The organism is Bordetella genomosp. 11, from assembly GCF_002261215.1.
Lineage (GTDB): Bacteria > Pseudomonadota > Gammaproteobacteria > Burkholderiales > Burkholderiaceae_B > Bordetella_C.
This window is the reverse complement of record NZ_NEVS01000001.1, coordinates 340,004-396,106: the sequence shown is the minus strand read 5'-3', so window position 1 is coordinate 396,106 and position 56,103 is coordinate 340,004. Positions and strand designations below refer to the sequence as shown.

The window sequence follows — 56,103 nt, the reverse complement described above, 5'->3', positions numbered from 1 at the left end:
TCGCTGCTGGAACGCCGGCCCGACATTGCCGCGGCCGAACGCGCCATGGCCGCGGCCAACGACCGCATCGGCGCCGCGCGCGCGGCGTTCTTTCCGCAGCTGAACATCACCGGCTACGCGGGCTATGAATCGTCCGAGCTGGGCAACCTGTTCGAATGGTCCAGCCGCACCTTCCTGCTGGGCCCGCTGACCGGTGCCATGCTGAGCCTGCCGATTTTCGACGCGGGACGCCGGCAGGCCGGCCTGGATCGCGCCCGCGCCGTCTACGAAGAGGACGTCGCGAACTACCGCCAGTCGGTACTGGGCGCCTTCCGCGAAGTCGAGGACAACCTGGCCAACCTGCGCATCCTGGATCAGCAGACACAGGCCCAGGATCGCGCCGTGCAGGCATCCTCCCGCGCCGCGCAGTTGTCGCACACGCAGTACAAGGAAGGCTCCATCAGCTACCTGGACGTGATCGACTCGGACCGCACGGTGCTGACGCAGCAGCGCGTCTCGGTGCAGCTGGATGGCGAGCGGGCGCGCTCCACGGTCAATTTGATCCGTGCGCTGGGCGGCGGCTGGGACCTGGGTCTGCCCCAGGCTCAGCAGGCGGGCAACCCGCCCGCCGGCGACGCCGGTGCCGCGGACAAGCCCATGCCGGTGGCGCCGGTCCGACCCGTGGCGCAGCGCTGACGCGGATGGCAAACTGGGGGGCCTCTTTCGAGCCCCCCTTTTTTTTCGCCATGCCATCCACGCCCGCTCCGCCCCAAGCCGATCCGCCCGCCGCGCCCGTCCGCCTGTTCTTCGCGCTATGGCCGGACGCGGCCACGGTACGCACCCTGGGCGCATGGGCGACGCGTGCCCATGCCACGTGCGGCGGCCGCATCATGCGGCCGGATACGCTGCACCTGACGCTGGGCTTCCTGGGCGACACCCCGCCGGACCTGCTGGCCCCGCTGATCGCGGAAACACAGTCCAGGCACATCGAACCGGGTACGGTCATCCTGAGCCGCTATGGCGCCTTCCCTCGCCCACGCATCGTATGGGCGGGACCGGCGGATGCGGACAACGGCCAGGCCGACGAGGGTGCCGCGCGGCTGGAGACTGAACACCGGCGCCTGTGGGACTGGGTGCGCGGCCTGCATCCGGCGCAGCCGGAACCGCATTTCCGCCCCCACGTTACGTTGTTGCGCAACGCGGACACACGGGAATTGCCGGCGCACGCGCCCCCTGCGATCGCCTGGCGCTACGACCGATATGTGCTGGTGGCGTCCGTGCAGAACGGCTCCGGGCGCTATCGCATCGTGGCCTCGACCCGCGTCTAGCGCCGCGGCGTCAGGCACAATAGTCGCCCTAGAAGCCCTTTCGCGCGGGACCATGCTTATCCTGATCGATCAAGACGGCGTACTCGCCGATTTCGAGAACGCCTTCATCGCGGCCTGGCGCGATGCGCATCCGGACATCGCGCCGGTGGAATTCGAGCAGCGCAAGTCTTTCCACATCCTGGAGGACTATCCCGCCGAACTGCGGCCCCGCGCCGAAGCGCTGTACACCGCCCCCGGATTCATCCGGAACCTGCCGCCCGTGCCGGGCGCCCTGGAAGCCCTGCGCGAGCTGGCCGGGCTGGGCATGGATGTCCGCATCTGCAGCTCGCCCCTGCGCCAGTACGAGAACTGCGTCGCGGAAAAATACCAATGGGTGGAACGGCACCTGGGGCGGCCCTGGACGGAGCGCTTGATCCTGACGCGCGACAAGACATTGGTGCAGGGCGACATCCTGATCGACGACCGGCCGGCCATCGAAGGCGCCGCCCGCCCCCGCTGGCGGCACATCGTGTACGACGCGCCGTATAACCGGCATGTGACGGACAAGCCGCGTCTCTCCTGGGCGAACTGGCGCAATGTGCTGGGTGGCGAACTCTATCGCGCGGATGGCTGAAGCGCCCGCCAAATGCCTTAAAGCGCGATATTCGCGTGACACCGCCCGCCGCGGCCGTGTCCGCCTGCGGTAAGCTGACCGGACCGCCAACGGGGGCGACAGGAGACAGGGATGAACCTTCACCGCATGCTCAAGCAACGAGAAGCCGACGGCAAGCCGATACGCATCGCCCTGATCGGTGCCGGCAAGTTCGGATCCATGTTTCTCAGCCAGGCACGTCGCACCTCCGGCATGCGCCTGGTGGCGGTGGCCGATCTCAAGCCCGCATCGGCACGCGCGGCACTGACCAAGGTCGGCTGGCCCGCCACGGCGCTGCAGGCCGCGTCCATCGGCGAAGCGTGCCGCAACGGCAGCGTTTACTGCGCGGAGGACGCGTTGGCCATCATCGCGCATCCGGAAATCGACGTCGTCATCGATGCCTGCGGCAGCGCGGCGGCCGGCATACGCCACGCGCTGGCTTGTTGCGAACACGGCAAGCACATCATCATGGTCACCGTCGAGGCCGATGCATTGGCCGGGCCCTTGCTCGCGCGCCGGGCGCGAGAGGCCGGCATCGTCTATTCGCTTGCCTACGGCGACCAGCCCGCCCTGATCTGCGAGATGGTGGATTGGGCGCGGGCCAGCGGTTTCGAGGTCATCGCGGCCGGCAAGGGCACCAAATACCTGCCCGCCTTCCACACTTCCACCCCGGACACGGTTTGGCCCTACTACGGCTTCACGCCGGAAATGGTCGCGGCTGGCGATTTCAACGCGCAGATGTTCAACAGTTTCCTGGACGGCACCAAGAGCGCGATCGAAATGGCGGCGGTCTCCAATTCGACGGGCCTGCTGCCCGCGCCTTCCGGCCTGCATTTCCCGCCCTGCGGCGTGGATGACCTTGCCCGGGTGCTGCGGCCGCGCGACGACGGCGGCACGCTGCATCACCGCGGGCAGGTGGAAGTCGTGTCCTCGCTCGAGCGCGACGGCCGGCCGGTGTACCGCGACCTGCGCTGGGGCGTGTACGTGGTCATCGCGGCCGACAGCGACTATGTCCGGCGCTGCTTCAAGGAATACGGCGTGGTCACCGACCCGACCGGCAACTATTCCGCCATGTACAAGCCCTACCACCTGATGGGAATGGAACTGGGCATCAGCGTGGCCAGCGTCGCGCTGCGCCGCGAACCGACCGGCGCGCCCACCGGCTGGCACGGCGACGTCGTGGCCACGGCCAAGCGCGATATGAAGCCCGGCCAGATACTGGACGGCGAAGGCGGCTATACCGTGTATGGCCGCCTGATGCCGGCGCGCGACTCCGTGGAAGGCGGCTACCTGCCGCTGGGCCTGGCGCACGACGTCAAGCTGAAGAATCCCGTCCGGGCCACGCAGGCACTGAAATGGTCGGACGTGGACTATGACGAAGCGCGGGAGGCGCTGCAGTTCCGGCGCGAGATGGAACAAGGCTATCTCTGACGCTGCCCCCTGCGGCGTCATTCCTTGCACGCGCGCGCGCCTGGCGACGATTTTTGCGCTGCGCGTACAAGTCCTTTGTCCTTGACGGGCTGTTTCCGCGGTTGACCGGCGCGCAAAATACGCGCTTCCAAACCATTTGCGGGAACTGAAATGCCTATCGCCTTATGGGCGCTTGCCGCGGGTGCCTTCGGCATCGGGACCACGGAATTCGTCATCATGGGCCTGCTGCCCGAATTGTCCGCCGACCTGGGCGTCGGCCTGTCCACGGCCGGGCTGCTGGTGACCGGCTATGCGCTGGGCGTCTTCGTCGGCGCCCCCATCGTCACGCCTTTGATGTCGCGCCTGCAACGCAAGACCGTGCTGCTGGGGCTGATGCTGCTTTTCACCGTGGGCAACCTGGCCTGCGCGGTGGCACCGGGGTACGGGACGCTGATGGCCGCGCGCGTATTGACCTCTTTCGCGCACGGCGCCTTCTTCGGCATCGGTTCGGTGGTGGCCACCGGCCTGGTCGCCGCGGACAAGAAGGCTTCGGCCATCGCCCTGATGTTTACCGGCCTGACGCTGGCCAACGTGATGGGCGTGCCGCTGGGGACCTGGCTGGGCCAGCACTTCGGCTGGCGCAGCACGTTCTGGGCGGTGACGGCCATAGGCATCATCGCCATGGCCGCCATTGCCCTGCTGGTGCCGCGCAGCCGTGACGAGCACCGTGCCCATTTCGGCCAGGAACTGCGCACCCTGGTCCGGCCGCAGGTGCTGCTGGGCTTCCTGATGACGGTACTGGGCTTCGGCGGGGTATTCGCGGCCTTTACCTATATCGCGCCCCTCCTGACGCAGCTGGCGGGCTTCCCGGATGCCGCGGTCTCGCCCATTCTGCTGCTGTTCGGCGTGGGCCTGGTAATCGGCAACACGCTGGGCGGCAAGTTCGCCGACCGCCGCCTGATGCCGACGCTGATCGGCACGCTGTTGATCCTGGCCCTGCTGCAGGCGGTGTTCGCGTTCACCGTCCATTCGCAGATCGCGGCGGCGATTACCGTCGGCTTGCTGGGCGCGGCGGGATTCGCCACGGTGCCGCCCTTGCAGATGCGGGTGCTCGAAAAAGCCTCCGGCGCGCCCAACCTGGCCTCGGCCTTCAATATCGCGGCCTTCAATCTGGGCAATGCGGCGGGCGCCTGGGTGGGCGGCGTCACCATCGACCATGGCCCGGGATTGGCCGCCTTGCCGTGGGTGGCCAGCCTGATGACGGCGGGTGGATTGCTGGTGGCGCTGGCCAGCTGGCGGCTGGATCGCAGGGTACGGCCGGCACTGGCGGGCCAGCCTGCATCCGAATGCCTATAAGCGGGACCGCCCGCGCGCCGGCTGGCGCGAGCGCATGAAAAAACCGCCCGGGTCCGGGCGGTTTTTTCATGATGCGCACCCCGTTGGCGGGGAAGGCCGGCCGCCCGCACGGGCCGCCGGCGCGCGGGGATCAACGCCGTGTCAGCTGGCTGATGTCGCGCACGGCGCCGCGGTCGGCCGACGTGGCCAGCGCGGCATAGGCCTGCAAGGCCTGCGATACGACGCGCTGGCGCTCGCCGGGCTTCCAGGCCTGGTCGCCACGGCTATCCATTTCCTGGCGACGCGCCGCCAGTTCGGCATCGCTGACATCCAGGCGGATGCTGCGGTTGGGAATGTCGATGTGAATGGCGTCGCCGTCATGCACCAGGCCGATGGCGCCGCGTTCGGCGGCTTCGGGCGAGGCATGGCCGATGACCAGCCCCGACGAACCGCCGGAAAAACGCCCGTCCGTGAACAGCGCGCACGATTTACCCAGGCCCTTGGACTTCAGATAGGACGTGGGATACAGCATTTCCTGCATGCCGGGACCGCCCTTGGGGCCTTCGTAGCGGATCACCACCACGTCGCCGGCCACGATCTTGTCACCGAGGATGGCGTCGACCGCGGCGTCCTGGCTTTCGAAAACGCGCGCGCGGCCCTTGAAGACCAGCTGGCTTTCGTCCACGCCCGCGGTCTTGACGATGCAACCTTTCTCCGCCAGGTTGCCGTACAGCACCGCCAGCCCGCCATCCTTGGAATAGGCATGGGCCAGATCGCGGATGCCGCCGTTGCTGCGGTCCAGGTCCAGGGTCAGGTAGGTGGCATCCTGGCTGAAGGCGACCTGGGTCGGCACGCCGCCGGGCGCGGCGCGGAAGAACTTCTGCGCCTGCTCGCCCGCGCCGCCCGCGATATCCCACTTTTCCAGCGCCTTGCCCAGGGTGCCGCTATGGACGTTGCCGACGGACAAGTCCAGCAGATTGGCACGCGCCAGTTCGCCCAGGATGCCGATGACGCCGCCGGCACGATGCACGTCCTCGATATGGTATTTGTCGGTGGCCGGCGCTGCCTTGCACAGGCAAGGCGTGCGGCGCGAGATGCGGTCGATGTCGGTCATGGTGAAATCGACCCCGGCTTCCTGCACGGCCGCCAGCAGATGCAGCACGGTATTGGTGGACCCGCCCATGGCGACATCCAGCGTCATGGCGTTTTCGAAGGCCGCGCGGGTGGCGATATTGCGGGGCAGGACCGAGGCATCGTCCTGCTCGTAATAGCGGCGGCACAGGTCGACGATCAAACGGCCGGCTTCCTCGAACAGGCCCTTGCGCCAGGCGTGGGTGGCGACGATGGTGCCGTTGCCCGGCAGGGCCAGGCCCAGCGCTTCGGTCAGGCAGTTCATGGAATTGGCCGTGAACATACCGGAACAGGAGCCGCAGGTGGGGCAGGCGCTGCGTTCGTATTCGGCGACGTCCGCATCGGACATCTTGGGATCGGCGGCCTTGATCATGGCGTCGACCAGGTCGATCTTGGCCAGTACCTTGCCGTCGGTCGACGACTTGATCTTGCCGGCCTCCATCGGACCGCCGGACACGAACACGACGGGGATGTTCAGGCGCATCGCGGCCATCAGCATGCCCGGGGTGATCTTGTCGCAGTTGGAAATGCACACCATGGCATCCGCGCAATGGGCGTTCACCATGTATTCGACCGAGTCGGCAATCAGTTCCCGCGACGGCAGCGAGTAAAGCATGCCGTCGTGGCCCATGGCGATGCCGTCGTCCACCGCGATCGTGTTGAACTCCTTGGCGACCGCGCCCGCTTTTTCGATCTCGCCGGCGACCAGCGCCCCAAGGTCGCGCAGATGCACGTGGCCGGGGACGAACTGGGTAAAGGAATTCACCACCGCGACGATGGGCTTGCCGAAATCGCCGTCCTTCATGCCGGTGGCGCGCCAGAGGGCGCGGGCGCCGGCCATGTTGCGGCCGTGGGTGGAGGTGCGGGAACGGTAGTGCGGCATGGCGTGTCGTCTCGGAAAGAGCGGGTAGTTGTCAGAACGGCCCGCGCCGCACCGGGGACGCGGCTTGCCGGGGCGGACCGGGCCAAAAGGTTCCCATCATAACGCCTGGGGGCCGGGCCTCCGGCGGCCCGCCGCCCGCGGCCGGGGAATGTCCGGATGTTCCCCAGTCCCCGATCCCGCCGCGGCGTCGCATAATTCCGCTGCCGCCCGCCGGACGATCGTTCCGAGCGGTTCTTCCCATCCTTCACCCGTTACCCGATGACCGCCCCCCTTTCCTCCGGCCTGCTGATCCGCGATGCCACCGCCGACGATATGGCCGCCATCCAGGCCATCTACACCCACCACGTGCTGCATGGCACGGCTTCTTTCGAGCTGACGCCCCCTACCCTGGACGAAATGCTGCAGCGCCGCGCGACGGTGCTGGCAAACAACCTGCCCTACCTGGCCGCCGAACTGGACGGCCAGGTCGCCGGCTATGCCTATGCGACGCTGTACCGGCCGCGCCCGGCCTACCGGTTTACCTGCGAGGATTCGGTCTACGTGAAGCCGGGCATGGCCGGCCACGGGATCGGCGGGCGCTTGCTGGCCGAACTGGTCCGGCGCTGCACGGCGCTGGGATGGCGGCAGATGCTGGCCGTGGTGGGCGACAGCGCCAACGCGGCGTCGCTGGCCCTGCATGCCCGCTGCGGCTTCCATGCCGTGGGCACGCTGCGTTCGGTGGGCCACAAGCTGGGCGAATGGCGCGATACGGTGCTGATGCAGCGCGCGCTGGGCGAAGGCGACACCACCCCGCCGGGACCGCGCGACCGCTAAGGGCCCGCCGCGCGGCGCGGCGCGGCGCGGCGAAGCTATTGCGTCTTTATCCCTAAGCCGGTGGCAAGGGCGCGGCCAGCCCCGCCGCCCAGCGCTCCCAGCCGGCCTTGCGCAGCGTGCACGCCGGGCAGGTACCGCAGCCATAGCCCCAGTCATGGCGGGCGCCGCGCTGGCCCAGGTAGCAGGTGTGGCTGTCCTCTACGATGATGCGCACCAGTTCGTCGCCGCCCAGCCGCTGCGCCAGGGCCCAGGTCTGCGCCTTGTCCAGCCACATCAGGGGGGTTTCGATGGTGACCTTCGTACCCAGGCCAAGCGCCAGCGCGACTTGCTGGGCCTTCATCGTGTCGTCGCGGCAATCCGGGTAGCCGGAGAAATCCGTTTCGCACATGCCGCCGACCAGCACATCCAGCTGGCGCCGGTAACCCAATGCCGCGGCCAGCGTAAGGAAAAGCAGATTGCGGCCGGGGACGAAGGTATTGGGCAGGCCATTCGCCTGCATTTCGATCTGACGGTCGCTGGTCATGGCCGTGTCGCCGACCTGCCCCAGCACGGACAGGTCCAGCAGGTGGTCTTCGCCCAGGCGCGAGGCCGATTGCGGCAGGCGGGCGCGCATTTCGCGCAGCACATTCTGCCGCGCATCCAGCTCGATGCGGTGGCGCTGGCCGTAATCGAAGGCGACCGTTTCGACATGGGCGTAGCGTTGCAGGGCCCAGGCCAGGCAGGTTGTCGAATCCTGCCCGCCGGAAAACAGCACCAGGGCGCGGCGCTCGTGGTTTTGCACGGGAACTCCGAAGTGTCAGGGCCGGCGCACCGGCCCGGCCGCCGCGCGATCGCGGCGGCTCGCATGCCGGACGGCCCATGGAAAGTATCGTGCAATTAGAACCGCGTCGACTCGCCCTAGTCAAAAGGCCCTTCGCGCCGCCTGCGCCGCCCCGCGTCCCGCGATACGGCCGAAGATCGCGCCCGACACCAGCCCCGTGCCGCTGGGATAGTTGAAATAGAACAAGCCGCCCACCATCTCGCCCGCGCAGTACAGCCCCGGCATGGGATGCAGATGCACGTTCAGCACCTGGCCGCTTTCGGGATCGATGCGCAGGCCGCCGAAGGTGAAGGTAATGCCGCAGGTGGTCGCATAGGCATGGTATGGCGGGGTGTCCAGCGCCTGCGCCCAATTGGACTTGGGCGGCTCGATGCCTTCGGTACGCAGGCCGTCCTTGACGGTGGGATCGAAGGACACATCCTTGCGGATGGACGCGTTATAGGCGCGCACGGTCTCCAGGAACGCCGCCGGGTCCACGCCTTCCAGTTTCTGCGCCAGTTCCTCCAGCGTATCGGCCGTGGCCTTGGTCATCATTTTGATCCGGTATTCCGAACGCAGCAGATTCGTGACCTTGGAATCGAACACCTGCCAGGCGAACTGGCCGGGTTGCCTGAGCACTTCGCCGCCGTATTTCGCGTAGGTGAAGGAGTGGAAATCCAGGCCTTCGTCCACGAAGCGCTTGCCGTGGGCGTTGATCAGCAGGCCGAAGATATAGCTGTGCTTCTGGAATTGGTCGCCGACGTTGACGTCGCCGAACTCCGGCGCGTTCAGGTCCCAGCCGGTGGCGTGGCAGCCCGACCAGTTGCCATAGGGCGCGGCCCCCGCTTCGAGGGCCATCCGCAGCCCATCGCCCTGGTTGAAGCGCGAGCCGCGCACCTTGGCGAGCTCCCAGCCGGGGCCCAGATAGCGCGCGCGCATTTCCGGATTGCCTTCGAAACCGCCACAGGCCAGCACGACCGATTTCGCCTCGAATACCGCGGGCTGCCCGTCGCGCGTTGCCCTGACACCCGTGACGCGGTCGCCATCCGTGACCAGCGACCTGGCGCGCGTGTTGTAGTGCACGTCGATGCCGGCTTTCCCGGCCGCCTTGTCCAGGAATTGCACCAGCCCCGCGCCTCCCCCGGACACTTCGATCGGCAGGCGGCCGAAGAACTTGCGCCGTCCGTTCACCAGAGAGGACTGCCGCCCATAGTTGGGCACGAACTTCGCGCCCTTGGAACGCAGCCACACCATGACGTCCAGGCTTTGCGTGACCAGGATCTCCGACAACCGCGGATCGGTGCGAAAGTTGGTCAGGCGAAACAGGTCGTCGAAGTACTCGTCCGTCGTGTTGGTGAAATAGTCGCTGGTGGCGATCTCTTCGTCGGTCAGGTCGGTGACTTTCTTCAGGTCCTCCACCGAGTCGTAGGCGAAACGCATCACGCCGCCGGCAAAACGGCTGTTGCCGCCGGACTCGTCCTCGGAAGCGGCTTCCAGCACGGCGACGCGCGCGCCATGTTCGCGGGCGGACAGCGCCGCGCACAGCGCCGCGTTGCCCTTGCCGACCACCACCACGTCATAACGATGAATTTGCTCTTCCACTTCCGGTCCTTAGTCCAGGGCGGCGCTTGCGATCAGCGCCATCAGCGCCTCCATGCGAGGCAGGGTCTCGATGCGTTCGATGTGGTCGGCGATGTCCTCCACGGCGTCCTCGCGCAGGACACGCGCGGCGCAGAGCGCGAACTTGGCGCGCAGCAGCGCCGGCGACAGCGGATTGGCCGACGTCCGTCCCAGCGGCTGGTCGACCTGCGATTCCAGCACCCGGCCGTCGCGCAGCGTGATGCGTACGCGGCCACCGAAATGATTGTTCTCAGCGAAGATGGGCGAGTCCGCCTGGTCATAGGCCGCCACGTGTATCCGGCCCAGCAAGGCGCGCACGGCCGGCTGCGTGTAGGAGCCGGGTTCGAAGTCGCCCACGCCCACGCGGGCATCCAGCAGCGCGCGCGCCAGGACGTACTGCAGGCTGAACTTGGCGTCCAGCGGGCTGACCGGATCCGGCCGGTTGGTATGCGCCAGTCGGCGCGAATGGATCCACGCATCGACCCGCGCCACGTCATCCGGCCGCGGCCGATGGCGGCGCGCCAGGTCCAGCATGGCGTCCAGCGCCGGATGGGTGCTGCCGCAGCAGGGGTACTGCTTGATGGCGATACCGGGCTCGACGATGTCCAGCGGGCGCGCCCAGGCCTCCAGCGCGCGCCGCGCATCGTAGGTCCCAGGGCCGTTGAACACATCCAGGAATCCCTGCCTGTGCTCGAAGACGCTGGCGCGATTGGCGGTGAAACCCGCGCGCGCCAGGCGCGCCGCGTACAGGCCGTTGCGCGCGCAGTGACCGACATGCAGCGGCTTGGTCATCGTGCCGAAGTTCGCCTTGATGCCGGAGGCGAACGAGGCGGCCAGCGCCAGCGCGGTCGCCGTGGCGTCGCCGTCCAGGCCCAGCAATTTGGCGCAGGCGGCCGCGGCGCCGAAGGTACCCAGCGTGGCCGTCGGGTGCCAGCCCTTGGTGTAATGATGGAAGTTCACCGCCAGGCCCAGCTTGCATTCGGCCTCGAAGCCGGCCACATAGGCCAGCATGAAGTCCCGGCCGCTGCTGTCCAGCTGTTGCGCCAGCGGCAGCAGCGCCGATAGCACGGGCGCGGAGGGATGGCCGCCGATGGTGTTGTTGCAGTCGTCGAAATCCAGCGCATGCGAGGCCGTGCCGTTGACCAGCGCCGCGTCCAGCACGCCGATGCGGCGGCGCGTGCCCAGCACCAGCGCGGGGCCATCCCGCGTGTCCAGGGCTTGCTCGGCCAGCCTTGGCGCGTCTTCACGGGCGCCCGCCAGCGTGACGCCGACGGTATCGAGCAGGCCGACGCGCGCCCAGTGCAGGGCATCGGCCGGCAGATCCTGGTGGCTCAGCGCGGCAACGCGGCGTCCCAGCTCCAGGGCAAGCCCTGGAGCTGGGACGCCGGCATCGGCACGGTCGGCTTCGTCTGTATCGCTCATTCGGTCGGTATTCCCATTTTCTTGATGAGGGCGCGCCACCGTTCGACTTCCGCGCGGATGTGGGCGCGGAACGCGTCCGGCGAACTGCTGGTCGGTTCGGATCCGTCGGCGGCCATGCGCGTGGCCACTTCGGGCAGCGCCACGATGCGCACGACTTCGCGGTTCAGCTTGTCCACGATGGACCGTGGAGTCCGCGCGGGCGCCAGCAGGCCATACCAGCCCGCGACGTTGTATCCGGGCACGCCGGCCTCCTGCATGGTGGGCAGGTCCGGCGAGGCGGGCGAACGTCTTTCGGTCGTGACGGCCAGCGGCCGCAGGCGGCCCGCCTTGATCAGCACGTCCGCTTGCAGACGGGTGGAGAACAGCATGTCGATCTGGCCGCTGGCCACATCGGTCATGGCCGGCGAGCCACCCTTGTAGGGCACATGCGTAAGCGGGATTTCCGCCAGCGAAGAGAACAGCGCGCCGGACAGGTGGCTAAGCCCGCCGATGCCCGACGAGCCGTAGGTCACCGGCCTGGCGCGGCGCGCGCGGGCCAGCGCGATCAAATCCTTGACGCTGCGTACCGGCAGGTCGGGATTGACGACCAGCACATAGGGCTGGGAGGTAATTTGCGATATCGGCGCGAAATCGGTCAGCAGGTTGTAGGGCTGCTTGTGTCCCTGCAGCGTGACGTTGACGGTGGCGCTGGCCGTCATCATGGTCAGGGTGTAGCCGTCGGGCTCGGACTTGGCCGCCATCTCCAGGCCGATCGTGCTGTTGCCGCCGGCACGGTTTTCCACCACGACGGACTGGTGCCAGGCCAGGGTCATCTGGTGGGCGATTTCACGCCCGACGATGTCGGTGCCGCCGCCCACGGCAAAGGGAATCAGCATGCGGATGGGCCGCGAAGGATAGTTCGCGGCGTCCGCCCGGCCCTGCGCGCGCACGCACGGCGCGATCGCGGCGCCCGCCACGGCCAGGCCCAGCGTATTGAGTCGTCGTCTCCGCATGTCCATTCGCCGACCTCCTCCTCGATGGCGCGGCGGCGCGCCACGGCACCGCGGACGGACAAGCCACGCGTTTCGCCACGCTGTTTTATCCCGGCCGTCCTCCATCACGCGCATTTAGAATACCACGGTATACTATTTTTGAAAGACCCTTACCTGGCAGGCTAGCCGCATGTCCAAGCTCCCTGAACCCGACCCTCGTGCGGTGCGCGCAGCGGCCGACGCGCCGCGTTCCGACAGCGCTTCCGGCGCGCTCGCCGGCTTTGCCGCCGGCCTGCGGTTCAACGACATCCCGGCGGATGTCCGGGATCGGGCGGCGTCCTGCATCGCCGATACGCTGGCGTGCATGGTCTATGGCGCGCGCTTCCCGTGGAGCGCGACGACGGCGGCGTACGCGCGGCGCTACGGCGGCCCGGGTCCGTGCACGATCTTCGGCGCGCCCGGTCCCGGCGTCGGCGCGCCGCAGGCCGCGCTGGCCAACGGCGCGGCGGCCCACGCCTTCGAACAGGACAGCCTGCGTTACCCCGGCGCCGGCGTGCACCCGGGGGCGACCCTGGTGCCCGTGCTGGCGGCCGTGTGCCAGGAAACAGGCGCGGATGGCCGGCGCGCGCTGACCGCCTTCGTCGCCGGCTGCGAAGTGCTATTCCGCATCGGCGCCGCGTCGCGCCACAGCAGCGAAAAGCTGGGCTTTCATGCGCCCGGCCTGACCGGCCCCTATGGCGCGGCCGTCGTCGCCGGCGTGCTGTGGGACCTGGACGCGGCCGGCATTGCGCGGGCGCTCGGCATCGCGGGGTCCTTATCGGCGGGTCTGCTGGCCTTCACAAAATCGCGCGAGGGCGCAATGGTCAAGCGGCTGCACATGGGGCGCGCCTGCGAGGCCGGCATCCTGGCCGCGCGCCTGGCAGCCGACGGCTACAGCGGCCCCGAGACCATTCTGGAAGGCCGCTTCGGATTCCTGGATACCTATTGCCGCGAGGCCGACCCAGGCCGCCTGACCGCCGGCCTGGGCAGCGAATGGGAGACGCTGCGCATCTGCATGAAGCGCTATGCCTGCCATGTCACGCCGCAGGCGGCCATGCAGACCTTGCGCGAGCTGATGGCCGCGCAAGGCTTTACCGGCGACGACGTGGCGACGCTGGCGCTGGGCATGTCCGAAAAAGCCGTCAGCCACCACGACATCCGCCGTCCCGGCGACGTCATGACCGCGCAATACAGCGTGCCCTTTTGCGTTGCCCTGTCGCTCTACCGCGATCCAGAGGACCCGCGCGCGTTCGACGAAACCGCGCTGCGCGATCCGGCCATCGCGGATCTGTGTAAACGAATCGGGCTGTCGGCCGCGCCGGATCTGCCCTCGGCATGGAGCGCGAACATCGCGCTGGCGTTGCGCGACGGACGCCGCTTCGCAACCACGGCGCGCGACTATCAGGGCATGCCGCAAACGCCGATGTCCGGCGCCGAACTGCGGCGGCGCTTCCTGCTGTTGACGGAAGAAGCGCTGGGCAATGCGAGCGCCGCCGACTGGTACGACAGGCTGATGCGACTGTCCTCGCAGACGGCTTTTCCGCTGCCGTCAGCCTGATTCCTTCGTCCCGCCCAGCAAGCCGCGCCGGGGCGCCCTGTCCACCAGTTTCGTGTGCTGGACCTGCGTGCGGGCACGCAAGGCGTTCTGCACATGGCGCGCGGCCACCGCCCGCGCCGCCGCTTCGTCGTGCGCCGCGATGGCTTCGTACAGCTCGCGATGTTCGTCGATGACCTGCTCGCGCCGCGCTTCGATCACCAGCGTGGAGACATTCCGATAGGCCGACAGCGTGTCGGCCGTGATCAGCAGGAACTTCAGCAGGAACTGGTTATGCGCGGCCCGGTAGATCACGTCGTGGAAGGTGCGATTGTGCTCGTACATCTGTTCCGGCTTATCGCGTATCGCGGATTCGTGCTCGACCAAATGCCTGAGCGTGGCGATCTCCGCATCGGTGGCCCGCTTGCATGCCATGGCCGCCGCCGCGCCTTCCAGCAGTTCGCGCACGGCGTAGAGCTCCTGCACCGCCTCGTCGTCGATCGACGCCACCACCAGGCCGCGACGGGGATGCTGGGTCAGCAGCCCTTCGTTTTCCAGGCGGCGCAGGCCTTCGCGGGCCGGCGTGCGGCTGATGCCCAGCCATTCCGCGACTTTGTACTCGGATACCCGGTCGCCCGGCTTCAGGTCGTTGGCCAGGATCGCTTCACGTACCGACTCGTAGGCAACGTCGCCCAGCAGCAGATTGGAGTCGTAGGGTTTTCTTGTCATAGGTCATTTCCCGCGGCGGCAGGCAGGCGTTCGAAACGAGATCGGGGCCGTCAACCGCCCCCAGACGAAAGTGTTCACGCTGAGGACAGCTTGCCTTGACGGTGGCCGGCGTGCCGTGAAAGCATCCGGGATTGTAGAACCTCCCCATGTTTTCGGACCGCCGATGATTTCCAAACTCGTAGAAAGCGCAGCCCAGGCGCTGGCCGATGTCCCGGATGGCGCCACCATCCTGATCGGCGGCTTCGGGCCGGCCGGCCAGCCGGTCGAACTCATCGATGCCCTGCTGGAGCAAGGCGCGAAAGACCTGGTGATCGTCAACAACAACGCCGGCAACGGCACCACCGGGCTGGCCGCGCTGCTGGGCGCCGGCCGCGTGCGCAAAATCATCTGCTCGTTTCCGCGCCAGGTGGACTCGCAGATCTTCGACGGCCTGTATCGCGCCGGCAAAATCGAACTGGAACTGGTTCCCCAGGGCACGCTGGCCGAACGCATCCGCGCCGCCGGCGCCGGCATCGGCGGGTTCTACACGCCCACCGCGTACGGCACGCCCCTGGCGCAGGGCAAGGAAACGCGCGAGCTGAACGGCAAGAATTATGTCTTCGAGCTGCCGCTGCACGCCGACTACGCCTTGATCAAGGCCGACCGCGCCGACCGCTGGGGCAACCTGATGTATCGCAAGACTGCGCGCAACTTCGGTCCCATCATGGCCAGCGCGGCCAAGGTTGCCGTGGCCCAGGTGCGCGAAATCGTCGAACTGGGGGAACTGGATCCGGAAGCGATCGTGACCCCGGGCATCTTCGTCAAGCGCGTGGTGCGCATCGACGCGGCCGCCGCCAAGGAGCAAGCATGAGCGCCAAACTGACCCGCGACCAGATGGCCGCCCGCGTCGCCCGGGACATTCCGGAGGGCGCCTACGTGAACCTGGGCATCGGCCTGCCGACGCTGGTGGGAAATCACCTGCCGGCCGACCGCGAGATCGTGCTGCACACGGAAAACGGCATGCTGGGCATGGGCCCCGCGCCCGCCAAGGGCCAGGAGGACTACGACCTGATCAATGCCGGCAAGCAGCCGGTGACGCAAGTCCCCGGCACTTCCTTCTTCCACCACGCCGATTCGTTCGCCATGATGCGCGGCGGACATCTGGATATCTGCGTGCTGGGTGCGTTCCAGGTATCGGTCGAGGGCGACCTGGCGAACTGGCACACCGGGGGCGCGGACGCCATCCCGGCGGTGGGCGGCGCCATGGACCTGGCCAGCGGCGCGAAGCAGGTGTTCGTCATGATGGAGCTGACCACGCGCGAAGGCCAGAGCAAGCTGGTGCCGCGGTGCACCTATCCGCTGACGGGGGTGCGCTGCGTATCGCGCGTCTATACGGATGTCGCGGTCTTCGATATCCGCGCGGACGGCGTGTACGTGACGGATCTGTTCGGCGATGTCGACCCGGCAGCGCTCGAACGCATCACCGGACTTCCGCTACGATTCGAATTACCGGTCGCCCGCTGATATCCTGGCGGCGACGCCTTATCGCGGGAAAACAACCATGAAACGCCTGCTTGCCATCGCCATCCTCGCCGCGGCCGCCCTGAACGCCGCGGCGCAATCGCTGCCCCAGGGCGTCACGATAGACAACCTGGCGGCGGTCAAGGACACCGGAAAGGGCACCACCTACATCCGCGCCACGGTGCACAACGACACGGGCAAGACGCTGAATCGCGTTTCGGTGCTGTTCCAGCTGCAGGACAGCCAGGGCAATGTCATCGGCACCACCTCGGCCCAGACCTTCAATCTGCCGGACAAGCAAAGCTGGAACGTCAACGCCACGACCACGTTGCCGTTCGCCCGCTTCACTGCCTACGAAGTCAAGGCGGAATAAACCGCCGGCGCGGCGCGCCCGCGAACGGGCGTCCGCATGCCACGCGATCCGGGCTGGGCGTAATGCCCAGCGCCTTCGGCATCGCGGCGTTCTGCGCCATCAAGGCCGCAACGTCAGCGTGTGCGCGGCGGCCCCGGCCATGAAGGGCGACGCGGCCCCCTCTACCCAATCCTCGTGCCCCGCGAGGAAGAACGGCGACATCGGGTGGCCCGAAGCGCCGCCGGGCATCTCCAATACCCCTTGCGCCTCCCGGCCGGGCGCCACCACGAAGCGTTCCGACGCGCCGAAGGACGGCCGCTGCACGCGCGGCATATTGGTATCGCCCGGCACGGCCTGCTCGGGCGCGGAGAACCACGACCGCAGGGACGCAGGCAGCAAGCCGGCGAACGGATGCCCGATTTCCAGCCTGTTGCGCTCGCCCCAGCGCGCCTGCTCCAGCGGCGCGCCGCGCGGCCGGTTGCGCTTGATCGTCTCGTCGATGGTTGCCAGCATAAAGGCCCGCCAATCGGCATAAGGCGCCGGGATCCACGCTTTCGCCCCGGCCAGCGCCCGCATGACGGCCTCCAGCCGCGACGAGGCACGGCCCACCGAAATCGCCGGCGCGAATTCCGGCGCGCGCGCCGACAAACGCTCGTCCAGCCCCGAGAACCAGGCACCGTAAAGCGTTTCGCGGAAATCGCGCAGCAGCGTGTATCCCGCCTGGTCGATATCGGCGCGGCCGTTCCATTGCAGCAGGATGCGGCGGAAGGCTGCACGGTCCGGGTCCCGCGCCAGCGCGTTCGCATCCAGCGCGTCCAGCGCAATCCGGCGCCAGAATTCCAGCCACAGCCCCCGGTCGTCCAGCTGGATCGCCAGCAAGGCCGCCTCGTCGTAAGTGTCGCGCGCGAACAGGCCCTCGCGGATCTGCCCGCCACGCAGGCCGACGTCCGCGCCGCCATCGCCGATCAGGCGCTGGCGCGCGGCGTCCCCCAACTGGGTGCTATTGGCGGTCCACAAACGGCCCGAGGGCGGGTCGACGATGCGCGGATACTGTTCCGGCGGCAAGCGCCCGGCGGGCGCGGCCGCCTTCGCGGCCTCCACGGGGTAGCCTTCCGGGTCGCGCGTGGCCAGCGGCAACGGACCGGCAAGCGTCCAGCCGATATGACCGCCGCGGTCGGCAACCAGGATGTTCTGGGTCGGCACCCCGGCGTTCTGCGCGACGCGCAGCGCCTCGCCCACATCGCGCGCGGTTTCCATGCCCATCAGGCCCAGGTCGGCGGCGTCCGGGCGGTAGGCGACCCACTCGACGGCGTAGGCATCGTCGCCGATCGCCAGCTCCGGTCCCCAGCGGGTCTCCAGGACGGTACGGCGTACGGGCGCCCCGCCCTTCACCTGTATCCATTCCTCGTGCTCGACGGCCGTTTCCCATTCGCCCCCGGGGCCGCGATAGCGGCGCGGGTCCGCGGGATCGCGCTGAAGGTGTATGAGGTCGATGTAGTGGCCATAGCTGTTGGTAAAACCCCAGGCCACGTCGCCGTTGCTGCCCGCCACCACCACCGGCGCGCCGGGCAGGCTGAGGCCGCTGACGCGGCGCGGCTGCGGCCCCTGCAACACCAGCGTCAGCCGGTACCAGATGTTGGGCAGCCGCAGCCCCAGATGCATATCGTTCGCCACCCGCGCGGCGCCGTCCACGCCATGCGATCCGGCCACGGCGAAAGCGTTGCTGCCCACCTCGGCATCGCCCACCGCGGCCTCGTCCGGCACGATGCCCGCCAGCAGCGGACCGCCCGCGCGAGCGGCGTGCTCCTCTGCGGGCGCCGCGCCGGAACGCGCGCGAGCGGGACCATCCAGCCACGCGGGCCGTCCGCGCGGCACGCGCAATGGGGGCGTGCCGACCGCGACCCCATCCAGGGGCGCGTCCATCGCGCTCGCTCGCGGTGTCAGGAATGCCAGCATGTCGGGCGCCACCGCATCCCGCAAAAACCCGCGTGACAGCACACGGTTCAATTCGGCGGACTGCAGATCCAGATACATGGCGTCCACCACCAGCAGGGTGTCCTCCGGCAGCCAGGGCTGCGGCCGCACGCCCAGCACGCCATACTCGAACGGCCATACCGGCAGCGCCGCCTGCGCCGCGTTCACGCCGTCGGCATAACGCTGCAGCAACTCGCGCTGACCGGGCGGCAATGCGGCATAGGCAGCCTGCGCGCGGGCGCGGAAGCGATGCATGCGATTGCGCCGGTCCAGGGGAATGGCGTCCGCGCCGACCAGCGCGGCGACCTCGCCGGCGGCGACCCGCCGCAGCAAGTCCATTTGGAAGTACCGATCCTGGCCATGCGCGTAACCCGTGGCGTAGGCGAGGTCCAGGCGATTGGCCGCCGTCACGGTCACACTGCCCCGCGCATCGCGCTCGATGGTGGCGGGCACGGACAGCCCCGTGCCGGCGACGTCGCCATCCAGCCGCGGCAGGCTGGCCCGCATTGCCCACCAAGCCGTCGCCCCCACGGCGGCCGCCAGGATCAGCACGGCGGCGCAGAACCATCCCAGGACCCGCCCCCACCGGCGCGTCGCGTCCAGGCGCGGCGGCCCCATATCAGCGGAATTCCAGGACGATGGGCTGGTGATCCGACGCCGCGCTTTGCGCATCGACGTCGCAACGGACCACCCTGGCGGCGAGGTCCGGCGTGACGAAGACGAAGTCGCAGGCGAATGGCCCCTGCGGCCATTGCACATGGTCGTGCACGCCCACCGTCGGCGCGCGCGGGGCCTGGCCGTGCCGGACCAGCCAGGCGTCGACGAACGACGGCACGCCCGCCGGCATCGGATCCAGCATGCGCCGGTACGCCGGGTCGCTTACCGCGCTGTTGAAATCGCCGCAGAGCAGCGCGGAAAGCGGGCGCTGCACTGCGGCGAAGGGACTGTCGGGATCGCCATGCGGACTGGGCCGCGCCGCGTGTCCGCACGCTTCCACATGCAGATCGCGCAAGGCATCGGCCTGCGCAAGGCGCTGCGATGGCGAATAGAACTCCAGGTGGGTGGTCGTCACGCGCAGCGGTCCGAGGTCGCTGTGCAGCACGGCCTCCAGCGCCATGCGCGGCATGGACTTGACCGCGGGGTCGGACGGCCACGGCAGGCTGTGCCGGAATACCGGCCCGACGGGATAGCGCGTCGCGATGGCGTTGCCGTTCTGCCGGCGCGGCGCGCCTGGCCGTACCGGCGGCAGATCCGCGCCTATCCCGCAGAGCACGGTATACCCGGGCAGCAGCGCCGAGAGCGTGGCGAATTGATCGGCGTCCGGACCGCCCGGCAGGCCGCCAGCACCCGCATCGCCGTGAAAGCCGCGCGTGACCTCCTGCAAACAGAGGACGTCGAAGTCCGCCAGCCGCCGGGCCTCATCGACGATGCGGCCCAGGTCTACCCTGCCGTCCACGCCGCGGCCCCATTGGATGTTCCAGTTCACGAGTCGCATCCGCCCTGTTTTACCAGCCGCCCTGTTACCCGTCCACCTGCTTCGGTGCATTCCACGTACATCCTTTGCGGAAAAAACCCGCCTTCCGCGCAGCCGGGGCCGACGGCCGCGGCGGCGCGTTCCCGTTCCGCCACGCGCGTTCCATGCAGGCAGGGAACAGGCCGGAAGGCGACCGGCACTCAACGCGCCTCGAAGGGAGGACACCAAGCATGAGACAACTTTCCGGCCACGGCCGCGCGCGAACCCGCGCCGGCGCCGCCTTGGGGCAACGTCCGGAGGCAAGGCGGCCATGACGACAGCACTCAGCGGAATCAGCGCCGGCGGCACCGTCCTGCCGGCCGCGGAACCGTCACCGCGCCGCGACGAGCCAGGCTTGCACAACCTTTGGGGCCTGCTCACCGTCCAGGGGGACGACGAGCCCGACGCCCGCCACAGCGCGCAATTGGAAGCCGCGCTGCGCATCATCGACGGCACGGACATCGGCGCCTCCCTGCTGCGCGCCCTTTCCTCCTGCGACATCCCTGTCCACGAACGGCCGCTGATCGCCTTCGTCAACCTGGACAGCCATCGGGACGCCGCGCTCTTGCTCGACGACGGGTCCGAAGATGACGAACGGATCATCCATTTCGGCGTGCAATGGCCGTCCGTGCCCACGGATGCACCCTTCACCGATTCGTCTTCCTATCCATTCGACGACCTGCTCCCCGACGAGCTGTCGCAGCGCTATCAGGCCGTAGACCTGTTCGCCGATCTGGCGACATTCTTCGCCGACCACACCGGGCGCCCCTGCCTGGCGCCCAGCCTGGGGTGCGTGGAGTATTCCGCCCTGACCTTCCGCGAACAGTTGGGCGACGAGATCCCGTCCTGGCAATACAGCATGGAAGCCTACCTGCGCGCCCCCACCGAGGCGGGCGAAAAGCGCGCCACGGTGTGGGAGCTGGTCAACCTTTGGAACGACGCGAACAAGCCGGAGCAGCCGCTGCAGCTGAATTCCCTGGACCTGCGCGAATGCCCGCCGCTGCGGGAGCTGCCCGGGCTGACCTGGCTGATATTGGCCGACAACGCGCTGACGGCGTTTCCGCCCGGCAACCGTCTGCCGCCCACCCTGGACCGGCTGGACCTGGCGGGCAATCCCATCGCCGTCCCGCCCGACGACTACAGCCCGGGACTGCGCCATCTCACCCTGGACCGGACGGTCTGCGACAACGCGGGCCTGCGTGCCGGACTACCGCCGGCCGTGGAACTGGAAGAAGTCGACGCGGACTATGTCGAGTCCTTCCGGGCGGCCAACCGCTTCGTTACCGAATTCCCGGAAACCCTGGTCGGCATGGTCCCGGTAGAGGAAATGGAGCGCGCGGGCTGGTCCAACGATGTCATGGCGCGGCTGTATCCCAAGGACGCGCTTGAAAAAGCAGCCGCCAAGTGGTTTGCCCCGTCCTTGTCGGGCGACATCCCGCAGGCGCCGGCCCGTGCCGGCGACGCATGGCGGCGGGCCCAGGGGGCAGACCCGAATGGCGCGGCCGCGTTAAGCGCCTTGATCGACCGCCTGCACGCTGCCTGGAGCCGGCGACCGGATCCGGTGTTCCACCAACGCTTCGCGGCGCTGCTCGCGAAGATGTGCCAGCCCGGTAACGACCAATTCCGCGACGAATGCCTGAGCATCGCCCGCGAAGGCGCCGCTTCCTGCAACGATCAGATCCTGTACACGCTGAACAACCTGCACATCGCGTCCCTGAATGCGGACGTGGCGGCTGGCGCCTATGACCGAAAACCGGCCGAACTGATGCACCACGCCGAAGACATGCTGAATGTGCACACCCTGACGCAGTTTTTCGCCGACCTCAGGCCGGAACTGCAAAGACGCGCGCGGGAACGCCACATGGAGTTCGAAGAAGTCGAGCAGTGGCTGCATCTGCATACGCGCCTGCAAGGGTCGGTGCACCTGCCGGACATGCAGTTCGGGATGCAATTCGTAAACCTGTCCCTGGTGACCGACGCCGACGCCCGGGCTGCCAGGGCGCGGATCGCGGAGGCCAGGAACAAGGGCTACCTGGAGTTCCTGGCCGTATGGGCACCATTGCAATCGGTTATCCGCCGTGTCGCGCCCCGGCTTACCGAGCGAGCGGGCCAGTGGCGCGAGCACATCGTCAACGATCGCGGACGTTTCTATGGCGCGCTCGATCGCCTGATGAAAACCGACGGGCAGTTGTTCGCCGCGCCGCGCCAGTCGGGCATGGATGTCTTCAGGGTGGGGCCGCGAATGTTCTGGACGCGGTTCGAACGCCTGGTCCATGAACACCTGCGCACGATCGACAAGCGCCTGGCCACGGCCGCGCTGCAACGCAAAACGATCGACGCCCCGCCATCCGGCGCCGTCGATGAAGACCTCGACGAATTGCGGGCGGTGATGCAATACACGCTGCCGCAGGTTTGCCGGGCGGTCAACGACACCATCCAGCGGCTGATCCAAGTGGCCACGGCGCGTGACTTCCTGAACATGCACGGCCTGAAACTGGAGGAAACCATCCAGGAAGCCAAACAGCCGCGCTGGTTCAAGCGGCTGCGGCAGGAGATCCCCTGAACGGCATCACGCCTGCCGCTTGAACTGGCGACGGTATGCCGACGGCGCTATCTGGAAATTGCGGGAAAAGTGCTGGCGCAGCGACGATCCGCTGCCCAGGCCCGCGCGCGTGGCGATGACTTCCAGCGGAAGGTCGGTGGTTTCCAGCAGCTTTTGCGCCAGCCGCAGCCGTTCGGCGAGCAGCCATTCGCTCAGGCTGCAGCCCGTCAGGGACAGAAAGCGGCGATTGAAGGTGCGGCGGCTCATGGCCAGGCGTTCCGCCAGGGTGTCGGCCGTGTGTTTTTCGACGATGGTTCCACGCAGCCAGTCCAGCAGCTCGGCCAGGCGAAAGCCCGCGCCTTCGGTGGAAAACGGCTGGGGCGGCAACTGCGCCTGCGCGCCATGGCGGTGCGGCGGCACCACCAGGCGCCGGGCGGCGAAATCCGCCACCTTCGCGCCGTAGAGCGAGCGCACGATGTGCAGGCAGCAATCGATGCCTGCCGCCGTGCCGGCGGATGTCGTGACGGTACCGTCATCGACATACAGCACCGAAGGCTCGACCTTGATGCGAGGGTACTGGCTGGCGAAATGATCGGCCCAGGCGAAATGCGTGGTGGCGCGGCGGCCGTCCAGGATGCCGGCGGCCGCCAGCACATAGGCCCCCAGGCACAGTCCCACTATCCGCGCGCCCCGGGCGCTGGCGGCGGCGACCGCATCGACCAGCGCGGCGGGGGGCGTCTCGCGCGGGTCGCGCCAGCTGGGCACCACGACCACGTCCGCCGTACGGGTGATATCCAGGGACGGCGTGGTCAGGACCGAAAAGCCGGACGTGGTGGTAGCCAGGGATGCCCCTTCGGCCGAGCACACTTTCAGGGAAAACCTGGGCGCGCCCGGCACACCGCCATACGTCCCGAATACCGCGCAGGGCACCGATAGGTGAAAGGCGCTGATCCGGTCGAAGGCGATTACTGCGATGACGGGCGCTTGCATGACTCGGCGATGCGATTGGGGACGGGCTTAGGCATTGGCCCAATTCTATCGAAAATTGACCGTAAACCGGCGAACCTTTTAGTGCGGATGGCTGAGAATTCCGCTGCCATGGGGGAAGAACCGGCGAATGCGGTACCTAAGCGCGAAACGCGCGGCGGGACGAACGGTTCCAAAAGTATTTCACTAGAACGATATAGAAGGCAGGGCTGCGCGATGCCGATAAAGCTTCTCTCGAACGGAAAGACCGTCTCCCTCAGGTCGTTCCCTAGGGCCGAGGATTTTCCGGCGGAAGATCGCGCCTCCACCATGGAAGCCTTCAATCGCCTTATCGGTATGAATTGGGATGTCACCGAACCGCACTGGACGCCGACCCATAGTCCTTTCCGTAGCGGTTACGGCCTGGTACTCGTTCATGCCGATAAGGAGCTCGTTGGGTTTTCGATCTACCAGTACTTCGATATGAACGGCGACCTCTGTCTGTACCGATCCGGTACCGAACTGGCGCCACCCTACCACGGCCTGGGGTTGTACAGCGATGTCACGGATCTGATCTTCGCTGAGGCCTTCCGCCAGCGGCCGCACCAATCGCGGCTGCTGTATTGCTGGCGGACCCGCAATGCCATCGTGGCATTGGCCAACGCGCGTCGCTGCGCCGAGGTCGTGCCGGACCTGCAGGCCGACCCGCCCAAGGAAAACGGCGGACGGGCCGGCCTGCTGGCCCTCGCGGTGCTGGCCGCCAAGCGCCTGTATCCCGACCGCGTCCTGGAATTGCCCGCGCTGGTCATGCGCGACGTCTACGGACATATCAAGCACCGCAAGCCGTCCTATCGCGGCGTGGCGGTACACGTCGGCAAGCGCATCGCGACGCTGGCCCCCAACTCTTCCGACGCGCTGTTCTCACTGGGTATCGTTCGCCGACCGACATTGTCATGAGCAAGGCCGCATCGCTTTCCACCCCGTCGCTGCCGTTGGACCGCGACCGGCCGACCGCGCGCGTCTACGCGTCCTGGATCCTGATCGCCCTGGCATATTCGATCGCGTTCATGCAGCGGCTTGCGCCGCAATCCATGCTGAACGAGCTGTCCGCGTCGTTCTCCATCGACGCCGCCGGCCTGGGCATGCTGGCCTCGGGTTATTTCTACGGCTATCTGGCCATGCAGATCCCGGCGGGCATCCTGGTCGATACGCTGGGCGTGCGGCGCGTCCTGCTCGGCAGCCTGCTGGTCTCCCTGACCGGCACGGCGTGTTTTGCCCTGGCGCACAGCGTTCCCGCCGCCTTCGCCGCGCGCCTGGTCGTCGCCTGCGGCGACGCGCTGGTTTTCACCGCCATGCTCAAGCTGGTGGCCTTGAAGTTCAAGCAAAGCCGCTTCGGCCTGATGTCGGGGCTATCGCAGGTATCCGGCTATCTGGGCGGCGCCATCGCCACCACCCCTTTGGCCTACGCCGTGTCCGCGGTGGGATGGCGCGAATGCTTCACCATCGTCGCCTGCGTCATCGCCGTCAACCTTGCGGCGTCGGCCATCGTGTTCCCCCGAACGGACCAGGCCCCGCTGGCGGCGAAGGAACTGCTGCCCCGGCTGGGGCAGACTTTGCGCCTGTTCCGCACGCGCCTGCGCAATGCCGGCAGCTGGGGATGCGCGATCGTCTTCGCGTCGCACTTCGCTTCAGTCACTACACTATCTGGCGTATGGGGCTTACCCATGGTCCGCGATACGCTGTCGATCAGCAAGGACCAGGCAAGCACCTGCATCCTGGCTTTCCTGGTAAGCAACGTGGCCGGCTCCATCCTGCTCGGCCATTTGTCCGATCGCGTCCGCAACGTGCGGCGCGCGCTGCTGTGGAATTGCCTGGTGCGCGCCGCGATCCTGCTTACCTTGCTTCCGGCATTGCTGGCATCGCTGGGTTACCTCTACGCCATCGCTTGCTTCAGCGTCCTGGGCTTTGTGGCCGGCGGCACCGTCCCGCTGGTGTTGAAAGCGGTACGAAAGCTGTACTCCACCGAAATGATCGGCATCGGAGCCTCCTTCAACACCACGCTGGCCGGGATCACGGCCGCGCTGGTGCAGCCGCTGGTCGGATCACTGCTGGCCGCCTCGGCCACGGGTAGTCCCGGCCACTTGTCCTACACCGCCCAGGGCTATACCGGATTCGTTCTATTCATGGCGGCCGTCTCGGCCCTGGGCTGTATCGGCGCGGCTGCGATGCGCATGGCGCATCAAGCTTAACCCCCTCATCGCGCCGGTGCGGCATCACGCCGCGCGCGCGTCATGGCAAGTCGATTCAGTTCCCTCCACCTGAATGGGTAGACAAAGCCGTGAAAGACTATCTCAGCCGTATTCAAGTCCAACAACGCCACGCCGGCGGTACCTGGCAGGCCATCCTTTTCCAGGAACTGGCCAGCACCCTCAACAGCGATACGCGGGCCTTTCCCTGCATCTTCGGCGTGGCGGGATATCGCGCCGACCAGCTGCGCTATCTTTTCCTCGACGAGGACGACATCGAAGGGCTGGCGCGCAACCTGCGCGCCTACGTCGCCGAATCGCGCACCTACGGCCCCAACACCTCGCTCATCGTATTCTTCCGGCCGCGTCCGCTGCTGCCGCTGGAGGCCTATCGCGCCAAGTTCTGGGCCCTGCTCGGCCAACTCGCGGCCCTGGACGATACCGAATGGCCGGCCGAAATCCCCGCGGAACTGGATTCGCCGCACTGGGAATTCTGCTTCGCCGGCGAACCGATCTTCGTCGTATGCAATACGCCGGCGCACGTGCAGCGGCAAAGCCGCCGGGCCAGTTCGTTCATGATTACCTTCCAGCCGCGCTGGGTCTTCGACAATATCCTGGGCAGCAAGCGCGCGCGCGATGCCAGCGTATCGAAAGTGCGCGACCGCCTGGCGACCTACGACATGATCCCGCCGTCGGCCGACCTTGGCGCCTACGGCGATCCCTCCAACCGCGAGTACAAGCAGTACTTCCTGGGGGACGACAACCGGCCGGTCTCCGGCTGCCCCTTCCACGCCATGCGCGCCGCCGACCTGGCATCCGAAACCGAAATCTGAAAGCGAGGACACCATGGAAGTCATCAAGGGACTGCTTGGCGACATCGATCTGGCCACCGGGCTGCGGGCGCTGCTGCCGCGGCAGGGCTGCATCGAAGTCCAGCGCGACGCACCCGGCAAAGAGCACCGCACGCACAGCCATCCGACGGATGAAACGCTGATCATCGTCGACGGCACGTTGACCGTCTACGCCGACGGCGTCGATTATGTGTGCAGGAAGGGCGATGTCATCGACCTGCCCGCCGGCACGGTGCATGGGTCCACGGCATCGTCGGAAGGCGCGATCTATCTGATCGCGTTCGAACGGCTGGCGCCGTCCATCAAGGAGCGGGCCGGCCAATACTGCGGCGCATGGTAACCGCCCGGCGAGCGTGCGGCCGTTTCAGTGGCCGCACGTACCGCCGGCATTCCAGCGGGACCGCCGCCACGCCGCGGCCTTCACCGGGCCGACGCGACGGCCCGCGGGTAACGGACGCTTCAGCGCGTCGCCACCATGAAAAGGCGCGGGAACGGCAGCAGCACGGAACCGTCCGCCACGGGCCGGTGGGTCTTCTCGATCATCTCGGTATAGCGGGCCAGGTAGGCTTGCTTTTCCGCTTCGTCCAGCGGATCCAGGAACGGCCGCAACGCGCTGCCCTTGAACCACTCCACGATGGCGGAGGGCCCGTCCTGCAGCACGTGATAGTAGGTGGTGCGCCAGATATCCACCCGGCTGCAATGCGGCTGGAGCAGCTCGTAATACCATTGCGCCGGATGCAATGCGGTGCGCGCCTGGCTGACGTCCTTCAGCTTGCCCGACCAGGGGCCGTCCGCGGCCAGCTCGCGCATCATGCGATGCGGCGGCTCTTCCATCGTATCGGGCATCTGGATCGCCAGGCTGCCACCCTGCGCCAGCTTGGCCACGAGGGCGGGAAACACGGTTTCGTGACCGGGTACCCACTGGAACACCGCGTTCGACAGAATCACATCGTAGGCGGTAGGCGCCTTCCACGTATGGATATCCGCCACCTCGAAGTTCACCTGCGGCATGCGCTTGCGCGCGGCGGCGATCATGTCCGACGAGCTATCCAGGCCGGACACGTTGGCCGTCGGAAAGCGCTGCGCCAGTACCTCTGTGGAATTGCCCGGTCCGCAGCCCAGGTCGATGACCTCGCGGGCCTCGGCGACGGGCACGGCGGCCAGCAGGTCGCGCACCGGACGGGTGCGCTCGTTCTCGAATATCAGGTACTGCCTGGAAGACCACTTGTCTTGTGCCATGGCGAACTTCCGGTTGCCGAAGGAGATTCGATGATACGCGCGGCCACCTTTCACGTGCTTGACGTCAGGGCATCATGACATCGTGATGCCCGCGCGGCGCGGGCCGGCCGCCATGGCGGCCGCATGGGTCTTGGCCCATTGATTCAGCGCGGCACATAGCAGCAGCAGCGCCGCGGTGACGTAGAAGACCGATCCCAAGCCGATATGCGCGCCGACCTGCCCGCCCATGAGCGGGCCGATGACCTGCCCGCTGAATTGCGCGGACTGCAGATAACCCAGCGCCTTGCCGGAATGTCCATCGGCGGTGGCCTGCCGCACCAGCTTGGCGATGGAAGGCAATAGCCCCGCGATGGTCATGCCCATCAGGCCGCGCAGAATGGCCAGCTGCCACCATTCGGTCACCAGCGCCTGCGGCACCATCAGTATCGCCGTGGCCACCAGGCAACCGACAATCACGTTCCAACTGCCGATACGATCGGCGAGCGCGCCCAGCCTTGGCGCGGTCAGCATGCTGCCCAGGGCGGATGCCGCCATGACGATGCCCGCGGTGCGTGCCTGCGCCTGCGGCCCCACGCCGAGATGACCGATGTAGACCGTGATAATCGGCTCGATCGACATATTGGCCAGCAGCACCATCATGGCCGTGGCAAGCAGGGCGAACAGCAGGATGCGCCGGGGCCCGTCGACGCGAAGGCCGTCCGCCGTGCTGCGGAGCTTGGCGTCGGAGATTCTGTCGAAGTCTTCCTTGACCAGCACGATGGTGGCGATGGCCGCGACGGCGATCATCGCCCCACCGGCAAAGAACGTCCCGCGGATGCCCACCAGCCCCGGCAGGAATCCGCCGACCAGGGGCCCGACCAGGCTCCCGGCCAGGGCTCCCGTCGACAGCACACCCAGCGCCCAGCCGGCCCGTTCGCGCGGCGCCTGCGTGCCTATCATCACGATGGAGGCCGACGCATAGCCGCCGATCAGGCCCGCTACCAGACGCAGCAGCACCAGTTGCGTCACGGTCTGCGCAAGACCGATCAGCGACATCACAACGGCCATCCCGATGGCCGCGCGCACCAGCATGGGCTTGCGGCCATAGCGGTCCGCCAGCCGCCCCCACAGCGGTGCCGTGATGGCGGTACCGAAGAATGTCGCGCCGAACGCCACCGCGGACCATTGCACGATCGCGGCCGGCGCGGTCTCTCCCAACTGCGCCACATACAACGGCAGGAAAGGCAGCAGCATGCTAAGACTGACCAGCGTGGTGAAGGAGCCGAACACGCAGACCGCCAGGTTGCGCCGCCAATGCAGGCGATTGCGTTCGACGTAGTCCGGACCTCTCGATGCGCTTTCCATTTCTGCCACTTCCTATTGCCTGCTCGCGATGAGCCTGGGTTGTCCGCCTGGCGTCGACGCGAATGACGTCGCCTGCATTTGCCGCCGGGGAAGCCGCCATCGCGGTCGAATAGCGGCGACGCGGGAAAAGCGGGGCTGGACTTCGCCGGCGTGGCGGAACAGGGATAGCGTAAGAAGGAACGCGTATTCCGGGAACTGAATTTATTGGATGGGGGCTATCGGTAAAGCAGATAGCTCATCGACGATGAGCTCCGCCATGGCGCTGGCTGGAAAACAAAAAGCCGAAACTGCGCGAGCAGCTTCGGCTTATCGTCTCGGCGCGGGATCCTTGCTTTCCTGCCCGCGGGATATTGCGGAAAAGAAAGCGAACCTGCACCGATGATTCGGGAATGACCGACCCTTGCAAGGGTGGTCGGGGCGAGAGGATTCGAACCTCCGACTCCTGCGTCCCGAACGCAGTACTCTACCAGGCTGAGCTACGCCCCGTTATCGATCTATCGATCATCGATCGCGGTTTACCGCGAAAGCGCAGAATTCTAGCAGGGATTGCTGATAAACGGAAATGGGATAGCCAGCCAGCGCCTGCCGCGCCAATTCGGCTTCCGCGCGGGCGGCTTCCATGGCGTGGCTCAGGGCATCGGTGGCGTGAATGGCGGCGGCGACGGCTTCGAAGTCGGCGTGTCCGGTTTCGATGGCGGTCCGCACCAGTTCGCGCTGCGCCGGCGTACCGACCTCCATCACGCGTATCAACGGCAAGGTGGGCTTGCCCTCGCGCAGGTCGTCGCCGACGTTCTTGCCCAGCGCGGCGGCGTCGCCGCCATAGTCCAGGACGTCGTCGACCAGCTGGAAGGCCGTGCCGATATGGCGGCCGTAGGCGGCGGCGGCCTGTTCCTGTTCCGGCGTGGCCTTCGCCAGCACCGCGCCCACCTGCGCGGCCGCCTCGAACAGCTTGGCCGTCTTGTAGCGGACCACCTGCAGATAGCGGTCCTGCGAGACATCCGGATCGTGCACGTTCAACAGTTGCAGGACCTCGCCTTCGGCGATGACCGTGGTGGCCTGCGACAGGATGGCCATGACCCGCATCGAGTCGACATCGACCATCATTTCGAAGGAACGCGAATACAGGTAGTCGCCCACCAGCACGCTGGCGGCGTTGCCAAAGACCGCGTTGGCCGTCTGGCGCCCGCGCCGCAGGTCGGATTCGTCGACCACGTCGTCATGCAGCAGGGTCGCGGTGTGGATGAATTCGACCACCGCGGCCAGGGTATGGTGATGGGTGCCGGTGTAGCCCAGGGCGCGGGCGATCATCAGCAGCAAGGCGGGGCGCATGCGCTTGCCGCCGGCGCCGACGATGTAGTCGCCTATCGTCCGGATGAGCACGACGTCGGAATTCAGCCGGGCCCGGATGACGGCGTCAACGGCCTTCATGTCGTCGGCAACAGGGGCAATAAGCTCGGGGAGATTCAAGACGAGTCCGGGTGGTAGAAGACGAGCGCCAAGGCTCATGAAGCAGGCCCGCGCCCGCCATGCAAGCCGGCCGGGGTCCAGCGAATTATACGGTGTCACTTTGACAGCACCGCGCCCGCCGCGGACGCTAGCCGATCCCGCGGCAGGCCGGCGGGGAATGCGGGCGGGACAGACGGGAATGCGGGCGGCGGCCCGTCTCCCCGTACCGCGGGCGCGACACGTAACTCGTTGCCCTGCCGGGACTTTTTGACATCGCCAGGCGCCCGGGCTAGAATCACGAGTTCAGCGTTTCAGGCGCTGGATCACCCTTATAGGAAATTACCCATGTACGCGGTCATAAAAACCGGCGGCAAGCAGTATCGTGTCGCAGCCGGCGAAAAACTCAAGGTAGAACAGATACCTGCTGACATTGGGCAAGAAATCACCCTGGACCAGGTTCTGTCCGTGGGCGAAGGCGACCAGCTGAAAGTTGGTACGCCCATCGTCGCCGGCGCCGTGGTCAAGGCGACCGTTCTTGCGCATGGCAGGCATGACAAGGTCACGATCTTCAAGATGCGCCGTCGCAAGCACTATCAGAAGCATCAGGGCCACCGTCAAAACTACACCGAAATCCGCATCGAGGCCATTACGGCCTGACGCGCACCGGTATCCATAGCAGGAGCTAAACATGGCACAGAAAAAGGGCGGCGGCTCTACGCGGAACGGTCGCGATTCGGAATCGAAGCGACTGGGCGTCAAGGCCTACGGCGGTCAACTGATCCCGGCCGGCTCGATCATCATCCGTCAGCGCGGTACCCGCGTTCACGCCGGCGTGAACGTCGGCATGGGCAAGGATCACACGCTGTACGCTTTGGTCGACGGCAAGGTGCAGTTCGCCACCAAGGGCGCGCTGAGCAAAAAGACGGTATCGATCGTCGCCGCCGAATAAGCGCGCGATTTTCGATCCGCACCACGAGAAAGCCCTGTCGCGCGCGGCAGGGCTTTTTTGTCATTGGGCCGCATGAAGTCCCCGCGGCCGCCCGGCCGACTTGTCGGCATGGCAGGGGCGCTCGTATTCTTCTCTAATCCAAACCGGAATCGCGCGGCAGCACGCGCATCGCCATCATGAAATTCGTCGACGAAGCCACCATCGAAGTCATTGCCGGCAAAGGCGGCAACGGCGTGGCGAGCTTTCGCCGCGAAAAATTCATCCCCAAGGGCGGGCCCGACGGCGGCGATGGCGGCCGCGGCGGCAGCATCATCGCGGTGGCCGACCGCAATATCAATACGCTGATCGACTTCCGCTATGCCCGCCTGCATCGCGCGCGCAACGGCGAAAACGGCCGTGGCTCCGATCAGTACGGCGCGGCCGCCGCCGACATTGTGCTGCGCGTCCCCGTGGGCACCATCGTGCACGACGCCGACACCGGCGAACAACTGTTCGACCTTAGCCGGCACGGCGAAGAAGTCGTGTTGGCCGCCGGCGGCCAGGGCGGCATGGGCAATCTGCATTTCAAGTCCAGCACCAACCGCGCGCCGCGCCAATGGACGCCGGGCAAGGAAGGCGAGCAGCGGCGCCTGCGCCTGGAATTGAAAGTACTGGCCGACGTCGGGCTGCTCGGCTTGCCGAACGCCGGCAAGTCGACGCTGATCAGCAAGATTTCGAATGCGCGGCCGAAGATCGCCGATTATCCGTTCACCACCCTGCACCCCAACCTGGGCGTGGTCCGCACGTCGGCGGCGCGCAGCTTCGTCGTGGCGGATATTCCCGGCCTGATCGAAGGCGCTTCCGAAGGCGCCGGCCTGGGCCACCTGTTCCTGCGGCACCTGGCGCGTACCCGGGTGCTGTTGCACCTGGTGGACGTGTCCTCGCCGGACCCGGAAGCCGATCCGATCCCGCAGGCGGTCGCCAATGCGCGCGCCATCGTCGAGGAACTGCGCAAATACGACGCCGATCTGGCGGCCAAGCCGCGCTGGCTGGTATTGAACAAGCTGGACATGGTCCCGTCCGAAGACGCACAGGCGCTGAAGGCGCGGTTCTGCGAGCAATTCGACTGGTCCGGCCCGGTTTACACCGTATCCGGGCTGACGGGCGAAGGCACCCAGGACCTGATCTGGGCGCTGCAGGATTACCTGGATGCGGAAAGGCACAAGGACCAGGTCGCGCAGGACCAGGCCGACGGCACCTACGTCGCCGAAGACCCGCGTTTCGACGATACGCGCACGGACGCCGCGCCGCGCGGCGGTGACGAATAAGCCATAATCGCAATCCTCCGCCGCGCGATTCGCGCGGACGGCTTACCGCCCGCCACCCGTATACGTTCCGGCCTTCGTCATGTCCGCCGACACCACTGCCGTATCCGTCATCGCCTCCGCCACCCGGCTGGTCGCCAAAGTAGGATCCACGCTCGTCACCAACGAAGGCCGCGGGCTGGATCGCGCCGCCGTCGCGCACTGGGCCCAGCAGATCGCCGCACTGCGCCAGCAGGGCAGGCAACTGGTGCTGGTCTCCAGCGGCGCCATCGCCGAGGGCATGGCCCGGCTGGGCTGGCGCAAGCGCCCGTCGGCCATGCACGAACTGCAGGCCGCCGCCGCCGTGGGACAGATGGGATTGGCCCAGGCCTATGAAGCCGCCTTCGCGGAATACGGCCTGCGCACGGCGCAGATCCTGCTGACCCATGAAGACCTGGCGGACCGCCGCCGCTACCTGAACGCGCGCTCGACGCTCTTCGCGCTGCTGCGCATGGGCGTGGTGCCGATCGTCAACGAAAACGACACCGTGGTCACCGACGAGATTCGCTTCGGTGACAACGATACGCTGGGCGCGCTGGTCACCAACCTGATCGAAGCCGATGCGCTGGTCATCCTGACGGACCAGCGCGGCCTGTACGAAGCCGATCCGCGCAAGGATCCCAACGCCCGCTTCGTCTCGCATGCCCAGGCCGGCGACCCCGCGCTGGAAGCCATGGCCGGCGGCGCGGGCAGCGGCATCGGCACCGGCGGCATGCTGACCAAGGTATTGGCGGCCAAGCGCGCGGCGCACAGCGGCGCGCACACGGTCATCGCATCCGGCCGCGAACGCGACGTGCTGGTGCGCCTGTCGCGGGGCGAATGCATAGGCAGCGAGCTGCGCGCGGTATTGCCCGTCTGGTCGGCGCGCAAGCAATGGCTGGCCGACCATCTACGCCTGCGCGGCCGGGTCGTGCTGGACGAAGGCGCCGTGCGCGCGCTGCGGCAGGAAGGCAAAAGCCTGCTGCCCATCGGCGTGGTCGACGTGCAAGGAGATTTCGAACGCGGCGATGTGGTGGCATGCGTGGACGCGGCCGGCCAGGAATGCGCACGCGGGCTGGTCAATTATTCCGCGGCCGACGCCCGGCGCATCATGCGCCAGCCCTCGTCGCGGATCGAGGCCCTGCTGGGCAGCATGACCGAGCCCGAGCTCGTGCACCGCGACAACCTGGTGGTGCTTTAGGCGCCCGGCGGCGTATCGAAGCCTTGAAGGCCCGGCAGCCCGAGGCCCCGGGCCGGGCACCACCCCGGCCGCGGCGGTGTCCGCGCCGGATCGGCCCAATACCGCATTACCCCTCCAGCAGCGACATCTTCAACTGCACGCGGCGCTGCAGCCACAGGCTGGGACGATAGCGCGGGTCGCCGGTCACGCGCTGCATGTTGCGCAGGATTTCCAGGATCCTTGCCGCGCCCAGCAGGTCCCCCATGGCGAGCGGCCCCATGGGATAGCCCAGGCCCAGGGTGACCGCCTTGTCGATGTCCTGCGCCGTCGCGATGCGTTGCTGCGCGATGTCGCAGGCGATATTGACGATGGTGGCCACGATGCGCTGCGCCACAAAACCCGGCGAATCCTCGATGACGCTGACGGGCGCGCCATCCGCCGCGAACAGGGCATGCGCCGCATCCCGCCATTGCGGCAAGGTCGCCGGCGATGCCATGACCGTACGGCGACGCTTCGGATCGAATCCATGCAGGGCATCCACGCCCACCGTGCGGGCCGGGTCCAGTCCCTGGGTGAATACGGCAGTGGACACGTCCTCGCCATACGGCGTGACGACGATCAGCGCGTCATCCGGCGCGAGGCTGTCCGACGCGCGCTCGATGCCCATTTGGTCCAGCAGCGCCGATACCGCGGCATGGCCCTGCGGATGGATGCCGCTCACCCATACCTTCAGGCCAGCCGGCATGGCGGGCACCGCGGGCTCGGCCGGCACCTGCTTCTGGCCATCCACATAACGGTAGAAGCCCTCGCCCGCCTTGCGCCCCACCAGCCCGCCGGCCAGGCGCACGGTGGTGATCGGCGAGGGCCGAAAGCGCGGCTCGTCGAAAAACTGCCGGTAGATCGACTCCATCACCGGGTGGGATACATCCAGCGCGGTCAGGTCCAGCAGTTCGAAAGGCCCCATGCGAAAGCCCGCCTGCTCGCGCATGATGGCATCGATTTGCGCGAACGACGCCACCGATTCCTGCGCCACGCGCAGGCCTTCGGTGTTCATGCCGCGGCCCGCGTGATTGACGATGAAACCGGGCATATCGCGGGCGCGCACTGGCGTATGGCCCATGCGCCGGGCGAGCTCGGTCAAGGCATCGCCCACGGCCGGATCGCTGCGCAGGCCATCGACGATTTCCACTACCCTCATCAGCGGCACGGGGTTGAAGAAGTGATACCCCGCCACCCGCGACGGCAGGCGGCAGGCCGCTGCGATGGCGGTGATCGACAGCGACGAGGTGTTGGATGCCAGGATGCAATCGTCCGCGACGACGGCTTCCAATTGCTTGAAGACCTCGCGCTTGACCTCCAGCCGTTCGACGATGGCCTCGACCACCAGTTGGCAATCGGCAAGGTCGGCAAGTCCGGCGCACGGAACGATGCGCGCCAGGGCCTCTTGCGCGGCCTGCGCCGTCAGCTTGCCTTTTTCGGCCAGCTTGCCCCAGGTCTGCTCCAGGTTGCCGCGCGCCGCGGCCACCGCGTCGGCGTTCGCGTCGTACAAACGGACGGTCAGCCCGGCCTGCGCCGCGATCTGCGCAATGCCGCGCCCCATGGCGCCCGCGCCGACGATGCCGATAATGTTGATGGTCCCTGCCATGATGTGGTCTCCTGATGATGCCTTGAGAGGCCGCGCCGCGCTTTTCCGCGGGCGAACGGCCGCCGAATATCTATCGCCGCCGGATTTCCATCGCGCCTATCGCCGCCGGGTATTCGTCGCCTGCCGGCGTCCGGCAGGCGCGGGCGCTTGACGACTTTATTGGTCGCCGGCCGCCAATGCGCGGATGTCGCTGTCCGACAGGCCCAGTCTTTCGCGCAGCACGTGCTCTGTGTGCTCGCCCAGCATGGGCGGGGCGCGGCGGTATTCCACGGGACTGCCGGAAAACCGTAGCGGGCTGGCGCCGATCGGCACCGTCCCGGCCACCGGATGGGGCAGCTCGCGCCGCATTTCGCGAAAGCGGACTTGCGGATCTTCGTAGACCTGGTCCAGCGTATTGATGGGGCCGGCCGGCACACCGACGCTTTCGAGTTCGGCCAGCCAATGGTCGCGTTCGCCCTGCGCCATGCGCTCGGCCAGGATCGGGACAAGCGCTTCGCGGTTCACCACCCGCTTGGGGTTGGTGGCGAAACGCGGATCGTCGGCCAGCTCGGGCAGGCCGATCACGCCGCAATACGCGCGGAACTGGCTGTCGTTGCCGACCGCGACGATCATGTGGCCGTCGCTGACGGCGAACACCTGATAGGGCACCAGGTTCTGGTGCGCATTGCCGGCCCGGCCGGGCGCCTTGCCGGACGTCATGTAGTTCAGGTTCTGATTGGCGAGCATGGCGACCTGGCAATCCAGCAGCGCCATATCCAGGTGTTGCCCCAGGCCGCTGCGCTCGCGCTCGAACAACGCCGCCAGGATGCCGGTCACGGAATACATGCCGGTCATCAGGTCCGCCACCGCGACGCCGGCCTTTTGCGGACCGCCACCCGGCAAATCGTCGCGTTCGCCGGTGATGCTCATCAGTCCGCCCATGCCCTGGATCATGAAATCGTAGCCGGCACGGCTGGCATAGGGACCGGTTTGCCCGAAGCCAGTGATGGAGCAGTAGATCAGGCGGGGATTCGCCCGGCTGAGGCTGTCGTAGTCCAGGCCGTACTTGCGCAGGCCGCCCACCTTGAAGTTTTCGACCAGGATATCGCTTTGCATGGCGAGCTGCCGGACCAGGTCCGCGCCGCGCGGCGTGGCGATATCCAGCGCGACGGAAAGCTTATTGCGGTTGGCCGACAAATAGTAGGCCGCCTCCGTAGTCTCGTTGCCCTCCGCGTCCTTCAGGTACGGGGGACCCCAGCCGCGGGTATCGTCGCCACTGCCCGGCCGTTCGATCTTGATCACCTCGGCGCCCAGGTCGGCGAGGTTCTGGGTGCACCAGGGGCCGGCCAGTACGCGGGTCAGGTCTAGGACGCGGATGCCGGTCAGGGGAGGAGGACGAGTGGACATGGACGCCGGATACAGGGGTTGGCCAGGGGCATGAAAGGGAATTGGGTATTGTGCCTGACATATTCTCCCCAGCAGCCACCGCCGGGCCGAAGCGTCCGGAATTGAGGGCATTCAGGTGGGCGCGCTAGGCGCCCTTCCTCCCCATGGGCATGCGGACGGGCGCCCGCCACATCGCCGATCCCCGGCCGCCGGGGCATCGCCCCGGCGGCCGGTGAGGCGCGTACCCGAAGCAGCCCCGCCAAGCGACCATCGTGAGATTCGCCTGGTTAAAAGGGGACGCATTGTGCCGGCCGGCTAGAAATCGCCCGGGCACGGCGCTGGAAGAAAGCCACGGGTCTCCCGAAGGCAGCGGCCGGCCCGCGAGGCCTTACTAATGCCTTGATATTGCGAGGGATTTTTTCCTATCCCCCGGGGGCGTCGTGTCTTATTACAACAAACCTAGGGTTTGCCCTAGGTTTTTGTTGCGTTGCACTACGGGTTTTCCCTATAATGGTTTTCACCAAGCAAGCAGTACCCGATACGCAAGGAGACCGACATGACCCACATCGCCCTGAACCAGAATCTTCGTCTTACCGACGCCCTCGAACGCGACATCCTGGAGAACACCTTGAACACGCAACCCGCCGCCCACCCCGTCAATGCCATCAAGCGCGCCGCCCGCGCCGTTGCCCACGGTATTGGCGCCTTCTTCAGCTTCATCGAAGAAGTGCAAGACACGATGAGCCGCGCCCAGCAGCAATCGGGCCGTTTCAGCGGTACGCAGTGGTAAGAAACCCGCCGGCACAGACGCCCCGCACGGTTGGCTGAGCAGACTTTGTTTCGCTCGCAAGCCGTATAGGAAAGGCGCCTTTGCGCCGGTGGAATTCGCGTCCAGGTTGCCGATTGCCGTGCCACAGGCCGGCCGCGACCCGTCGATGCGACCCGCGCGTTAGGCGCCACAGTGTCCGACAAGGCCGTCATGCCTGTCGCCCGCTGTGGGCGTATCAGTAGCCGTAGCAGCAGTGGCAATAGCAAGTAGCAGTGCGTTGTGAACGCGGCGGTGTCTTGTAGAGCAGCACCGAGTCGTGGAACGACACCCCGCGGTTGTTTAGCGATAGGTAGCAGTAGCGCAGTTGAAGTTGTTGCAGCAGTGGTAGTTGTCGTGGCCGCAGTCGTCGTTGTTGCAGTGCCCTGGCAGTAGCGGCCGTTGTCGCAGTCGTAGTTGCAGTAGCAGTTGTCACCAGTGGCAGTTGTCGTAGCAGCACCAGCACCAGCAGTAGCCGTAGCAGCAGTGTCGCAAGTAGCAGCATCAGCAGTTCGTAGTTGCCATTGACGTAGCCGTACCCGCAGTGTCTGTAGTCGTAGTTGACGTAGCAGTACCCGCAGTCGTAGCAGCAGTTGCCATCGCAGCGGCCGTATTCCGGTCCGAGGCGGTGGCGCAGCCTTACGGTAATGACCGGCGTCGCGCCGCAAGAGTAATGTGCGTCGCGACGCCGGTCATTACCGGGCTTGCCGGTTCCCCGCGCCCTCCGCGAAGAACCGGCGGCCCTGGCCGCGGTGTGTCCGCGCGCCGGACGCCTTCCCCCTCTCCATCCCTCCAGCCGAACCCGCCTCTTCCCCCACCTGGGGAGCGGACGGCTCGACGGCGGCATTGGCAGTCCGCCTTTCCTCGCCCCCTCCCCCGCAAACCGTTGTCTTCTCGCTAACGCGCATTGACAGGGTTTCCACCGTCTCACCATAATCGGCCGCTTCGGCGATACGTCTGATAACGAGTTGGTTACGGTTGCGTCCCTGGCCGCTCCTCGCCGGGCGGCGACCGGAGCGCCGCGGGGTCGCCAGCCGAAGCGGCTGCGGTTATCGCGCGCCACTTCCCCGGAGTACATCCATGCTGTTTCCCCGCCATGCCCTGGCGCTGCTGTGCGCCAGCGTCGGTATCGCCGCGGCCGTCCCGGCCCAGGCCCAGACCTTGAAGATCGCGCTATCGGCCGAGCCGACCTCCGCGGACCCGCACTATCACAAGATGTCGGCGAACGATGCCTTTTCGGCACACGTCTACAGCTCGCTGATCGGACGCGACGCGGATATGAATCTGGTACCGGCGCTTGCCACATCCTGGAAGAACCTGGATGACCTGACCTGGGAATTCAAGCTGCGCCACGACGTGACCTTTTCCAACGGCAAGCCGTTCACGTCGCAGGACGTGCTGTTCACGATCTGCCGCACGCTGAACAACGAGACGAATATTTCCAGGTCGTATGCCACGCTGACGCAGATGTTCGCCGATGTGCAGACGCCGGACGACTACACGGTCATCATCAAGACGCGCCAGCCGCTGCCGGTGATGCCGGCGGAGATCGCCCGCTCGCTGCCCATCATCTGGAACGGCATCGTGCCGCACGGCAAACTGACGTTCGCGCCCAAGGAAGGCTGCGGCGTGACGGGCCCCTGGCCCACCGTGGTCGACTTCAACAACGGCAAGGACGCGATCGGCACCGGCCCATACGTCCTGAAGTCCTACGTGAAGGGCACGGGCATCGAACTGGTGCGCAACGAGCATTACTGGGGCCCCAAGCCGTACTGGAAAGAAGTCAAGATGGTGCCCGTGCCCAATGCCGGTCCGCGCATGACCGGCCTGCTCTCGGGCGATTTCGACCTGATCGAAAACCCGGCGGCGCGCGACATCCCCCGCCTGAAGGAGAATCCCAAGTTCGCCTATGTGGCCACCCCGTCGACCCGGCTGGTGTTCTTCCAGCCCGATGTGGGCCGCGATCCCAGCCCGCAGGTAAAGGCGCCCAACGGCAAGAATCCGTTGCAGGATCTGCGCGTGCGCCAGGCCATCAATATGGCGATCGACCGCAAGGCCATCACGCAGCGCATCATGGACGGCATGGCGACGCCCGCCTATCAATACATGCCGGACGGCATGTTCGGCGGCCTGGCCCATGCGCCGGAGATCAAATACGACCCCGCCGGGGCGAAGAAGCTGCTGGCCGAGGCCGGCTATCCCGATGGCTTCGAGCTGACGCTGTCCTCGACCAACGACCGCTATATCAATGACGGCCAGGTCGCGCAGGCGGTCGCACAGTACCTGTCGCGCATCGGCATCAAGACCAATGTCGATGCGATGACCGCGTCTATTTACTTTCCCAAGCGGGCCAAGAGGGAGTTCAGCTTTTCGATGGGCGGCTGGCCGTCGGAAGTCGGCGAGGCATCGGCGCTGTTCCAATTGTGGGTAACGTCGCTGGACGCGGCGAAGTCCCTGGGGACCAGCAACTACGGCGGCTATTCCAATCCGGCATTCGACAAGGTCTACCGGGAAGCCGCGACCACCGTGGACGCCGACAAGCGGCGCAAGCTGCTGGAGGAATCGACGAAGATCGCGCTGGCCGATGTGCCGCTGATCCCGCTGCACTTCGAAAGCACGCTGTGGGCTTACCGCAAGGGCATCGTCTACGAAGGCCGCCGCGACCAGTTCACGCTGGCCATGTCGGCGAAACCGGCCGGCAAATAAGCCGCGGCCGCGATAGCCGAAACGCCCGGGTCCCCCGGGCGTTTTTTCGTTCCGGCGCGGACCGGCGCCGGCGAGCACATGCTGAACCGGACCGGATTCGCGGCCCGGGCTTCACGCGACTACGGCGCCGCCTTTACGGTCACCGCGCCGGACACGCGCAGCGCCTTCTCCCGGGCGGTATCCACGTCATCGGCGGTCGCCAAGGCCACGCCCATGCGGCGCTTGACGAAGGATTCGGGTTTGCCGAACAGGCGGATATCGGTGCCTGGTTCGGCCAGCGCCGCGGCCACGCCGTCGAAGGTCACGGCCTTGGCCTCTACACCGCCGTAAATCACGCTGCTGGCGCCGGCTTGCCGCATGCCGACGTCCACCGGCAAGCCCAGCAGCGCGCGGGCATGCAATTCGAATTCGTTCTGGACCTGCGTGATCATGGTCACCATGCCGGTGTCATGGGGACGCGGGCTGACTTCGGAGAACCAGACCTGGTCGCCGGCGACGAACAATTCGACCCCGAACAGGCCCAGGCCGCCCAGGTTGCCGGTTACCGCCAGGGCGATGGCGCGGGCGCGCTCGAGCGCCAGCGGCGACATGGGATGCGGCTGCCAGCTTTCGACATAGTCCCCATCGACCTGCTTATGGCCGATGGGCGCGCAGAAAGCGGTCTCGATCTCGCCGGAAGCGCCGCGGGCGCGCACGGTAAGCAGGGTGATTTCGTAGTCGAAACGGATGAAGCCTTCCACGATGGCGCGGCCGGCGCCGGTGCGGCCGCCTTCCTGGGCATAACGCCAGGCGGCGGCGACGTCGTCCGGGCCTTTGATGACCGATTGCCCCTTGCCCGACGAGGACATGACGGGCTTGATCACGCAGGGGTAGCCGATGCCGCCGGCGATGGCGTCGCGCAACTGCGCCTCGGTATCGACGAATTTGTACGGCGATGTGGGCAGGCCCAGGGTTTCCGCCGCCAGGCGGCGTATGCCCTCCCGGTTCATGGTGAGCTGGGCCGCGCGCGCCGTGGGCGTGACGCGGACGGTGCCCGCCGCTTCCAGCTCCACCAGCAGGTCCGTGGCGATGGCCTCGATTTCCGGCACGATGACATGGGGCTGCTCGCGTTCGATGACGGCGCGCAGCGCGTCGCGGTCGGTCATGGAGACCACGTGCGCGCGATGGGCCACCTGTTGGCCGGGGGCGTCGGCGTAGCGGTCCACGGCTATGACCTCCACCCCCAGGCGTTGCAAGGCGATGACGACTTCCTTGCCGAGCTCTCCGGCACCCAGCAGCATGACGCGGGTGGCGGCGGAAGACAGCGGCGTGCCGAATCGGGGTGCGGGGATCGTGGACATGGGAAAACCTGCGTGTGGAGAACGGGCCGGGCCCGCGGCATGGGAGCCCGCCAGCATGCCATAGCGCCCGTGCCCGGGCAACCCGGCCGGGCGGCCCTGGGACCCTGGAAATCGGCCAGCCCTTCCGTGCCGCGCCGGGTGTGACGGAAACAACCGCCTACGCCGCGGGCAAGTTGCCGCTCTGCGATTAAAATCGCTCCATGAATGCCCTTCCCGCTACTTCTCCGGACGCGGCGCTGGCCTCGGCCCGGCGCACGCTGCGCATCGAGGCGCAAGCCCTGCACGAACTGGAAGCCCGTCTGGACGACAGTTTCGCCCACGCCGTGGACATGCTGCTGAATTGCCGTGGCCGCGTGGTGGTCAGCGGTATCGGCAAAACAGGCCATATCGCGCGCAAGGTCGCCGCCACGCTGGCATCCACCGGGACACCGTCGTTTTTCCTGCATGCGGCCGAAGCCGTGCATGGCGACCTCGGCATGCTCACCGCGGACGACGTATTGATCGCCATTTCCTATTCCGGCTCGGGCAGCGAACTTCTCACCATCCTGCCGGCCGCGCGGCGCCTGGGCACGCGCGTGGTGGCCATGACCGGCAACCCGTCCTCCGAACTGGCCCGGCAGGCCGATATCCACCTGGACGTCAGCGTCACGCAGGAAGCATGTCCCATGAACCTGGCGCCCACCGCCAGCACGACGGCGGCGCTGGCGCTGGGCGACGCTTTGGCTGTCTCCTGCCTGGAAGCACGCGGCTTCGGGCCGGAGGACTTCGCGCGCTCGCATCCCGGCGGCACGCTGGGCCGGCGCCTGCTGACCCATGTGCGGGACGTCATGCGGCAAGGCGACGACCTGCCCATGGTGCCGTCGGATGCTCCCCTGTCCCGCGCCCTGGAGGAAATGTCCCGCAAGCGCATGGGCATGACGGTCATCGTGGATGAGCGGCGGCATCCGCTGGGCATCTTCACCGACGGCGACCTGCGCCGCCTCATTGAACGCCACGGCGACGTCCGCGGTCTGAAGATCACGGATGGCATGACGGTGTCGCCGCATACGGTGCCCCCCGATGCCCTGGCGGTGGTCGCCGCCCAACAGATGGACGAATTGCGCGTCAGCCAGATGCTCGTCCTGGATCCCGATGGCGTACTGATCGGCGCCCTACACATGCACGACCTGATGGCGGCGAAGGTGGTATGAACATGATTGCAACGGCGCGTTCGGCGATACATCCCGCGGAAGCCCTGATACTGGCGCGACTGCAGCCCGCCGTGAAAGAGCGCGCGGCCGCCGTGCGCCTGATGGTGTTCGACGTGGACGGCGTGCTCACCGACGGCAGCCTGTACTACGGCGAGCATGGGGAACTCTTCAAGCGATTCAATGCTCTGGATGGTCATGGCCTGCGCCTGCTGGCCGAAGGCGGCATCGCGGTCGCGCTCATCACGGGCCGGTCCGGCCCCATCGTGGACCGGCGCGCCGCGGAACTGGGCATCGCGGAAGTCATGCAGGGCGTGCGCGACAAGGGCGGCGCCCTTGCGGCACTGGCGCAGCGCAGCGGCGTGACGCTGGAGCAGACGGGCTACATGGGCGACGACATCATCGATCTGCCGGCCATGCAGCGAGCCGGCTTCGCCGCCTCCGTACCCAATGCCCCGGCCTACGTAGCACAGGGGGCGCACTGGGTGGCCACCCTGCCCGGCGGCAGCGGCGCGGTGCGCGAATGCTGCGACGTGCTGCTGGCGTGCCAGGGCCGGCTCGGCGCGCTGCTGGCCTCTCCGGGGCTGCTCGGCCCGGGCGCGATCCAGTAACCCCGGCCTGTCCTCCACTCCCGCCATCGCACACCACGCCACCGCACACCACCGGACCGCACCGCACAGAATGACCTACCGTATCGCATGAAAGAACGCTTCCCATCGCTGATCGCGCTGTTTCTGCTCCTCGCCCTGGTTCTCGGGACGTGGTGGGCGGCCGACTATACCCAGCGGGCCGTGCCGACCGATCCGCCACGGCGCCTGACGCACGAAATGGACGCGTGGTCGCGCAATTTCGTCATGGTGCGCACCGGCCAGGACGGCAAGCCCATCAACCGCATGGAAGGCGATTACGGCGAACACTACCCGGACGACGATTCCTACGTGGTGACCGACCCGCGTGCCGTCGGTTTGCGCCCCAACACGCCCATCACCGTGGCGACGTCCGAGACGGCCACGATGTATGAAGGCGGCAAGCGCATCGTGATGGACAAGAACGCGCACATGCATCGCCAGCCGGATGCGGACACGCCGCCGCTGGACGTGCGCAGCGAGCAGCTGGTGATCCTGCCCGACGACGATACGATCAGCACCACATTGCCCGCGCTGGTGACGCGCGGCCAGTCGCGCATGAACGGGACGGGAATGAAGTACAACAACAAGACCCGCCAATTGGAAGTATTCTCGTCCACCAACGTGGAAATCGCGCCCGCGGATACGCAGCACACGAATTCCAAGGACAAGCCCAAGGATCAATCCAAGCCCGCGGATGGCTCGCCCGCGCCGCGGACCGATACACAACCGCCCGCCCGGACGCCCGCCGCGTCCGCGCAGGCGCCCGCCCACGCATCCGTAAAAAAACAATGATGATTGCACTCCCCAAACGCCCGCCGTCTGTCTGGCTGACCGGCGTCATCCTTGCCATGGCCGCCGCCGGCGCGCAGGCGCAAGGCGCAGCGTCCACCCCCGTGGCGCCCGCCACCTCGCCGGCGCCCGCCGTGTCGGGACAGGCGCCCGCCAAGAAAAGCCCCGGCACCAATGGGTCGAAGGCCCCCGGCAAGGACGGCGCGCAGACGCCAGAGCAGGAACCGAACACGGTAATCCTGTCGGAAACCCTGCACTACGATGATGTCAAGAAGACCAGCGTGTTCACCGGCAACGTCATCATGACGCGCGGCCTGATGACCCTGCATTCCGACGAACTCCAGATGCGCGAGGATGCCCAGGGCAACCAGTACGGCACCGCGCTGGCCAGCCCGGGCAAGATGGTGACCGTGCGCCAGGAACGTCCGGAAAACTTCGAGGTGATCGAAGGGGTGGGACGCCGCGCCGAATACGACGGCACCAAGAGTACCTTCGACCTGATCGGCCAGGCCGTCGTGACGCGTTTCATCTGCGGCAAGCCCTTCGACACCATCCGTGGCGACCGCGTCCGCTACAACGACAAGGCAGGCACCTACGAGGCCATAGGCGGCCCCGAATCCTCGGCGCCCGCCGGCCGCGTCCGGTCCGTCATGGAACCGCGCGCGCGCACCGATGCGGCCATCGCGGAATGCCGGGCGCAACAGGGCAAGCCAGCCGCGGGCAAAGCCGCCCCCGGCAAGTCCGCCGTCAAGCCCTGATCCTTCCCGCCGCCGCGCCAGCGCGGCCGGCGCGCCACCGGCATCGCCGGTATCCCGTTTACCCGACTGCAGCCACGCTCAATGATCACGCAAGCCACTCCCGAAGCCCAGACGCCGGCCACGTCCCGTCCCAGCAGCCTGCGCGCGGTAGGCCTGCGCAAGACCTACCACGGCCGCACCGTCGTACAGGACGTATCGCTTTCCGTGGACAGCGGCGAAGTCGTCGGCCTGCTCGGGCCGAACGGCGCGGGCAAGACGACCAGCTTCTACATGATCGTGGGGCTGGTGCCGGCCGAGGCCGGCCGTATCGAGATCGACGAACAGAACATCACCGGGCTGCCCATACACAAGCGCGCCCGCCTTGGCCTGTCCTACCTGCCGCAGGACGCCTCCGTATTCCGCCGGCTGACCGTGGAACAGAATATCCGTGCCGTGCTCGAACTGCAGCAGGACGAGCGCGGACGGCAGATCTCCGCGCAGGCCATCAATGAAAACCTCGAACTGCTGCTCGACGAACTGCAGATCGGCCATATCCGCGGCAATACGGCGATTTCCCTATCCGGCGGTGAGCGCCGCCGGGTGGAAATCGCGCGCGCCCTGGCTACCAGCCCGCGCTTCATCCTGCTGGACGAACCGTTCGCCGGGGTCGATCCGATTGCCGTGATCGAAATCCAGCGCATCGTGCGCTTCCTGAAAAGCCGCGGCATCGGTGTATTGATCACCGACCATAACGTTCGCGAAACGCTGGGCATCTGCGACCGCGCCTACATCATCAGCGAAGGCAAGGTATTGACGGACGGCCATCCGGAAGACATCGTCGGCGACCCCGCCGTGCGGCGCGTCTATCTGGGTGAACACTTCAAAATGTAACGATCGACGCGTTTCAACGGGCGGGTCGCGGACTTCTTTCAGGGACGGATTGAATTGCCCGCTGGAGTCTTTACACTAGGATTACAGGGCGCCGCATTTCACTCAGCCGTAGGGCGGTGGGCAGGGCTCTGAAAGTATCGGTTCCTTCGTTTTTTACAAAAGGAGATACACAGCGGGAAATCTTTGCTCTTACGCGCAAACGAACCTTTTCTTGGCAGAAGGAGATTGCACTATGAATCTAAGCATCTGCGGTCGTCATCTCGACGTCACCCCGGCGATCCGGGAGTATGTAGTGAACAAATTGGCGCGAGCTCTGCGGCATTTCGATCACATCATCGATGTGCAGGTCATGCTCTCGGTGGAACCTTTGCGACATACCGCCGAAGTCACCATGAGATTGCGAGGCAAGGACATCCATTGCGAAGCACAGGATGAAAACCTCTACGCCGCCATTGACTTGCTCGCCGATAAAATCGACCGTCAGGTTATCAGACACAAGGATAAGGTACAGAGCCACGCCACCGAGTCCGTGAAGCGACTACCCGCAGCGGCCTGACGCCGCACCGCGCCTCACGAACGCTCGTTGACGAGCGATAAGTTCGCGCCACACGCGCAACGCAGGTCCCAAGCGCCGATGTCCCGCAGATTCCACGTTTTCGGGGCATCGGTCATGCTGAACCTCCCCCGGCCCGGCTTGCGGCCCTGACGCAGCAAACCCCCGCCTCCCGTATTTCCCACCTGCACCGAATCCCCATTTGCCAGAAGCGATCTCTCCGCGTGAGGGAATAACGACGCCGCGCGCCGCCTTATCTGTTTTTTTGCGTTGCGGCATATGAACATATAATCCAATCATGAATCATCTGCCCCGCATCCTGCCTGCCGGGAATGTCGTGCTTGACCTGCTGGCCACCAGTAAGAAGCGGGCATTCGAACAGGCGGGCCTGCTTTTCGAAAACCATCACGGCCTGGCCCGTTCGACCGTATTCGACAGCCTCTTCGCCAGGGAGCGGCTGGGTTCCACCGGATTGGGCCAAGGCGTCGCGGTACCGCACGGCCGGGTCAAGTCGCTGGACGAGGCGGTGGCGGCGTTTTTTCGCCTGTCGCGGCCCGTGCCCTTCGACTCGCCGGACAATCAGCCGGTCAGCATGCTGCTGTTCCTGCTGGTGCCGGAGAACGCGACCCAGCAGCACCTGGATATACTCGCCGAGCTCGCGCAATTGATGTCCAACAAACCCCTACGCGAAGCCCTGGCCACGGAAACCGATCCAGTGGCGGTGCATCGCATGTTGACGACCGGCACACTCTGATCTTCCCATCGCCATGCTTACCGTCCAGGAACTGGTCGACGACAACGCCGACAAAATCCCCTTCAATTGGATCGCGGGACAAGGCGCGGCGGATCGGGTCGTGCCGGACGACGGCATGGCCGCGGCCGACCTGGTCGGCCACCTGAACCTGATCCACCCCTCGCGCATCCAGGTGTTCGGACAGGAAGAGCTGGCCTACTACACCCGTTTCGACCTGCGGCGTCGCATGCACCACATGGACGAACTGCTGATCGGCGGCGTGCCGGCGATCCTGCTGGCCGATGGCCTGACCGCACCGCAGGACCTCATCGACCAATGCGACCAGCACCAGGTGCCGTTGCTGAGCACGCCGGTTCCCGCCGCGCAATTGATCGATCTCCTGCGCATTTACCTGGGCAAGAAGCTGGCGCCGACCACCACGGTGCACGGCGTTTTCCTGGACGTGCTGGGGCTGGGGGTGCTGATCACCGGCGAATCGGGCCTGGGCAAGAGCGAGCTGGCGCTGGAATTGATTTCGCGCGGGCACGGGCTGGTCGCGGACGACGCGGTCGAACTCTCGCGCACGGCGCCGAACATGATCGAGGGCCACTGCCCTTCGCTGCTGCAGAACCTGCTGGAGGTGCGCGGCCTGGGCCTGCTGGACATCCGCACCATCTTCGGCGAGACGTCCGTGCGCCGCAAGATGCGCCTGAAGCTGATCGTGCACCTGGTGCGCGCGACGGCCCAGGACAAGTTCGAACGGCTGCCGCTGCAGGACATTACGCAGGACATGCTGGGCTTGCCCATCCGCAAGGTGATGCTGCAGGTGGCCGCCGGCCGCAACCTGGCCGTGCTGGTGGAAGCCGCGGTACGCAACACCATCCTGAAGCTGCGCGGCATCGACACGCTGGGCGAATTCATGGAACGCCAGGCCATGGCGATCCTGCAGAACAGCAAGTAAACCCCGGGCGCGTCGGCGCCTATCCGCCTATCGCCCGGGCTTGCTTGACCTGCAACGAGGTCACGCCGCCCGCGGCATTGCCCCAGCTGTTGCGCACATAGCTCACCACGGCGGCGACGTCATCGTCGCCCAGTACCTGGCCGAACGGCGGCATGCCGTGCGGACGCGGATTGCCCGCCGTGGCCGGCGCGAAACCGCCTTCGAGCACCATGTGGATGACATTGCCCGGATAGGGCGCGGTGACGCTGATATTGCCCGCCAGCGCCGGCCAGTCCCTGCCTTTGCCCTGGCCGTCGGCGGCATGGCATTGCACGCAATGCTGCTCGTACACGGCCGCGCCGCGCCGCATGCCGCCTGCCTCGCGCACGGTCGCCGCGGCTGGGGCCGGGCCGGCGGGCAGCGACTTCAGATACACCGCGATCGCGCGCGCGTCGGCATCGGTCAGGTATTGCGTGCTGCCCGCGACGACTTCGCCCATCGGGCCGGCGGCAGCGCCGTACGCGCTGGTGCCGGTTTTCAGCAAGGCCACGATATCGTCTTGCGACCACCGTCCCAGGCCGTTGCGCGGATCGCCATCCAATGCGGGTGCGTACCACCCCAGGCCTTCGATGGTGCCGCCCGCGAGGCCGGATCCGCCGGGCGTGGCGCCCAGCCCATTGCGCGGCGCATGGCAGGCGATGCAATGCCCCAGGCCGTCGACCAGGTACCGGCCGCGCGCCAGCTCGCTATCGGCGCCGGCATCGGCGTGCACGCCGGGCTGGAAATACAGGCCCCGCCACAGCGCCAGCAAGGGCCGCCAACCATAGGGGAAATCCAGGTCATGCGGCCTGCTGGGACGGGCAACCGGCGCGACGGTGCGCAGATAGGCATAGAGCGCGTCGGCATCCGCGCGGCTGATGCGGGTGTATTCCGTATAGGGGAAGGCCGGATACAGCAGCGCGCCCGACGGTGCCTTGCCCTGGTGCAAGGCGCGCCAGAAATCGTCGGCCGTCCAGGCGCCGATGCCGGTGGACGGGTCGGGGGTGATGTTGGGGCCGTAGAAGGTGCCGAAGGCCGTCGGGATAGCGGCGCCGCCGGCATACGGTTGGCCGCCCGGCACCGTGTGGCAAGCCATGCAATCGCCCACTTTGGCCAGGTAGGCGCCGTAGGCCACGCGCTGGGCGGGATCGGCGCTGGCCTGGAGCGGTCCGGTGGACGGATCGTCGCGATAACCGCGCCATGCCAGCGCGGCCACGCCGGCGGCCAGGACCAGAAGCAGCGCGACGACGATACGGACGGCGATCCGGCCGGCGGTTCTGCCGCGCGCCCCGCGCGGGGAGTCGTTCGAGGGGGTGGAGGACATGGGCAAGAGGCTATTCCTGCGTTTGGCTGCCACAGGCGGTGGGTAGGGTGATCGATGCCGCCGCGGCGGGCTGGTACGTGGGCGGTACGGGCTGCGAGGACAGCCACGCGGCGACCGCGGCGACATCCTCCGGATCCAGCTGGCGGGCCACATGGGCCATGCAGTCCGGTTCGGCCGCTCGCCGCGTGCCGCTGCGCCAGCTGCCGATCTGCGCCAGCAGGTAGTCGCGCGGCAAGCCGAGCAGCCCGGGGATGGCGGGCGCCAGGCCGCCCAGGTTCGCGCCGTGGCAGGCGACGCAGGCGGGCACGCCGCGCCCCGGTTCGCCCGCGGTGGTCAACAGGCGGCCGCGTTCGAGCATGGCCGCGCCGACATCGGCGCGCGAGGGCGGCGGATAGGCCACATGCTGGTCGGCGAAATACGCCGCGATCTCCCGCAGATAGCTGTCCGGCAGATTGCGCAGCAGATGCGCCATGGGGGCATACTGGCGGCGACCGTCGCGAAAATTCTGCAGTTGGTGGTACAGGTAGTCGCGGGGTTTGCCGGCCAGGCGCGGGTAGTAGCCGTCCGGGCCGGCGCGGCCTTGTTCGCCGTGACAGGCCGTACAGGCCGCCACCCGAGCCCGCATGGTGCCCGGTTCGAGCGGCGCGTTGCCGGGGTCCTGCGCCTGGGCCACGGACGCGCCCGCCAGGAACGCCGCCGCGCAGGCGGCGCGGCACAGCCTGAAGACTCCCATCGATCGCGCCTCTTTTTTTTGTATAGGTATGCTGGATTAGGCCTGTTTTCGCGAAAACAGAACAGGGGCAGTCACACAGTTTACGGGCATATCAGTTACGTACGCGTCCCGTCCGACCGCGGCGATATTGCTTGTGCCAGGGCCCAGCGGGCGCATCCGGCCGGCGCGCGAAGAAATCCGGCAACACAATTCATGCCACAATCATGGTCATGTTCAGCGTCGTCCTCATCACCGGCATATCCGGCTCCGGCAAATCGGTCGCCCTGCGACTGCTGGAGGATTCCGGATATACCTGCGTCGATAACCTGCCGGTCCGTTTCCTGTCCGACTTTATCGCCAGCGCGCGCGATGACGCCATGGCGCGCGTGGCCGTGGCCATCGATGTGCGCTCGCCGGGCGAGCTAGCCGAGCTGCCCGCCGCCATCGCCACGCTGCGCGCGGTGGGCACCCGCATCCGGGTGGTGTTCCTGGATGCCGACACCAACACGCTGGTCCAGCGCTATTCCGAATCGCGCCGGCGCCATCCGCTGACCGATCGCCTGCAGCGCGGCGGCAAGCCGGCTTCGCTGCTCGATTGCATACGCGTGGAGCGCGAGATGCTGGCGCCCCTGCGCGAGCAGGAACATGTGATCGACACGTCGGAGCTCACGCCGGGCCAGTTGCGCGCGTGGATCCGCGACCTGGTGCAGGCCGACCGCCAGGCGGTCGTGCTGACCTTCGAGTCGTTCGCCTTCAAGCGGGGCGTGCCGCGCGACGCCGACCTGGTGTTCGACGTGCGCTGCCTGCCCAACCCTTACTACGATCCGGTATTGCGCCCGCTGACCGGGCGGGATGCCCCGGTGGCCGCCTACCTGGCCAGCTTCGACACCGTGCGCCAGCTGATCGACGATATCTCGGTCTTCATCCGCAAATGGCTGCCGCGCTATATGGAAGACACGCGCAGCTATCTGACGGTGGCCATCGGCTGCACCGGCGGGCAGCACCGCTCCGTCTATGTCGTCGAACAATTGGCGCAGCGCTTCGCCGATCACCAACCCCTGCTGGTCCGACACCGCACCCAACTCCCCGAAGAACACGCATGAGTTTCCGGCACTTGCGCAATCTACTTGTCATCGCTTTGCTGGCCGCGGTGGTGGCGGGTTGTTCCAGTACCGGCGGGCGCAAGGGCGGTGGCTACTACAAGGACGATGGCCCGGACGCCCATCCGCCCAGCAACCTGGACGCCGTGCCGGACGCCGCCCCGCGCATCGAGCCGCTGGCCGGCGGCGCCAATCGGCCTTATGTGGTCTTCGGCAAACGCTATGTACCGATGACGGGCGACCAGCCATACACGCAACGCGGCATCGCGTCGTGGTATGGCAAGAAATTCCACGGCAACTCGACATCGATCGGCGAACCCTACGACATGTATGCGATGACGGCCGCGCATCCGACGCTGCCGATTCCCAGCTATGCGCGCGTCACCAGCGCCATCAACGGCAAGACCATCATCGTGCGGGTCAACGACCGCGGCCCCTTCCATGACAACCGCATCATGGATCTTTCGTATGTCGCGGCCTACAAGCTCGGCATCATCGGCCCGGGCAGCGGGGAAGTCACGGTGCAGCGGATACTGCCCGACGAAGTGCGGCGCATGGTCGCGGAACGCGAAAGAAACGGCGGCGGAAACGCCGACACTGCCACGGCGTCGACGGTGTCCACGCCCGTGCCGGTGACACTGTCGGCCGGCGAAACCCCCAGCGCGATGCCGCTGGCGCCGGCCGCGGGCGCGGCGTCCGGCGGTACCGCGCTGAATGCGCTGCCGGCCGGACGCGGCGACGCGGCCGGCGGTCCCACGCCCCTGCCACCGGTATCCGTGGCGGCGGCACCCGTCGTTGCGACGCCGGCCACGGCCCAGGCACCGGTCGCCGCCGGTTCCGTCTATCTGCAACTGGGGGCGTTCAGCCAATCGGCCAATGCGCAAACGCTGGCCGCACGGGTGAACGGGCCTTTGACCGCGGCAGGGTTGCCGCCCGCCACGGTGGAACAGGCCGGCCAGTTGTATCGCGTCCGTGTCGGCCCTTATGCCGACCGCAATGCGGCGATGTCGGCGGTGCAGACGGTCACCAGCAGCACGGGCATACTCCCCACCATCGCAACGCGCTAGGCGGGAAGCCGTAGGCCGATCAGGGCGCAAGCCTCAGGACGGGAGCTGAAGCCGGAAGCTCAAGCCGGAACACGCGAACGTAGTATCCGCAGGCCGGACCCGGCCATGCCTACCAGAGACTACCCTGCGCCAGGTTTCGCTCCAGCTTTTTCGCGGCCGGCGATGCGGTGGCGTAAGTGTGTCCCTCCAGCGCCAGCAGGGCCTGTTTGCGGATCAGGCCGCCGCCGAATCCGGTCAGCGCGCTGTTGCCGCCGACGATGCGGTGGCACGGGATGAAAATGGAAATCGGATTGCGCCCAACGGCCTGCGCCACCGCGCGCACCGCGGCAGCCTGCGCGCAACGGGTGGACAGGGCGCCATAGCTTTCCAGGCCGCCGAACGGAATATCGCGCAGCGCGTCCCAGACCCGCCGCTGGAAAGGCGTACCGCGCGGGGCCATCGCCAGCGAGAATTCGCGCCGCTGCCCGGCAAAATACTCCGCCAGTTCCGCGGCAGCCTGGTCCAGGATGGCGTCCACTGCCGCGGCGCCCTGCAAGCCGGCGACGGCCGGCGCGTCCGATCCATTTCGACAAGCCGGCGCTGGCGCGCACACCGCAGCGGCTGGCTCCGGCGTGGTCGGGCAGTCGTCCTGGCCGACAAACCACGCGCCCGCCAGCGCGCCGCCTTCCGCCTCCAGGCGCATGGGCCCGAGCGGCGTCTCGACGATGCGCAGCCGCAAGGGCGTGGCGGGCGCGCTCATGATGGCTTGCGCGCCAGCGCCCGGGCGTAAAGAACATCGCGCGGCAAGCCGCTGACGCGGGCCGCGACCCGGGCGGCATCGCGCACCGAAACGGATTCCAGCAAGGCGTCGAGCAAGGCATCGGTGGCGGCATCCACGCCCTCGTCGGCGGCCTCCATGGCCGGCGCGGCATGCGCGATCAGCACGAACTCGCCCTGGCCGCGATGCGGCTGTGCCCCCAGCCACTGCACGGCCTCTTCCAGGGGCATGGTGGCGACTTCCTCGAAACGCTTGGTCAGTTCGCGCGCGACGGTGACCTCGCGCCGCGGACCGAGCGTCTCGCGCATGTCGGCGAGCGTGGCGGCCAGGCGATGCGGCGATTCGAACATCACCACCGGCGCCGGCAGGGCGCACCATTGCGCCAGCCAGCGCTGGCGCGCCGCCGATTTGGCGGGCGGGAAACCGGCAAAGACGTAGGCGGGATTCTCGTCGGAGGTCACGCCGCTGGCCATGAGGGCGGCGATGACGGCGCTGGGCCCCGGTACCGGCACGACGGCGTGTCCGGCCTGCCGGACCGCGCGCACGATGCGCGCGCCCGGGTCGCTGACCGCGGGGGCGCCGGCGTCGGAGACCAGGGCCACGCGCTGGCCCTGCGCCAGCCTGTCGCAGATCGCCTGTGCGGCGGCCGCCTCGTTGTGGCGGTGCGCCGCCATCAAGGGGGTACCGATGCCCCAGGCGTCCATCAGGGTGCGGCTCTCGCGGGTGTCCTCGGCGGCGATGACGTCCGCGCGGTTCAGGGCTTCCCAGGCGCGCAGGCTAAGGTCCCCCAGGTTGCCGATGGGCGTGGCCACGACATACAGGGTGGCGGGGGGCCATTGCTGCGCGGCGACGCGTTCGGCGATCCGGCGCCAGGACTCGCCGCCAGCCGGCGATGCGACGTTTTCGTTCATTGCGGAAAAAATAGGAAGCAGACCGTGCCAGTGTAGTGGCTTATCCGCCCCCCGACGCACCATGCCCGACGACCCATCCGCCCTGCTGTTCGAGACCTCCCGCCGGGCCCAGGCCATGCGCCTGCGGCGGCGGCGACGCGCGCCGCGGCCGCCGCCAGCCGTGGACGACCCGCCCCGGGTCTCTCCCAGGCAAAGGGTGGGCACCGACTACGAAGACCGTGCGCTGGCGTTGCTGGTGCGCGCCGGCCTGCGTCCGCTGGCGCGCAACCTGCGCTGCCGGGCGGGGGAAATCGACCTGGCGCTGAGAGATGGCGACATGCTTGTCCTGGTGGAAGTGCGCGCGCGCGGCGATGGCCGCTACGGCGGCGCCGCCGCCAGCGTCGGATGGAGCAAGCAGGCACGGCTGATCCGGGCGGCCTGCTGGGCATTGCCATGGCTGGCGGCACGCCACTGGCGCGGACGGCAACCCCGGGTGCGTTTCGACGTGGTCGCCTTCGAAGGCGATACGCCGCTTTGGCTGCGCCACGCCTTCGATGTGCCCGTGAGATAATCCGCGGCATGATTGATATGACGACTCGCATGGTGTCGCACTTCAATAATGCGATCGCCACCCTCCAGGCCAGCCGCGGCGCGCTGGCCGATACGCTCAGCGTGGCCGTGGACGTGCTTTTCGGCGCGCTGGCCAACAACGCCAAGATCCTTGCCTGCGGCAATGGCGGCTCGGCCGCGGACGCCCAGCATTTCGTCGCCGAACTGGTCGGCCGGTTCGAACGCGAACGGCTGCCCTTGGCGGCGCTTGCGCTGAACACCGACACCTCCATCCTGACAGCGGTGGGCAACGATTACGGCTTCGACGAAGTGTACGAACGCCAGGTCAACGCCCTCGGCCAGCCCGGCGACGTGCTGGTGGCGATTTCCACCAGCGGCAACTCGCCGAATGTGGTGCGTGCCGTCCAGGCCGCGCAACAGCGCGAAATGCACGTTATCGCGCTGACCGGCAAGGGCGGCGGCGTAATCGGGGAACTCATGACCGCGCACGACGTCCATTTGTGCGTGCCGTCCGACCGGACCATGCGCATCCAGGAAGCACACATCGTGCTGCTGCATGCCTTGTGCGATGGTATCGATGCCTTACTGCTGGGAGACACTGAATGACATTCAAGAGCCGATTCAACGCCATTCCCCTGGCCGCCGCGCTCGCCGCGTCGGTCGTGACGCTGTCGGCCTGCGCCCCGGTGGTGGTGGGCGGCGCCGCCGCCGGCGCGGCGGTCGTCGTGACGGACCGCCGCACCTCCGGCACCCAGCTGGACGACCAGAACATCAGCTTCAAGGTCGAGCACGCGATTTCGCAGAAACTGGGCGATACCGCCCACGTCAGCGCCAATACCTATGAGGGCGTCGTGCTGCTGACGGGCGAAGTGCCCAACGATGCCGCCAAGGCGCAAGCGACATCGCTGGCGCAGGGCATCGAAAAGGTGAAGAAAGTGGTCAACCAGTTGACGATAGGCCCGGCCTCCAGCTTCAGCGTACGGTCCAACGACACCTGGCTCAGCTCCAAGGTCCGCAGCGAACTGCTCAATACCAAATTCGTGCCATCCGGCTCCATTTCCGTCACCACGGACAAGAGCGTGGTCTATCTTCAGGGGAAAGTAACCCAGGCCGAAGGAGAATATGCGGCGAACGCCGCGGCGGGCGTCAGCGGGGTGACCAAGGTGGTTAAACTGTTCGACATCATCAGCCGCGAGGAAGCCGTGCGGCTGTCGGGCAGTACCGCCGGGTCGAGCGCCGCGCCGGCAAATGCCGCGCCGCAGCGGGCGCCCATCGA

General features: G+C 67.2%; 52 protein-coding genes, 1 tRNA gene and 1 pseudogene (2 of these 54 only partly in view). 34 read left to right on the top strand and 20 right to left on the bottom strand.

Annotation, left to right across the window (positions count from 1 at the left end):
- The 5 genes from CAL28_RS01795 to CAL28_RS01775 all read left to right on the top strand — a co-directional run.
- Nucleotides 1-675, top strand: the final stretch of a protein-coding gene (locus CAL28_RS01795) for an efflux transporter outer membrane subunit (RefSeq protein WP_254925955.1). It extends 882 nt beyond the left edge of the window; the window shows 675 of its 1,557 coding nt (coding positions 883-1,557); its start codon lies off the left edge, out of view; its stop codon occupies nt 673-675.
- A 50-nt stretch (nt 676-725) separates the two neighbouring features.
- Nucleotides 726-1,307, top strand: a complete 582-nt coding sequence (gene thpR, locus CAL28_RS01790) for an RNA 2',3'-cyclic phosphodiesterase (RefSeq protein ID WP_094840567.1) — start codon at nt 726-728, stop codon at nt 1,305-1,307.
- Between the two features lie 52 nt (nt 1,308-1,359).
- The gene (locus tag CAL28_RS01785; protein WP_094839704.1) at nt 1,360-1,920 is read left to right on the top strand and encodes a 5'-3'-deoxyribonucleotidase; all 561 of its coding nucleotides are present in this window, start codon (nt 1,360-1,362) and stop codon (nt 1,918-1,920) included.
- Between the two features lie 111 nt (nt 1,921-2,031).
- Complete coding sequence (locus CAL28_RS01780) at nt 2,032-3,369, top strand: NAD(P)H-dependent oxidoreductase (RefSeq protein ID WP_094839703.1); 1,338 nt, start codon at nt 2,032-2,034, stop codon at nt 3,367-3,369.
- Between the two features lie 150 nt (nt 3,370-3,519).
- Entirely contained in the window at nt 3,520-4,704 is a 1,185-nt protein-coding gene (locus CAL28_RS01775; protein ID WP_094839702.1) for an MFS transporter, read from the top strand.
- Between the two features lie 130 nt (nt 4,705-4,834).
- Here the strand turns inward: CAL28_RS01775 and ilvD are convergent, their stop codons facing one another.
- Nucleotides 4,835-6,697: a dihydroxy-acid dehydratase gene (gene ilvD / locus CAL28_RS01770; protein ID WP_094839701.1), complete on the bottom strand. Its 1,863-nt coding sequence runs from the start codon at nt 6,695-6,697 to the stop codon at nt 4,835-4,837.
- Between the two features lie 258 nt (nt 6,698-6,955).
- On the opposite strand from ilvD, the gene CAL28_RS01765 reads away from it, so the two are divergent.
- Nucleotides 6,956-7,510 carry a GNAT family N-acetyltransferase gene (locus CAL28_RS01765; RefSeq protein WP_094839700.1) on the top strand — a complete coding sequence of 185 codons (555 nt, stop codon included), beginning with the start codon at nt 6,956-6,958 and terminating at the stop codon, nt 7,508-7,510.
- A 52-nt stretch (nt 7,511-7,562) separates the two neighbouring features.
- On the opposite strand, the gene queC is transcribed toward CAL28_RS01765, so the two are convergent.
- From queC to CAL28_RS01745, 4 genes are all read right to left on the bottom strand, one after another.
- Nucleotides 7,563-8,291 (bottom strand): 7-cyano-7-deazaguanine synthase QueC, encoded by a 729-nt coding sequence (gene queC / locus CAL28_RS01760; protein ID WP_094839699.1) that lies wholly within the window; start codon nt 8,289-8,291, stop codon nt 7,563-7,565.
- A 120-nt stretch (nt 8,292-8,411) separates the two neighbouring features.
- Nucleotides 8,412-9,911 (bottom strand): FAD-dependent tricarballylate dehydrogenase TcuA, encoded by a 1,500-nt coding sequence (gene tcuA / locus CAL28_RS01755; protein WP_217906520.1) that lies wholly within the window; start codon nt 9,909-9,911, stop codon nt 8,412-8,414.
- Between the two features lie 9 nt (nt 9,912-9,920).
- The gene (locus tag CAL28_RS01750) at nt 9,921-11,351 is read right to left on the bottom strand and encodes an MmgE/PrpD family protein (RefSeq protein ID WP_094839698.1); all 1,431 of its coding nucleotides are present in this window, start codon (nt 11,349-11,351) and stop codon (nt 9,921-9,923) included.
- Nucleotides 11,348-12,343 carry a Bug family tripartite tricarboxylate transporter substrate binding protein gene (locus tag CAL28_RS01745; RefSeq protein WP_176463834.1) on the bottom strand — a complete coding sequence of 332 codons (996 nt, stop codon included), beginning with the start codon at nt 12,341-12,343 and terminating at the stop codon, nt 11,348-11,350. The genes CAL28_RS01750 and CAL28_RS01745 overlap by 4 nt, the downstream gene beginning before the upstream one ends.
- A gap of 169 nt (nt 12,344-12,512) precedes the next feature.
- Here CAL28_RS01745 and CAL28_RS01740 point away from each other — a divergent pair, with 169 nt between their 5' ends.
- On the top strand, nt 12,513-13,919 hold the full coding sequence (locus CAL28_RS01740; RefSeq protein WP_094839696.1) for an MmgE/PrpD family protein: 1,407 nt from the start codon (nt 12,513-12,515) through the stop codon (nt 13,917-13,919).
- Here CAL28_RS01740 and CAL28_RS01735 read toward each other — a convergent pair.
- Entirely contained in the window at nt 13,911-14,624 is a 714-nt protein-coding gene (locus CAL28_RS01735) for a GntR family transcriptional regulator (protein WP_094839695.1), read from the bottom strand. The two genes, CAL28_RS01740 and CAL28_RS01735, sit on opposite strands and share 9 nt — an antisense overlap.
- A gap of 163 nt (nt 14,625-14,787) precedes the next feature.
- Here CAL28_RS01735 and CAL28_RS01730 point away from each other — a divergent pair, with 163 nt between their 5' ends.
- From CAL28_RS01730 to CAL28_RS01720, 3 genes are read left to right on the top strand one after another with little or no spacing between them, the layout of a single operon-like run.
- Entirely contained in the window at nt 14,788-15,474 is a 687-nt protein-coding gene (locus tag CAL28_RS01730) for a 3-oxoacid CoA-transferase subunit A (protein WP_094839694.1), read from the top strand.
- A complete protein-coding gene (locus CAL28_RS01725; protein WP_094839693.1) occupies nt 15,471-16,127 on the top strand; it encodes a 3-oxoacid CoA-transferase subunit B in 657 nt (218 codons plus the stop codon). The genes CAL28_RS01730 and CAL28_RS01725 overlap by 4 nt, the downstream gene beginning before the upstream one ends.
- A gap of 37 nt (nt 16,128-16,164) precedes the next feature.
- Nucleotides 16,165-16,497 (top strand): FxLYD domain-containing protein, encoded by a 333-nt coding sequence (locus CAL28_RS01720; protein WP_094839692.1) that lies wholly within the window; start codon nt 16,165-16,167, stop codon nt 16,495-16,497.
- Nucleotides 16,498-16,596: 99 nt separating this feature from the next.
- Here CAL28_RS01720 and CAL28_RS01715 read toward each other — a convergent pair whose 3' ends face one another.
- Nucleotides 16,597-19,068 (bottom strand): penicillin acylase family protein, encoded by a 2,472-nt coding sequence (locus tag CAL28_RS01715; protein WP_094839691.1) that lies wholly within the window; start codon nt 19,066-19,068, stop codon nt 16,597-16,599.
- A 1-nt stretch (nt 19,069) separates the two neighbouring features.
- Complete coding sequence (locus tag CAL28_RS01710; protein ID WP_094840565.1) at nt 19,070-19,945, bottom strand: endonuclease/exonuclease/phosphatase family protein; 876 nt, start codon at nt 19,943-19,945, stop codon at nt 19,070-19,072.
- A 289-nt stretch (nt 19,946-20,234) separates the two neighbouring features.
- On the opposite strand from CAL28_RS01710, the gene CAL28_RS01705 reads away from it, so the two are divergent.
- Nucleotides 20,235-22,526: an NEL-type E3 ubiquitin ligase domain-containing protein gene (locus CAL28_RS01705; RefSeq protein WP_141218121.1), complete on the top strand. Its 2,292-nt coding sequence runs from the start codon at nt 20,235-20,237 to the stop codon at nt 22,524-22,526.
- Nucleotides 22,527-22,532: 6 nt separating this feature from the next.
- Here CAL28_RS01705 and CAL28_RS01700 read toward each other — a convergent pair whose 3' ends face one another.
- Nucleotides 22,533-23,495, bottom strand: a complete 963-nt coding sequence (locus tag CAL28_RS01700; RefSeq protein WP_094839689.1) for a helix-turn-helix domain-containing protein — start codon at nt 23,493-23,495, stop codon at nt 22,533-22,535.
- 306 nt (nt 23,496-23,801) lie between these two features.
- On the opposite strand from CAL28_RS01700, the gene CAL28_RS01695 reads away from it, so the two are divergent.
- From CAL28_RS01695 to CAL28_RS01680, 4 genes are all read left to right on the top strand, one after another.
- Nucleotides 23,802-24,428, top strand: coding sequence for a hypothetical protein (locus CAL28_RS01695; protein WP_094839688.1), 627 nt, complete (start codon nt 23,802-23,804; stop codon nt 24,426-24,428).
- Complete coding sequence (locus tag CAL28_RS01690) at nt 24,425-25,720, top strand: MFS transporter (protein WP_094839687.1); 1,296 nt, start codon at nt 24,425-24,427, stop codon at nt 25,718-25,720. The genes CAL28_RS01695 and CAL28_RS01690 overlap by 4 nt, the downstream gene beginning before the upstream one ends.
- An 89-nt stretch (nt 25,721-25,809) precedes the next feature.
- Nucleotides 25,810-26,550 (top strand): YqcI/YcgG family protein, encoded by a 741-nt coding sequence (locus tag CAL28_RS01685; RefSeq protein WP_094839686.1) that lies wholly within the window; start codon nt 25,810-25,812, stop codon nt 26,548-26,550.
- A gap of 13 nt (nt 26,551-26,563) precedes the next feature.
- On the top strand, nt 26,564-26,908 hold the full coding sequence (locus tag CAL28_RS01680; RefSeq protein WP_094839685.1) for a cupin domain-containing protein: 345 nt from the start codon (nt 26,564-26,566) through the stop codon (nt 26,906-26,908).
- A 119-nt stretch (nt 26,909-27,027) separates the two neighbouring features.
- On the opposite strand, the gene tam is transcribed toward CAL28_RS01680, so the two are convergent.
- From tam to CAL28_RS01660, 4 genes are all read right to left on the bottom strand, one after another.
- Entirely contained in the window at nt 27,028-27,861 is an 834-nt protein-coding gene (gene tam, locus CAL28_RS01675; protein ID WP_440588344.1) for a trans-aconitate 2-methyltransferase, read from the bottom strand.
- Nucleotides 27,862-27,879: 18 nt separating this feature from the next.
- The gene (locus CAL28_RS01670; RefSeq protein ID WP_094839683.1) at nt 27,880-29,151 is read right to left on the bottom strand and encodes an MFS transporter; all 1,272 of its coding nucleotides are present in this window, start codon (nt 29,149-29,151) and stop codon (nt 27,880-27,882) included.
- 409 nt (nt 29,152-29,560) lie between these two features.
- A tRNA-Pro gene (locus tag CAL28_RS01665) sits at nt 29,561-29,637 on the bottom strand.
- 15 nt (nt 29,638-29,652) lie between these two features.
- Nucleotides 29,653-30,618, bottom strand: a complete 966-nt coding sequence (locus tag CAL28_RS01660; RefSeq protein ID WP_094839682.1) for a polyprenyl synthetase family protein — start codon at nt 30,616-30,618, stop codon at nt 29,653-29,655.
- A 324-nt stretch (nt 30,619-30,942) separates the two neighbouring features.
- On the opposite strand from CAL28_RS01660, the gene rplU reads away from it, so the two are divergent.
- The 4 genes from rplU to proB all read left to right on the top strand — a co-directional run bounded on the left by rplU (nt 30,943) and on the right by proB (nt 34,069).
- Nucleotides 30,943-31,254, top strand: coding sequence for a 50S ribosomal protein L21 (gene rplU, locus CAL28_RS01655; protein ID WP_066631807.1), 312 nt, complete (start codon nt 30,943-30,945; stop codon nt 31,252-31,254).
- 31 nt (nt 31,255-31,285) lie between these two features.
- A complete protein-coding gene (rpmA, locus tag CAL28_RS01650; protein ID WP_094839681.1) occupies nt 31,286-31,546 on the top strand; it encodes a 50S ribosomal protein L27 in 261 nt (86 codons plus the stop codon).
- A gap of 176 nt (nt 31,547-31,722) precedes the next feature.
- Nucleotides 31,723-32,853 (top strand): GTPase ObgE, encoded by a 1,131-nt coding sequence (gene obgE, locus CAL28_RS01645; protein WP_094839680.1) that lies wholly within the window; start codon nt 31,723-31,725, stop codon nt 32,851-32,853.
- Between the two features lie 79 nt (nt 32,854-32,932).
- Nucleotides 32,933-34,069 carry a glutamate 5-kinase gene (proB, locus tag CAL28_RS01640; RefSeq protein ID WP_094839679.1) on the top strand — a complete coding sequence of 379 codons (1,137 nt, stop codon included), beginning with the start codon at nt 32,933-32,935 and terminating at the stop codon, nt 34,067-34,069.
- Nucleotides 34,070-34,175: 106 nt separating this feature from the next.
- On the opposite strand, the gene CAL28_RS01635 is transcribed toward proB, so the two are convergent.
- Nucleotides 34,176-35,693 carry a 3-hydroxyacyl-CoA dehydrogenase gene (locus CAL28_RS01635; RefSeq protein WP_094839678.1) on the bottom strand — a complete coding sequence of 506 codons (1,518 nt, stop codon included), beginning with the start codon at nt 35,691-35,693 and terminating at the stop codon, nt 34,176-34,178.
- Between the two features lie 156 nt (nt 35,694-35,849).
- A complete protein-coding gene (locus tag CAL28_RS01630; protein ID WP_094839677.1) occupies nt 35,850-37,079 on the bottom strand; it encodes a CaiB/BaiF CoA transferase family protein in 1,230 nt (409 codons plus the stop codon).
- A gap of 535 nt (nt 37,080-37,614) precedes the next feature.
- Between CAL28_RS01630 and CAL28_RS01625 the strand changes: the two genes are divergently transcribed.
- Together CAL28_RS01625 and CAL28_RS01615 are read left to right on the top strand one after the other, a co-directional pair.
- The gene (locus CAL28_RS01625; protein ID WP_094839676.1) at nt 37,615-37,848 is read left to right on the top strand and encodes a hypothetical protein; all 234 of its coding nucleotides are present in this window, start codon (nt 37,615-37,617) and stop codon (nt 37,846-37,848) included.
- 1,095 nt (nt 37,849-38,943) lie between these two features.
- Nucleotides 38,944-40,569 (top strand): ABC transporter substrate-binding protein, encoded by a 1,626-nt coding sequence (locus tag CAL28_RS01615; protein ID WP_094839674.1) that lies wholly within the window; start codon nt 38,944-38,946, stop codon nt 40,567-40,569.
- A 119-nt stretch (nt 40,570-40,688) separates the two neighbouring features.
- Here CAL28_RS01615 and purT read toward each other — a convergent pair whose 3' ends face one another.
- Nucleotides 40,689-41,909, bottom strand: coding sequence for a formate-dependent phosphoribosylglycinamide formyltransferase (gene purT, locus CAL28_RS01610; RefSeq protein WP_094839673.1), 1,221 nt, complete (start codon nt 41,907-41,909; stop codon nt 40,689-40,691).
- A 200-nt stretch (nt 41,910-42,109) separates the two neighbouring features.
- On the opposite strand from purT, the gene CAL28_RS01605 reads away from it, so the two are divergent.
- From CAL28_RS01605 to hprK, 8 genes and pseudogenes are all read left to right on the top strand, one after another.
- Nucleotides 42,110-43,099 carry a KpsF/GutQ family sugar-phosphate isomerase gene (locus CAL28_RS01605; protein ID WP_094839672.1) on the top strand — a complete coding sequence of 330 codons (990 nt, stop codon included), beginning with the start codon at nt 42,110-42,112 and terminating at the stop codon, nt 43,097-43,099.
- 2 nt (nt 43,100-43,101) lie between these two features.
- Nucleotides 43,102-43,707 (top strand): KdsC family phosphatase, encoded by a 606-nt coding sequence (locus tag CAL28_RS01600; protein ID WP_440588361.1) that lies wholly within the window; start codon nt 43,102-43,104, stop codon nt 43,705-43,707.
- An 87-nt stretch (nt 43,708-43,794) separates the two neighbouring features.
- Nucleotides 43,795-44,415 (top strand): annotated as a pseudogene (gene lptC / locus CAL28_RS01595) (LPS export ABC transporter periplasmic protein LptC); the annotation flags it as partial.
- A gap of 98 nt (nt 44,416-44,513) precedes the next feature.
- Nucleotides 44,514-45,272 (top strand): lipopolysaccharide transport periplasmic protein LptA, encoded by a 759-nt coding sequence (gene lptA / locus CAL28_RS01590; RefSeq protein ID WP_254925954.1) that lies wholly within the window; start codon nt 44,514-44,516, stop codon nt 45,270-45,272.
- Nucleotides 45,273-45,353: 81 nt separating this feature from the next.
- Nucleotides 45,354-46,142: an LPS export ABC transporter ATP-binding protein gene (lptB, locus tag CAL28_RS01585; RefSeq protein ID WP_094839669.1), complete on the top strand. Its 789-nt coding sequence runs from the start codon at nt 45,354-45,356 to the stop codon at nt 46,140-46,142.
- 232 nt (nt 46,143-46,374) lie between these two features.
- Nucleotides 46,375-46,698 (top strand): ribosome hibernation-promoting factor, HPF/YfiA family, encoded by a 324-nt coding sequence (gene hpf / locus CAL28_RS01580; RefSeq protein ID WP_094839668.1) that lies wholly within the window; start codon nt 46,375-46,377, stop codon nt 46,696-46,698.
- A gap of 295 nt (nt 46,699-46,993) precedes the next feature.
- Complete coding sequence (locus CAL28_RS01575) at nt 46,994-47,449, top strand: PTS sugar transporter subunit IIA (RefSeq protein WP_094839667.1); 456 nt, start codon at nt 46,994-46,996, stop codon at nt 47,447-47,449.
- A gap of 13 nt (nt 47,450-47,462) precedes the next feature.
- Nucleotides 47,463-48,389, top strand: a complete 927-nt coding sequence (hprK, locus tag CAL28_RS01570) for an HPr(Ser) kinase/phosphatase (RefSeq protein ID WP_094839666.1) — start codon at nt 47,463-47,465, stop codon at nt 48,387-48,389.
- 19 nt (nt 48,390-48,408) lie between these two features.
- Here the strand turns inward: hprK and CAL28_RS01565 are convergent, their stop codons facing one another.
- Both CAL28_RS01565 and CAL28_RS01560 read right to left on the bottom strand, forming a co-directional pair.
- Complete coding sequence (locus tag CAL28_RS01565) at nt 48,409-49,731, bottom strand: c-type cytochrome (protein WP_094839665.1); 1,323 nt, start codon at nt 49,729-49,731, stop codon at nt 48,409-48,411.
- 10 nt (nt 49,732-49,741) lie between these two features.
- A complete protein-coding gene (locus CAL28_RS01560) occupies nt 49,742-50,464 on the bottom strand; it encodes a c-type cytochrome (RefSeq protein ID WP_094839664.1) in 723 nt (240 codons plus the stop codon).
- Between the two features lie 209 nt (nt 50,465-50,673).
- On the opposite strand from CAL28_RS01560, the gene rapZ reads away from it, so the two are divergent.
- Together rapZ and CAL28_RS01550 are read left to right on the top strand one after the other, a co-directional pair.
- Nucleotides 50,674-51,546, top strand: coding sequence for an RNase adapter RapZ (gene rapZ / locus CAL28_RS01555; RefSeq protein ID WP_094840563.1), 873 nt, complete (start codon nt 50,674-50,676; stop codon nt 51,544-51,546).
- Complete coding sequence (locus tag CAL28_RS01550) at nt 51,543-52,610, top strand: septal ring lytic transglycosylase RlpA family protein (RefSeq protein ID WP_094839663.1); 1,068 nt, start codon at nt 51,543-51,545, stop codon at nt 52,608-52,610. The genes rapZ and CAL28_RS01550 overlap by 4 nt, the downstream gene beginning before the upstream one ends.
- Nucleotides 52,611-52,719: 109 nt before the next feature.
- Here CAL28_RS01550 and CAL28_RS01545 read toward each other — a convergent pair whose 3' ends face one another.
- Both CAL28_RS01545 and rsmI read right to left on the bottom strand, forming a co-directional pair.
- On the bottom strand, nt 52,720-53,349 hold the full coding sequence (locus CAL28_RS01545) for a methylated-DNA--[protein]-cysteine S-methyltransferase (RefSeq protein WP_094839662.1): 630 nt from the start codon (nt 53,347-53,349) through the stop codon (nt 52,720-52,722).
- Nucleotides 53,346-54,278: a 16S rRNA (cytidine(1402)-2'-O)-methyltransferase gene (rsmI, locus tag CAL28_RS01540; RefSeq protein ID WP_094839661.1), complete on the bottom strand. Its 933-nt coding sequence runs from the start codon at nt 54,276-54,278 to the stop codon at nt 53,346-53,348. Before rsmI ends, CAL28_RS01545 begins: the two co-directional genes overlap by 4 nt.
- A gap of 61 nt (nt 54,279-54,339) precedes the next feature.
- Between rsmI and CAL28_RS01535 the strand changes: the two genes are divergently transcribed.
- The 3 genes in view from CAL28_RS01535 to CAL28_RS01525 are tightly spaced (at most 11 nt apart) and all read left to right on the top strand, a layout consistent with a single transcriptional unit that may run on beyond the window.
- Nucleotides 54,340-54,828 (top strand): YraN family protein, encoded by a 489-nt coding sequence (locus tag CAL28_RS01535; protein WP_254925953.1) that lies wholly within the window; start codon nt 54,340-54,342, stop codon nt 54,826-54,828.
- A gap of 11 nt (nt 54,829-54,839) precedes the next feature.
- Nucleotides 54,840-55,433, top strand: a complete 594-nt coding sequence (locus CAL28_RS01530) for a phosphoheptose isomerase (RefSeq protein WP_176463899.1) — start codon at nt 54,840-54,842, stop codon at nt 55,431-55,433.
- On the top strand, nt 55,430-56,103 hold the 5' portion of the coding sequence (locus CAL28_RS01525) for a BON domain-containing protein (RefSeq protein ID WP_094839660.1). Its footprint extends 73 nt past the window's final position; the window shows 674 of its 747 coding nt (coding positions 1-674); it begins with the start codon at nt 55,430-55,432; the stop codon falls past the right edge of the window. Before CAL28_RS01530 ends, CAL28_RS01525 begins: the two co-directional genes overlap by 4 nt.

Excerpts from the sequence above, each read along its gene's own strand:
- thpR (WP_094840567.1), top strand. The coding sequence starts at position 726 with ATGCCATCCACGCCCGCTCCGCCCCAAGCCGATCCGCCCGCCGCGCCC.
- CAL28_RS01785 (WP_094839704.1), top strand. The coding sequence starts at position 1,360 with ATGCTTATCCTGATCGATCAAGACGGCGTACTCGCCGATTTCGAGAAC.
- CAL28_RS01780 (WP_094839703.1), top strand. The coding sequence starts at position 2,032 with ATGAACCTTCACCGCATGCTCAAGCAACGAGAAGCCGACGGCAAGCCG.
- CAL28_RS01775 (WP_094839702.1), top strand. The coding sequence starts at position 3,520 with ATGCCTATCGCCTTATGGGCGCTTGCCGCGGGTGCCTTCGGCATCGGG.
- ilvD (WP_094839701.1), bottom strand. The coding sequence starts at position 6,697 with ATGCCGCACTACCGTTCCCGCACCTCCACCCACGGCCGCAACATGGCC.
- CAL28_RS01765 (WP_094839700.1), top strand. The coding sequence starts at position 6,956 with ATGACCGCCCCCCTTTCCTCCGGCCTGCTGATCCGCGATGCCACCGCC.
- CAL28_RS01750 (WP_094839698.1), bottom strand. The coding sequence starts at position 11,351 with ATGAGCGATACAGACGAAGCCGACCGTGCCGATGCCGGCGTCCCAGCT.
- CAL28_RS01745 (WP_176463834.1), bottom strand. The coding sequence starts at position 12,343 with ATGCGGAGACGACGACTCAATACGCTGGGCCTGGCCGTGGCGGGCGCC.
- CAL28_RS01740 (WP_094839696.1), top strand. The coding sequence starts at position 12,513 with ATGTCCAAGCTCCCTGAACCCGACCCTCGTGCGGTGCGCGCAGCGGCC.
- CAL28_RS01735 (WP_094839695.1), bottom strand. The coding sequence starts at position 14,624 with ATGACAAGAAAACCCTACGACTCCAATCTGCTGCTGGGCGACGTTGCC.
- CAL28_RS01730 (WP_094839694.1), top strand. The coding sequence starts at position 14,788 with ATGATTTCCAAACTCGTAGAAAGCGCAGCCCAGGCGCTGGCCGATGTC.
- CAL28_RS01725 (WP_094839693.1), top strand. The coding sequence starts at position 15,471 with ATGAGCGCCAAACTGACCCGCGACCAGATGGCCGCCCGCGTCGCCCGG.
- CAL28_RS01720 (WP_094839692.1), top strand. The coding sequence starts at position 16,165 with ATGAAACGCCTGCTTGCCATCGCCATCCTCGCCGCGGCCGCCCTGAAC.
- CAL28_RS01715 (WP_094839691.1), bottom strand. The coding sequence starts at position 19,068 with ATGGGGCCGCCGCGCCTGGACGCGACGCGCCGGTGGGGGCGGGTCCTG.
- CAL28_RS01710 (WP_094840565.1), bottom strand. The coding sequence starts at position 19,945 with ATGCGACTCGTGAACTGGAACATCCAATGGGGCCGCGGCGTGGACGGC.
- CAL28_RS01705 (WP_141218121.1), top strand. The coding sequence starts at position 20,235 with ATGACGACAGCACTCAGCGGAATCAGCGCCGGCGGCACCGTCCTGCCG.
- CAL28_RS01700 (WP_094839689.1), bottom strand. The coding sequence starts at position 23,495 with ATGCAAGCGCCCGTCATCGCAGTAATCGCCTTCGACCGGATCAGCGCC.
- CAL28_RS01695 (WP_094839688.1), top strand. The coding sequence starts at position 23,802 with ATGGAAGCCTTCAATCGCCTTATCGGTATGAATTGGGATGTCACCGAA.
- CAL28_RS01690 (WP_094839687.1), top strand. The coding sequence starts at position 24,425 with ATGAGCAAGGCCGCATCGCTTTCCACCCCGTCGCTGCCGTTGGACCGC.
- CAL28_RS01680 (WP_094839685.1), top strand. The coding sequence starts at position 26,564 with ATGGAAGTCATCAAGGGACTGCTTGGCGACATCGATCTGGCCACCGGG.
- CAL28_RS01670 (WP_094839683.1), bottom strand. The coding sequence starts at position 29,151 with ATGGAAAGCGCATCGAGAGGTCCGGACTACGTCGAACGCAATCGCCTG.
- rplU (WP_066631807.1), top strand. The coding sequence starts at position 30,943 with ATGTACGCGGTCATAAAAACCGGCGGCAAGCAGTATCGTGTCGCAGCC.
- rpmA (WP_094839681.1), top strand. The coding sequence starts at position 31,286 with ATGGCACAGAAAAAGGGCGGCGGCTCTACGCGGAACGGTCGCGATTCG.
- obgE (WP_094839680.1), top strand. The coding sequence starts at position 31,723 with ATGAAATTCGTCGACGAAGCCACCATCGAAGTCATTGCCGGCAAAGGC.
- proB (WP_094839679.1), top strand. The coding sequence starts at position 32,933 with ATGTCCGCCGACACCACTGCCGTATCCGTCATCGCCTCCGCCACCCGG.
- CAL28_RS01635 (WP_094839678.1), bottom strand. The coding sequence starts at position 35,693 with ATGGCAGGGACCATCAACATTATCGGCATCGTCGGCGCGGGCGCCATG.
- CAL28_RS01630 (WP_094839677.1), bottom strand. The coding sequence starts at position 37,079 with ATGTCCACTCGTCCTCCTCCCCTGACCGGCATCCGCGTCCTAGACCTG.
- CAL28_RS01625 (WP_094839676.1), top strand. The coding sequence starts at position 37,615 with ATGACCCACATCGCCCTGAACCAGAATCTTCGTCTTACCGACGCCCTC.
- CAL28_RS01615 (WP_094839674.1), top strand. The coding sequence starts at position 38,944 with ATGCTGTTTCCCCGCCATGCCCTGGCGCTGCTGTGCGCCAGCGTCGGT.
- purT (WP_094839673.1), bottom strand. The coding sequence starts at position 41,909 with ATGTCCACGATCCCCGCACCCCGATTCGGCACGCCGCTGTCTTCCGCC.
- CAL28_RS01605 (WP_094839672.1), top strand. The coding sequence starts at position 42,110 with ATGAATGCCCTTCCCGCTACTTCTCCGGACGCGGCGCTGGCCTCGGCC.
- CAL28_RS01600 (WP_440588361.1), top strand. The coding sequence starts at position 43,102 with ATGATTGCAACGGCGCGTTCGGCGATACATCCCGCGGAAGCCCTGATA.
- lptA (WP_254925954.1), top strand. The coding sequence starts at position 44,514 with ATGATGATTGCACTCCCCAAACGCCCGCCGTCTGTCTGGCTGACCGGC.
- lptB (WP_094839669.1), top strand. The coding sequence starts at position 45,354 with ATGATCACGCAAGCCACTCCCGAAGCCCAGACGCCGGCCACGTCCCGT.
- hpf (WP_094839668.1), top strand. The coding sequence starts at position 46,375 with ATGAATCTAAGCATCTGCGGTCGTCATCTCGACGTCACCCCGGCGATC.
- CAL28_RS01575 (WP_094839667.1), top strand. The coding sequence starts at position 46,994 with ATGAATCATCTGCCCCGCATCCTGCCTGCCGGGAATGTCGTGCTTGAC.
- hprK (WP_094839666.1), top strand. The coding sequence starts at position 47,463 with ATGCTTACCGTCCAGGAACTGGTCGACGACAACGCCGACAAAATCCCC.
- CAL28_RS01565 (WP_094839665.1), bottom strand. The coding sequence starts at position 49,731 with ATGTCCTCCACCCCCTCGAACGACTCCCCGCGCGGGGCGCGCGGCAGA.
- CAL28_RS01560 (WP_094839664.1), bottom strand. The coding sequence starts at position 50,464 with ATGGGAGTCTTCAGGCTGTGCCGCGCCGCCTGCGCGGCGGCGTTCCTG.
- rapZ (WP_094840563.1), top strand. The coding sequence starts at position 50,674 with ATGTTCAGCGTCGTCCTCATCACCGGCATATCCGGCTCCGGCAAATCG.
- CAL28_RS01550 (WP_094839663.1), top strand. The coding sequence starts at position 51,543 with ATGAGTTTCCGGCACTTGCGCAATCTACTTGTCATCGCTTTGCTGGCC.
- CAL28_RS01545 (WP_094839662.1), bottom strand. The coding sequence starts at position 53,349 with ATGAGCGCGCCCGCCACGCCCTTGCGGCTGCGCATCGTCGAGACGCCG.
- rsmI (WP_094839661.1), bottom strand. The coding sequence starts at position 54,278 with ATGAACGAAAACGTCGCATCGCCGGCTGGCGGCGAGTCCTGGCGCCGG.
- CAL28_RS01535 (WP_254925953.1), top strand. The coding sequence starts at position 54,340 with ATGCCCGACGACCCATCCGCCCTGCTGTTCGAGACCTCCCGCCGGGCC.